The organism is Streptomyces sp. NBC_01454, from assembly GCF_036227565.1.
GTDB lineage: Bacteria > Actinomycetota > Actinomycetes > Streptomycetales > Streptomycetaceae > Streptomyces.
In genome coordinates this window covers 4383175-4440845 of the sequence record NZ_CP109460.1, presented here as the reverse complement: position 1 = coordinate 4440845, position 57671 = coordinate 4383175, and the positions used below count along the sequence as shown (strand labels likewise).

The following is a 57671-nucleotide window of genomic DNA, read 5'->3' as shown; positions in this document are numbered from 1 at the left end:
CCTTGCCGGAGGTCTTCACCATCGAGGACAGATGGCAGAACCAGAGTTCGGTGCCGTCGTCGAGGGTGAGGACGAGGCGGTAGCCGTACGCACCGGCCCAGCCGGCCTGGGTGATGGTGCCGGAGTGGATCGCCTTGACGGGCGTGCCGGACGGTGCGGCGAAGTCCTGACCGGTGTGGTCCGCGGCCCAGCGGTCGCCGGCCTCGCCGAAGCCGGCGGTCAGGGTGAAGGAGGCGACGGGGGCGGTAAAGCTCTGGGCCAGCTTGGCGAGGCGCGCGGCCTCCGCCTTCTGACGGGCCGCTTCTTCGGCCTGGCGCTTGGCCTCCATCTCGGCTGCCTTCTTGGCGGCGGTGGCCTTCTCGGCCGACTGCTGGTGGGCGGTGGCTTCCTGCTCGGCCCGCTGGAGGGCGGTGTGTTCGGCGGTGTCGCGGGCCTCCTGCTCACCGGCGCCCTGCTGCACGTCGGCCTGCTGGAGGATCCGGCTGCGCAGCGCCTCGCCGGGGCCCGCGCCGCCGTCGTCCGCGCCCGTGCGGGTGGCCTGGGTGAGGGGACCGGAGGCGGCATCCGTGGAACCGGAGGCCGTGCCGGCGTCCGCGTCCGCGTCGGATATGAGGCCGCCGACGCCGGGGAGGGACGCGGCGTCCGGGAGGGCGCCGGAGAGGTCGTCGGCCATTCCGCCGAGGTCGGGCATCGAGATCGGAAGCGGCGGGCGGTCCTCGGCCGAGGCCATTCCGCTCGCGCCGACCGCGGCGATCACTCCGACACCCAGGACCGTGCCGCCGCGGGCGAGGCCGCCGGCACGCTGCTTGGCCACCCGGTGCTTACCGCGGACGGAACGGACGGATTCCTCGGTGGGATTCCATTCCTCCCACGGACCGTCGCCGTTTCCGTCCGGATCACCGGGGCCCCGGAAGGCACCTCGGTCATCGGGCTCAAAGGCGGACGAACCCTCGGGGGCAGGCCTGTTGGACGCCACGGAGGCGCACTCCTTTCCTTCCTTCTCGCCTACCGGGTTAGCTGACGGGTTCGGAGCAGGAAGGTCTCCTACGGGCGCCCGCTGGCGGAGGGCGTCCGATTCACCCCAAGGAAGTGGTTCCCCGGTTCCCTTGGTGCAGTTCGAGGTGCTGGGGGTGCGTGAAAAGCGCGTGCGGGATTCGGCGTCAGCGCACGGTGCCGCCTCTTGCGGCGGCTGGGACGACCGCGCTGCGTTATCGGACAGTAATAGAGATCGCATCCGAATTCCAAGCCTTCCCACGAATCGATACGGCCGGCACACGAGCCGGGGCAGGGACTTTGCGGCTCATCGGGGTGGCAACCGGGCGAGTCGCCCACCCGGCGCTAAACGATCTCGCGGTGATTGTGCGTCAGTTGTTATGCGGAGGGGTGGCCCTCAGTTACGGAACGTGAGAGCAGTAGCGTCGGATCATGGTCGTCAACGCCGGGAACACCGGTCATGTCGGGGGCGCCGGTGGCGCATGGGCAGTGGCGGAGCGGTACCGGGAGTTCTCCTGGCACCGGGCGCGGGGGCGGTCCGAGGCGCACGAGGAGTTGAGCGCGCGGATCGGCCAGGACGAGGAGTTCTGCGCGCTGTTGTCGGGGGCGCTGCCCGCCGGCGAGAAGCAGCAGCCGGCCCTGCTGCTCGCCGCCGTCCGCCACCTCGACGGACCGCACGCCGATCTGGGCCCGCGCGGTGCGGCCGCGTACGAACGGTGGCGCGAGTGGACGGTCCGGCACTGGGACGAGGTGCGCGCGGTCATCATGCGGCGCACCCCCCGGACCGACGAACCGGCCCACTGCGCCGCACTGCTGCCGCTGCTCGCCACCCTGCCGCAGCCGCTGGCACTGCTGGAGGCCGGGACGACCGCGGGGCTGGGCCTGCACCCCGACCGCTATCGCTACCGCTACGCGCACGCCCCGTTCGCGCACGCCCCGTTCGCGGACGGCGCGAAGGACGGGCCGGGGGACGGGCCGGAGGACGAGCCGGGGAACGGGCTGGGACACGGCCGTGCGGGCCCCCGTACCGAGGCCGGGGCGCCGGAGAGTCCGGCGGTGTTCGGATGCCGTACGGACTGGCCGGCCCAGGAGCTGGCCGGCCGGCTGCCCCGGATCGTCTGGCGGGCGGGCATCACCTCCGATCCGCTCGACCCGGTGTCGGAGCCGGAGGACCTGCGCTGGCTGCAGGCGCTCGTCTGGCCGGGCGACGGAGAGCGGGCGGCGCGGCTGTCGGCGGCCGTCGAGGCGGTGCGGACGGCGCCGCGGCCGCGGATGGTGCGCGGCGATCTGGTCGGCGACCTGCCCGCGCTCGCCGCCGAGGCGCCGCCCGAGGCCACCCTGGTCATCTTCCACAGCGAGGCGCTGGGCTCGCTTCCGCCCGCCCGCCGCGAGGAGTTCGCGCGGCTCGTCCGGTCGCTGCTCGACGGCCGTCCCGGCGGCGGGCACTGGATCTCCCACGAGCCGCACGCCGTCCTGCCGTGGATCACCCCGCCCGCGCACCGCTCGCCCCACCCGGACCGGCCGGACGCCCGGCTCACCCTCGCCCTGGACGAACGCCCGGTCGCCCTCACCGGTCCGCACGGCCGGAGCCTGCACCGACTGCCGGCCCCGGCAGACACGGCCAACACGGCCAACCCAGCCAACACAGCAAACCCAGCAGACGCACCCGGAACCTGAGCCCCGGCCCGGCCCCGCCGACCACGTCCCGCACGGGCGCACCCCTACTCCCCGCTCCCTACTCCTCGCTCCTTACTCCCGCTCCTACTCTCCCATCGGCCGCTGCACCGCCAGCAGGGCCACATCGTCGGCCGGTTCGCCGCCCGTGTGCCGGGTGACGTCCTCGATGAGGGTGTCCAGGAGGACGTCCGGGCCCGGGAAGCGGCCGCCGCGCAGTCTGCCCGGCGGGTGGTAGCTGCGGCCGAACAGATCACGGGCCGCGGTCACCCCGTCGGTGAAGCAGAGCAGCAGGGCACCGGCCGGGAAGAACGTCTCGTCCGGCCGGCCGGGCCGGCTGCCCACCCCGCTCATCCCCAGCGGGAGCCCCGGCTCCGCCGGAAGCAGCTCGCGCAGCCCGCCGTCCGGGGCGAGCAGCAGCGGGGCGGGGTGGCCGCGGTTGAGCACCCGCAGGACGGACGGCTCGCCGGCGGGCAGCTCGGCCAGGAGGGCGGTGGCGAAGTCCTCGGACCGGTCGGGGCCGTCGCACCGCTCGCGCTCCCGTTCCAGCGCCCGCTCCAGCCGCGCCGCCACCGCCTCCAGGGTGGTCTCCTGATCCGCGGCCTCACGGAACGCGCCGAGGACGGTCATCGCGGACGCCACCGCCGGCAGGCCCTTGCCCCGTACGTCGCCGACGATCAGCCGTACGCCGTGCGGGGTGTCCTGCGCCGCGTAGAGGTCGCCGCCGGTCCCGGAGGCCGCTCGCGCACCCCGGTAGCGGGCGGCGACGGCGAACCCGGCGAGCCGTGCGGGCGGCATGGGCAGGACGGCGCGCTGGGCGGCCGCGGCCTCCTGCACGGCTGCCGGGTGGCCACCGCCGGCCCGCACCACCCGGTTGATGGCCGGCGCGAGCAGGGAAACGGCGAGGACCAGGACGATCTCCGTCACCGCGGCCCCGCGGGTCTGTGCGGCGCCGCGGTAGAGGACGGTCCAGATCTCGCCGAGCGTGGCGGCCAGGGCCGTCAGCGCGGTGGTCCGCAGCGAGGACAGCGGCGCGGCGGCCGGCGGGGCGGCGGCGAAGAAGGGGGCGGCGGTGCAGCCGGGTGGCGCCGCCATGCCGAAGGCCAGGCCGCCGATGATCAGCAGAACCGGGATGCGGCCCACCAGGCGGCGGACAGCCGGGGACACCGGGGCCCGCCGCTCCCCGCCGCCCTCGGGGGGCGCCGCACCGTCGCGCATCCGCACCGGCCCCTTCCCCTGCCGCCCGTCCACGCGGGCACCCACGCCGCCGTCCCGCCGTCCGCCGTCCCCAGGGTTGCCGGTACGGGACCGGGCGGCGAATCGCCGGGGGCCGGACGGGTCATCCGCCGGGGGCCGGGTGCCATGGACGTCTCCGGGCGCCCGCACCGAGGCCGGCGCGCCCCCAGGATCACGTGCGTCAGGGCCACTTGGGACCGCGGGCGAGAGCGGCATACGACGAAGGGCCCGGACCGTCTCCGGCCCGGGCCCTCGGGGCGCCGGTGGGCGCCGCGGACGGCTCTCCCGTCCGTTTCTGGTGGGCCATCAGGGGCTCGAACCCTGAACCAATGGATTAAAAGACCCGACGAACCGGGGACCCAGGGTCCCAGGTAGTCCACCGGAGTCCGGTTCTCCCTGGTCACGGCACCTACAGCTGACGCCAGGTCCAGCGCCGGACCGGCCTGTGTCACGCCGTCCGCTCACGCATCGCTCACGCATGGCGGACGGCTGACCAGGCATTCGGCGCAGCGTCTTACGCGTAGGTATCGCAAGTCAGGCAGCGACGGGTCGCCACTCGCCCGGCGTTGCCCTCGGTGGCTCGCAGCGGCTGCGACTCCGATATGCGGGACCAGGCATCGGGATCGGGGCCAGCCACCCAGCCGAACTTCGGCCCAGCGATTTCGCTGTCGGAGAGGTGGTTGCAGCCGGGCAGGTGGGCGTTCCCCGCAGGCGACACGATGATGGCGTGGGGCGGCTGCCCGTGGCGGCTGGCCTGTTTCGGTGCTTGGCCGCCAACAATGCGAGGAGCCACACCCTCGGACGGGCAGGCGCACCCCGCCCCGATGATGAGATCACAGCGATCGCAGCGCTGTTCCGTCACGGCCTGTCGTCCTCTCCAGTCGGATGCCCGGCTCCTCACCCAAGACCCGTGAGACGAGAGCTGGTGAAGTCGGATCACCATCCCACCTTCCTCAGCCCCAGTCCGGCGATTGCGTCGTGTGCCTCCGGAACCCTCTGCCGCCCCCGTAATGACTGGTTGCCAAGCAGCTTTGGCCACGCGACGCGGACCTATCCTGTGCCCTGAGCTTGGGAATCAACGGGGCTTGGAGCAGTCATCCGGCCCTGACCTGCAGAAATGCTGCCTAGCGCCGTCGTCCGATGGTGCCCCGCGTGACCGCTGTTGACCGGCCTGAAGGGCACGGATGGGGCACGGACATTCGTGGCGCTTGTCGTGCAGTGCTCTGGACGCTGGTCGGTGAGGAAGGATGGCGCCCAAAAGCCCGCCGTGCCAACAGGGTTACGCATGCAAGGCCGGCGCAACGAGCCAGGGGACTCCGCATCGTCCTGCCGGGTCCTTCTCGTCCGGGGTGTCCCCTGGCCACAGATTTTGCTGGGGGGCAAGGGGCGGGCGTCAGCTTCCGCAGCCGCAACCCGCGACAGAGTTCGCGTCGACCGGCTTGCTCGCGCAGCAGGCGTCACTGCCGGTGCCTGCGGACGGATCGTCGCTCTTGCCGAGGGTGTCGGCGTCGGCCTTGACGACGTAGACCTCCCACGGCTCCTTGCCGGGGCCGTGTACCCACACCTTGTCCTGCAGGGCGTAGCAGCACGAGGTGTCGTTCTCCTCGAACGTGGCGAGGCCGGCGTCCTTGAGCCGGGTCGTGGCGGCCGTCACCTGGTCCGTGGACTCGACCTCTACTCCGAGGTGGTCGAGGCGGGTCTCCTGGCCGGGCACGCCCTCGATCAGTACGAGCTTGAGTGGCGGTTCGGTGAGGGCGAAGTTGGCGTAGCCGTCGCGTCGCTTGGCCGGTTCGGTGCCGAACAGCTTCGAGTAGAAGGTGATCGACGCTTCGAGGTCGCTGACGCGAAGGGCGAGCTGTGCGCGGGACATGGCGGTCTCCCATCGGCTTACATTGATGTCTTTCGATGCAAGCTTGCGCCTTGGATTGAAAAACGTCAACATAGAAGCATGTCGAAACAAGAGCTTGTTGTGCTCGGTCAGGCCGATGAGGCAGGTGCGTGCTGCCCGGGGCTGCTGACAGCTCCCCTCGACGAGGGGCAGGCCGAAGAGCTGGCGAAGGTGTTCAAGGCGCTGGGCGATCCGGTGCGGCTGCGTCTGTTGTCGATGATCGCCTCGCGTGCCGGAGGCGAGGTCTGCGTCTGCGACCTCACCCCTGCGTTCGACCTGTCGCAGCCGACGATCTCGCATCACCTCAAGCTGCTCCGGCAGGCCGGCCTCATCGACTGTGAGCGGCGTGGCACGTGGGTCTACTACTGGCTGCTGCCCGAGATGACGGACCGCCTCGCGGGCATCCTGACGCGCCCCGCCGGCGAGCCCCTGCCCGCCTCGGTCGAGGCCGCCGGGGCTGCCTTGTGAGCGCCGTGCCCGAGCAGGCCGTCGCCGGCCGCCTGTCGTTCCTCGACCGGTACCTCGCCGTCTGGATCCTCGCCGCGATGGCTCTCGGTCTCGGTCTCGGCCGCGTCGTACCCGGCCTTGGGGACGCCCTCGCCAAGGTCACCGTGACCGGCGTATCGCTGCCCATCGCGCTCGGCCTGCTGGTGATGATGTACCCGGTTCTCGCGAAGGTGCGCTACGACCGGCTCGACACTGTCACCCGTGACCGTCGGCTGTTGTTGCCCTCGCTGCTGCTGAACTGGATCGTCGGCCCGGCGCTCATGTTCGCGCTGGCGTGGGTGTTCCTGCCGGACCTGCCCGAGTACCGCACGGGCCTGATCATCGTGGGGCTGGCGCGCTGCATCGCCATGGTGATCATCTGGAACGACCTGGCCTGTGGCGACCGCGAGGCCGCCGCTGTCCTGGTGGCGCTGAACTCGGTGTTCCAGGTGATCGCGTTCTCGGCCCTCGGGTGGTTCTACCTGTCCGTGCTGCCTGGGTGGCTCGGCCTTGAGCGGTCCGGCCTCGATGTGTCCGTGTGGGAGATCGCCCGCAGCGTGCTGATCTTCCTCGGCATCCCGCTCGCGGCCGGGTACCTGACGCGCCGGATCGGCGAGAAGGCCAAGGGGCGCGCTTGGTACGAGGCGAAGCTGATTCCGCGAATCGGCCCGTTTGCCCTGTACGGGCTGCTGTTCACGATCGTCATTCTCTTCGCGCTGCAAGGCGATGCGATCACCTCGCAACCGCTCGACGTCGCCCGTATCGCGCTGCCGCTGCTCGTGTACTTCGCCCTGATGTGGGCGGGCTCCATGGCACTTGGACGATCCGTCGGACTCAACTACTCCCGTGCGACGACGCTCGCGTTCACGGCCGCCGGCAACAACTTCGAGCTGGCCATCGCGGTAGCCATCGCGACGTTCGGCGCCACCTCCGGACAGGCCCTCGCGGGCGTGGTCGGCCCGCTTATCGAAGTACCCGTGCTGATCGGCCTCGTCTACGTCGCGCTGTACGCACGGCGCTACTTCACCATCGCCGAACCGCTGCCCGAGGAAGGCCCTGCCCGTGCCTGATGCTGCCCTGCCCTCCGTGCTGTTCGTCTGCGTCCACAACGCCGGCCGCTCGCAGATGGCCGCCGCGTTCCTCACGCACCTCGCGGGTGACCGCGTCCAGGTGCGGTCCGCCGGGTCCGCCCCCGCCGACGCCGTGAACCCGGCCGTCATCGCGGCAATGGCCGAGGCTGGCATCGATGTCTCGGCCGAGGTGCCCAAGGTGCTCACCGCCGAGGCGGTGCAGGCGTCCGACGTCGTCATCACGATGGGCTGCGGCGACACCTGCCCCGTCTTCCCCGGTAAGCGGTACCTCGACTGGCAGTTGCCCGATCCCGCTGGGCAGGGCGTCGAGGCCGTGCGGCCGATCCGCGACGACATCGAGCGGCGGATTCGCGGACTGATCGACGAGATCGCCGATCAGGGGCCGGTGTGAGCTTGCTGCCTCGTCGCCGGTGCCGAGCCGCCAATGCGCTGGGACAGTGGAGCTAGAGCTAGCGCCTCTGGCGGACGGGTCCGGCGCGATGCCCCGGCATCACGTGGCGTACAGGGTGCGACATCGGTGCACCCCGTAGCAGCGGGATGTGGGCCAGCCGATAGTTGGCCTACTCTCGCTGCCCGGTCCTCTACAGATGAGCCCCTTGCACCAGTACCGTTGCGTGCTCACGCGATGCGGATACGGGACCTCGGGGGCGTGCCCAGTGGCGGGAAGTGAACTCACACTCGGTAAGACGATCGCCAAGGCGCGCAGGCGCAAAGGATGGCCGCAGCGGGACCTGGCTGCGATGATCGACCGGTCGGAGAGCTGGGTGTCTCAGGTCGAACGGGACGTCATCCCGGTCAACAGCCTGGATACGCTCCGTCAGATCTCCGATGTCTTAGGCATTTCGCTGTCCGCCCTCCTCGCCGCTGCGCCGCCCGGGCCAACGCCGGTATCGACTCGGCGTCGGCCCGCCTCCGCTAGGGTTGATCGCAATCTTGGTCCAGAGGAGGGGGACGACCCCGTGCGACGCCGCGAACTTCTGGCCGCTGCGGCGGTTGTCTTCACCACCCCCTTGGCCGGTGCCTCTCCAGCCGAGGCCAGCACCCTCGCGCCCCTGGAAGATCACCTGCTCTACGGCACTGCCACCGTGCCGAAGCGCGGAGAGGTGTCACCGCGCGGCGTCGCTGCCGAAGTGAAGGCGTCCCGAGAGGAATTCCGAGCCGCCCGCTACGACACGCTGGCCCGGAACCTGCCCGGCAGGATCGCGCAAGCTCAGGGCCTGGAACCGGCGGAGCTGTCGGCCACCGCCGTCGCCGACCTCTACAACATCGCCACTCGGCTGTGCATCAAGGTCGGCGAGGACGGGCTGGTGGCGATCACTGCGGACCGTGCGCTGACCTCTGCGCGGATCGGCGGCGATGCCCTCACGACCGCCGAGGCGCACCGGATGGTGTCCAGTGCGTGGCGCCGCCAAGGTCACCTCGCCCGCGCCACTGATATCGCCGTCAGGGCCGCGCAGGACGTGCGGGGGGATCGCGGCACTCCCGAGACCGCCCGGCTGGCCGCGAGTGTCTCGCTTCTGGCCACTGCCGCGTACACGGCGGCCAAGATGGGCGATCGGCCCACCGCGCACGCGCTGATCGGCGAGGCCGCCGAAGCCGCCGAAATCGGCCGGACGAGCCCCGAGGCCCGCACGGACACCGGTACCCAGCAAGTGCTGCTGCACCAGCTTTCCGTCCACTACCTGCTCGGTGACGCCGGCCAGGCGATCGACCTGGCCAAGACCATCAACCCCGCGGCCCTGCCGACCGCCGAACGGCAGGGGCGCTTCTTCACTGACGTGGCCCGGTGCTTCGACCAGTGGGGCAAGCCCGAGCAGTGCCACCGGGCTCTGCTGGCGGCCGAACGGGCCGCACCACAGGAGATCCGGCGCGGGTCGGTCAAGAACCTGGCCAGCGGCCTGCTCCGGCATGACCAGACCCTCCCTGGCGTCCGGGCGTTCGCCGGCCGCGCGGGCGTGGCCGTCAACTGACCCACCCGCAAAGGGATTACTACCTCGCAACCCGGTTGCGGATCTGCCTGTTGCTCCGGCGGTTGACTCGTACTCAGCCGCCAAGGGCCGTGTACGGCCGGCCTCTCCTCGCCCCTGGCGGCGGTGACGACAACCACCGTCTTCGAGGAGTTGCACCATGGATGCCACCCGTGCCGATCAGCAGCCGATGCCGGGTCAGTTGCGCCCGTCGGGCACCGACGGCATCGACCAGATCAAGGCGGACATCGCCGCAGCTCTGCGCTCCACCATTGTCCTTCCCCCGTACGACGAGGTCCTCGGGCTGATCGACACACTCAAGGGGCACCTCGGCCCGCTTATCGAACAGGCCGAAGAGCACGTACAGGAGCACCGGCCGGGCGAGGTCGCCTGGTATCGGGAACACGCCCAGATCGACAACGCCCAGTTCCAGCTGCGGTCCGGGCCTGGCGATGGGCTGGTGTCGGCCGTCCGTCGCCTTCAGTCGCTGGCCCGGTCCGTTCAGCAGCTGCTGCGCCAGATCCACCACGAACAGGGGGCGTGAGGTGACGTGGTCCGAGCACGGAGCCAGGGGCCGCCACCGCAGCGGGGAGCCGCGGCTGGACATCTGGCTGGGGCGTCTGTGGCTGCTGGGTGCGTCGGCCACCCTCACGCTCCTGGCCCTGACCGTGCAGCAGGACGCGGACCACACCCTGACAGCCCCGGTCTCCGCACCCGACACCGACCCGGCGCCGCCCGTCTAGGCGCCCACAGATTTCCCGCCGGAACCCCGGCGGGAGAACCGGAGAGAAAGGAACATGCGATGAACGACCTGATCGTCTCGAAGCGTTCCGTGCAGGCCGCCCGCAGCCAGGACCGGCTGAGCGACGGCGGCGGCACTGGCAAGGGCGACGGCAACGACTGATCGGAGCCGTAGATGACCGCCATCTCCTCGGCGGTCCGGAGCCTCGGCGGGGACTTCCCCGCCGAGGCGTTCGGCCGCACCTACCGTCTCTGGCCGCGCGTCGGCGACTTCTCGGACCTGTTCACATGGGACGACCTCAACCAGATCATCGCCCGCCACCGCCTCGAACCCCCACGGCTGCGGCTCTTCAACGATGGCAGCCAGATCCCGCAACACAGCTACGCTCATCCCGTGGTGTCCAAGCGCCACACGGTCTGGCACCGGATCGAGCCGGCCAACCTGCACCACCATCTCAAGGACGGTGCCTCGCTGGTCCTGGACGCCGTGGACGCATTGCACCCCGGCGTGGAAGACCTCGCGACCGCACTGGAGCGGCACTTCCGCACCGACGTGCAGGTCAACCTCTACGCCTCATGGACTCCGAAGGAAGGCTTCGGCGTGCACTGGGACGACCACGATGTGGTGGTCCTCCAACTCGAAGGCGCCAAGCGGTGGAAGCTCTACGGAGCCACCCGGATCGACCCGCTGCGCGTCGACACCGAGGCACCCGAGCCACCAACCGGGGCCCCGGTCGCAGAGGTCGTGCTCCAGGCCGGCGACATGCTCTATCTGCCCCGCGGATGGTGGCACGCCGTCGCCGCCACCGATGGTCGGTCCCTCCACCTGACCTGCGGCCTGAAACCCACCACCGGAGCGGACCTCCTGTCGTGGCTCGCGGACCAGCTGCGCGTCTCGAATACCGTCCGCGCGAACCTGCCGTACTTCGCCCCTCCGGACGAGCGGACCGCGTATCTCCAAGCCTTGCGCAAGGAGTTCGCCGACGCCCTGCATGAGGGGGTGATCGAGGAGTTCATCAACGCACGGGGGAGCACGGACCCTGGTCGGCCCATGCCGTCGCTGCCGTTCGTGGACGGCATCCCGGCGGACGGGAGCCTGTCCGTCCGGCTCACCGCTGCCGGAGCCTGGTACGGCGTGGACGAGATCGGGCACGTTGTGTTCAGCGCCGGCGGCCAGGAGTGGACGTTCAGCAGGCCGGTCCTCGCCGTGATCAAGCTCCTTCTCAACGGAACCACCGCAACCCTGGGCGAACTGTCGGTAAGCTCCGGGCTCCCCGCCGGCCACGTCGCAGCCCTTGTCTCCGAGCTGGTCGAGGCCGGTGTCGCCGCCGTCAGCCGGAGAAGGTAGCCGACGATGTTCACTGCCCCTGAGCCTGCTGTCAGGGACCGCATGCTCTCCGCCCGCGGCCGCGCCTGTGCCCTCCTGGGCCTCGTCGAGACCACGGGCGGAGAAGTGTGGGGATATGCGGGCAGGACGTTGTCCGGGGCCGTCCACACGCCCACGGGTGCTGCATGGTTGCGACTGGTGAGTGATCCCCAGGGGAAGAGCGGCGGGAAGTTGTGGGAAGGCCCCCGGGAGGCGGAACAGGCCCTGCCGCCCGCGGTGCCCCGGCCCCGGCTGCTCGGGCTGTGCGACTGGTCGGCAGACGGCTGGGACTACCGGGCGGAGCACTACGAGTTCGTCACGACGCCGCCGGTGGCCAAGAGCCCGGTACTCCACAGCCAGGCAGACCTCCCGGATACCTGGTGGCAGGACCTCCACCGGGCCCTGGCGCACATCGCACTCGTCAGTACAAGCCGCCAGGCGGTGCGCGAGCAGTACATCCGGCGCCGCGTACCGGAGTTCACTGGCGTCACTCCCGGCGAGATCACCTGGACCACGGCCCACGGCGACCTCCACTGGGCCAATCTCACCGGCCCGGCGCTGGCCCTCCTGGACTGGGAGGGCTGGGGCACGGCGCCTCTCGGCTACGACGCCGCGAATCTCTACCTGCACTCCTTGCCCGTACCGGACGTCGCCGAGCGGATCCGCAAGGAGTTCGCCCATGTACTGGACACCCCGGCCGGCCGGATCGGCGAACTGACCGCCTGCACGGAAATTCTCCAGGCAGCCGCACGCGTGCCGTTCTACGCCGAACTGGCCGACGGCGTGCGGCACTACCTCGGTCGATTGAAGGGCCCACGGTCAGGGTCAGCGCCGTCGGGCTGGTGATTTTTGCGAGGACGGGAGGGCTGCTGCGGTGGAGGCTGGTGCGGCGGGCTGTAGCGCGGTGCTGCGGGCCATGGCGGCCTGCGCCTGAGGGCCAGGGGCGTGGCGCTGGCCGAGGCGCTGAATGCGCCAGGTCAGCGCGCGGGCGGGGTGACGGGCGTCGTCCAGGGAACGCTGGCTGAGCGCCTGGTCGAGGACTGTGGCCGCGTCGTGGCCCCGCGCCTCTGCCTCGGCGAGCACGGTGGCGAGTGCGTCCCAGGCCCGGTCTTCCACAATGCGCTCGGCATGTTTGGGGACGGCCTGCCGTAGGTGGTGGGCGTAGCGGTGCTTGGTCTGCTGGCAGGGAGCGCGGCGGGCGAGGTTGCTGAGTGCGGGTTCGGCGATCGGTCCGTAGGCGGCCTGGAGGTGGACGAGGGTCTGCTGGGCTGCCGCCTCCTGTTGGGCGTGCTGGTGCTTGCGGTGCCAGTGCATTGCGAAGGCCACCGCGGTGAGCGCGGCGTCCAGCAGCATCGCCGTCCCCGACCCGTCGCCCGCCGTACCTGGATCACGCCAGATGGTTTGGACACTGCGGCGCAGGACGCGTGCGCTGTCGCGGTCGGCGGTGATGCGGGAGCGGGTGGCGCGCTCGAAGGCAGCTGCGGCCTGCTGCAGTTCGGCCTTCGCCGTGGAAGGCGCGGTGACTGGCAGAAGGTCCAGGGCCGCGCCGAGCGCGACCAGCTGTCCCTGCGCCACGTGGTCGTCGCCGCGGGTGAGGTGGTCGGGGATGCGTTCGGTGGCGGCTGTGGCCTGGTGCCACGGATCGCCAGGGCGGACGGCGGTCGGTTCGGGGCGGGTGTCGGCGAGGCGTTGGCGGATCTTGGGCAGGGAGAGGTCGCCGGCGAGGGTCGAGCCGGAGAACCACACCGGCTCGCTGTCCTTGTTGACGTCGCCGGGCAGGGCGACGCTGTAGCCGAGGATGTCGCCGGAGGGCCCGGTCTTCGGCCGTACGGTCACGCCCATCGCGTCCAGCAACGCGAAGAACTCGGCCTCGCTGGACGCGGCAGCCACTGCGCGGCGTACCCGCAGGCGCAGGACCTCGCGCGCTGTGGCGTCCTGGCCCTGGCGCTTGGCCTTGAAGTGCTCCTTGCTGGTCGGGCGCTTGGCTGCGGTGCCGTCACCCGGGTTGAGCCGCCTCAGCCCGTAGTCCACTTCGATCTTCCGAGCCTCCTTTTGGACGGCGCGCTGGTCGTAGCCGCGGCGCGGGCGCCGGCCGTCCTGGCGCACCAATGTGGCGGCGATGTGGATGTGGTCGTCCGCGTGGCGCACCGCCACCCACCGGCACGCCGCCTCGTCCCCGTCGGGTGCGATGCCGGCGGCGGCCACGATCCGGCGCGCCACGTCCGCCCACTGCTCGTCGGTCAGGATCGGGTCCTCGGGTGCGGCACGGACGGGGCAGTGCCACACGGTGAACTTCGGTGCCTTGTCACCGAGCATCCGTATGGGCTGGTCGAGCTGTGTGGCGAGCTGGTCTGCCACGTCTTTGGGGTTGCGGTGCGGGCTGCGGCCGGGGTCGGGGGCGAAGCCGTTCCAGGAGGCCACCAGGTGGGGGTCGGTGTGCTCGTTGGCCCGACCCTTGCCGAAGAGATAGCCGATCGTGCGGCGTGTGGCGTGTGGGCCCTTGCCGAGGATGATCTTGGGTATCACCGGCTCACCGCCCCGTGGTCACGCGGTCGATGGCGGTGTCCAGCCGGGCGATGGATGCCTCAACGCGTTCCAGGAGCCGCTGGACGAGGTCGTGGTAGGGCCAGGCGCCGTCCTCATTGAGGTGCCGGGTGAGCTGGTTGAGGTTGCTGCCGATTTTGCCGAGCTGTCCGTTGGCGCTCATCAGCGCCTTGACCGCGGCGCGGTAGTCGGCGACGGCTGCCGTGGGATCGTCGGAGCGGGCAGCGGCGAGCGACGACTCGGCGACGTAGCCACCGAGCGCCATGTGGCTCAGGCCAGCGGCTTCCTGGAGGATGTCGAACTCGTCGTCGTTGTAGCGGGGGTGCACACGCTTCTCACGCAGCTGCGGCTCTCGCAGACGACGACTAGGGGCAGGTGTCTGCGGTGCGCTCGGCGAGGACTGACTGACCCCTCCCTTGGTCGGCTCCCCTGGGCCGGCCGACTCCGGCGCCCCCTCGGCGCCGGATGCCTCCGCCTCCCCTGGGGCGGAGGCCGGGTAAGGACTCCTTACCCGACAACTTGCTGCGTCTGAAGCTGGGGCGGTGGTCGTCCGCTGCTGGGACGAGGGGAGTTCGAGTTCGTCATTTGGGTCATGCATGTGGGCTCCTACGAGCGGTGGTGCGGGTGAGGGCCCGCCCCTCCCGTGCTGATGCGCGGGAGAGGCGGGCAGGGGTGACGCGGGATGTGGGGTTCAGCCGGTACTTGCGGCGGCCTGGTCGAGTTCGGCCTGCAGCAGGTTCTTGACTTCATCCAGGCGGCTGCGGGAGATACCGAACCCCTTGTCGCGGATCGCCTTTTCGATGTTGCGGCGCGAGACGCGACCGGATCGCCCAAGGGGGGCTGTGCGGCCGATGTCGATGGCCTCTTCCAGGGAGAGGCATGGCTGGTTGCCTCCGGGCCTGCCGTGCTGGTGCGCGGCTTCCGCCACGTGCTTGGTGGCCGGTTCATCCACGGTCTTGGTATTCCTGGCGGGGAGCGGTGCTGTGGCGCTGGCCGTGTTTCCCCTGGCGTGTGTGTGGCTGTTGTTGTGGCGGTGGCCCTCGGTGTCGGGGGCGGCCGGGCCCCGGGCGACGAGAAGGTAGAAGTGAACGGCTCCGGCCAGGGCGAGTGGGGCGATGGCGGAGATGACGCCCACGGTGATGTCGTCGAGGGCAAGTCCTGTGTGGCGGGCCTGCTCGTTGAGGCGGATGGCATGCAGGACGTTGGCCCAGATGCTTGTGGCGGTCGCGATGCCGACCAGCGCCGAGACATAGAGGCGGGCGGATAGAGGCGCTTGCCGAAGGGTGAGCAGGGCGCCGATCCCGATGGCGATGAAGCCGTCGATGACGAGCGGGAAGGCGTACGTGAGCGCCGGGTGGATGTGGCTGGCGGCGGCCATCTGGCGCAGGGCGTCATAGGAGAGCGCGAAGGCCGCCACGGCCAGTAGCGCCACACCTGCGCGGATTGCGGCGGCCAGCGGCACCGGGGAAGCGGATGGGGCGGTGTGCGGTGAAGGCAAGCGTGGTGCTCCAGGTATCCGGGGGCTGATGTGGCCGTGGTCTGGGGGACTCGTCGCGACTCGTTGCACGCCTGGTCAGAGCAGGTACGGGTGCATCGGTGATGTCGAGTCGACTCGTCGCCGGTCTCCAACTCGTCCCCGCGCTGACCTGCGCGGAGACGAGTCGCGACGAGTCGTGCCGGGTCAGACGCCGGTCGTGGATTCCGGCGTGGGCTCGGGGCAGTAGCGCGCCCAGGAGTCAGCGAACTGCAGGCGCGTGAAGCCCTTGGCCTGGACGCCGCCGTGGAAGCGACGGGTGGCCGAGCTGATCCCGTACTCCTTGAGCAGGATCTGCAGGCCGCGAGGAGTGAGGCCGTTGGCGGTGTGCTCCGGCCAGGGCGTCTCGTCGTCCTGGTTGAGGATGTCGAGGAGGCGGCTGGTGCGGAGCGCCGGTGGATTGCCCTCTGTGGCGAAGGCGCGGCGGATGTCGGCCAGGAGGCGGATGCCCAGGCTGCTGCTGTCCTGGTCGTGCTCGGCCTCGTGCTTGGCCATGACCCGGCAGGCGGTGCGGGCGAGGTCGGGCCACTGGCCTCCGGCGAGGTCAGCGATGGAGACCAGCGGCTGCCAGGTATCAGCCGCCCGGTCTTCGACCGGCATGTCCGGTGTCAGCTCCATCGCCTCGGCGTGGAGCGGCGCCAGCCAGGCGGCGAGCCGGTCGCGCAGCGCGTGGAGGGTCGGGGTATCGCGGAAGGTGCGGAATTCCGCCACCTTCTCGCCCGGCCTGCGGCGCCGCATCCGGATGACGATCGACCGGTCCATGATCGTGTCGGGCAGGTCCCCGATGCCCGCGAGGGCCGCCATGGCGAAGGTGGGGAACTTCGCGACCTCGTGGTTGGGGCCGGAGACCCGGAGGGTGGGGCGGTTGCGCTGGTGTCCCGCGTTGAGCAGGCCGCGCATCTCTTCGTTCTTCTCCGCGACCTTCACAGAGCCGAAGAGCGTGTCGGCCTCGTCGACCAAGAGAGTCGGTGGGGCGTCGGTGATCGACCGGAACACCGCGGCAGCCGAGGCGTTGACCGTGATCAGCGGATCGTGGACGCTCTCGGTAATCACGTCCAGGAGCCGCGACTTGCCGCACCGCTTGGCCGGCCCGACGATGGCCAGCCTCGGGGCGTGCTGCCATGCGGTCTGCAGATGGGTCGCCGCCACCCACAGAGTGACCGCCGTGAGGGCTTCCTCGCTCGGCAGCACGACGTATCGACGGATCTGCTCCCGCAGTTCTGTCAGCACCTGCTCGCCTTCGGATACCGGAGCGGAGTCGGGTATGACGGTGGGCGGCTCTTCCGGTGACGGCAGAGATGGGTCGCCACTCGGCTGGCCGGGGACGGCGACAGGCGGCCATACGGGCTTGTTGGAGTCGGAATAGGGCTCGGCTCCCGCATGTTCCACAGGGCAGCTCCTCGTCTGGCGGTGGCGGGCTTGCACGCCTTTGCCGCCGGGTTGGTTCTTGACGGGCCGTTCGGGGTTGCTGGGGCCTCCGGCGTTGCACCGCCGGGGGCCCTTTCCCGTCTCGCGGGCACCAGGGCATCGCGAGGGAACACGGACCGTACGTCCACGCCCGCCAACAGTCCAGCGATTCTGTGTCAGCTCAACGCAGAATCGCCTACTACGCTGTCGCCCTTTCACGCCGTCAACCCGAGCAGATCCAGCAGATCCGCGGTCACCACCCGGTAGGCGTTGCCGAGCCGCAGGACCTTGCAGGGGTACGCACCCCGCTTCGCCAGCTCGTAACCCTTGCTGCGCCCGAGCCCCAAGGCGCGATTACTAGTCTCCAGGTCAACGGCTACCGGAAGCGCAAGGAGATCTTCCCGGCTCATCCCGTTCATTCGTCCGACTGCGACGCTTTCGCGCATACGACATCCCTTTCGGTACAGCCCTCGGCGAACGTGGCCCTCACGTCCGGCTCCAGGCGTCTACCAACCAGGATCCTCAAGCTAATGTGTCTACATGACACAACACGGTATTGATGATGAAGAGGATGGCTTCCCTGAGTGGGAGGACCGCATCAAGGCCAACGTGGCCGGCGAAGTCCGGCGGAGAAGGAAGGAGATGGGGTGGAGCGCTCAGGAACTGGCCGACCAGTGCGAGCGGCTCGGGCACCCCATCCCGCGCAACGTGATCGCCAACATGGAGTCCGGTCGCCGGGCCAGCCTCCCGCTGGTGGACGTCATGGTCCTGGCAGCCGCCCTGAAGACGTACCCGGGCTCCCTGATCTTCCCGGTCGGCTACGTCGACCAGACCCAGGAACTGCCCTTCCAGGACCTCGTACCCACCTGGGACGCCCTGCGGCGCTTCACCGGCGAACAGGACGTGCCCGGCCATGACGCGGGCCTAGCGCCCGACTTCGAGGCCCACGCCGACCTCGTCAGCACCGCCCTGACCGCAATCGAAGAGGAAGAACGGGCGCGGTTCACGGCCGAAGCAGCAACCAGCCCCGCACAGCAGGAAGAAGCCGAAGGCAGGCGGGCCAAGCACGCCGACCACGGCACCTCCGCCAAGTACCAGCTCCGTTATCTCCGCCGGGACCTCCGCGACAACGGAGCCACCCCACCCGACCTGCCGCCCGCACTGGCCGACGTCGACCCGCCCGAGGACGCCACCCACACCACATCGGAGGAACGCCTTTGAAGGGCTCCACGCACCGCCGTTGCTACTGCCGCGACCCCAAGACCGGCAAGCCGCTCGGCAAGAACTGCCCCAAGCTCATCAGCCGCAAGCACGGCTCCTACTCGATACGCCAGGAACTCCCGCCCCGCGAAGACGGCACCCGCCGCTCCTTCAGCCGCGCCGGCTACGAGACCCTCAAGGCCGCACAGGCCGACCTCGACCACATACGCGCACTCCTCGCTCTCGTCGACCAGGACGACCCGGACAGCACTGAGCGGCTGACCGCCATGTTGGAGGAGGCCGCCGACGAGAAGGCGCCGCTTCCCGAGCCGGAGGAGACCCGCCGACGGCTGAGGGCAGGGCTGCCTCTTCGTGGCACCGTCACCGTCAGGGAGTGGCTCGACTCGTGGTTCGCCTCCAAGAAACGGCGCAAGACGACGCTCAACGGCTACGCGTCGCACATCCGCGTCCACCTCAAGCCGCGCATCGGGCACATCCGCCTCGACCGTCTCCACGTCGGCCACTTGGTGGAGATGTTCGATGCCATGGTGCTCCAGAACGAGGTGATCGAGGCCGAGAACCAGGCCCGCAGTGAGCAGATCGCGCGCTGCAAGCCGAGCAAGCCGGGGCGGCCCGCCGCCGCCGAGCGAGCACGGTTGGCCGAGGAGAATCAGAAGCTGGCCGAGATGAAGCCGTTCCGGAAGCTGAACGGCCCTGCTACCCGGCAGGCCATCCGCCGGACCCTGCGCGCTGCCCTGAACGCCGCCATCGCCCAGCAACTCATCACGTTCAACCCGGCGGCCCACGTCGAACTCGAATCCGGTAAGCGGCCGAAGCCTCTGCTGTGGACGGAGGAGCGCGTCCGCCGGTGGCGCGAGACAGGCAAGCTGCCGAGCCCCGTCATGGTGTGGACACCGGCGCAGTTCGGTGTCTTCCTCGACGCCGCCGAGGGCGACCGCCTCTACCCGTTCTTCCACCTCGTCGGCACCCGCGGCCTGCGGCGCGGTGAGGGCGTCGGTCAGGAATGGACGGACATCGATCTGGAGGCGGGGCTGATCACTCCCGCCAAGGAGATCGTGGTGGACGGCTGGGCCCCGTACGAGTCCGAACCCAAGACCGACGGCAGCGCCGGCACGATCGCGCTCGACAGCTTGAATCTGGCCGTCCTGCGGGCCCACAAGGCCCGGCAGGACGCGGAGCGCCTGCCATGGGGCTCGGCGTGGCAGGACTCGGGCAAGGTCTTCACTCAGGAGGACGGCTCGCCCCTGCACCCGGAAACCGTCTCCGAGACGTTCCGTCGCATTCTGGCGACCACGGACCTCCCGCCCATCACGCTGCGCGATCTGCGTCACGTCGCGGCCACCCTGACCCACGGAGGCGGCGGGGACATCCACACGGTGAAGGAGGTCCTGCGCCACTCGACCATCGCGCTGACATCGGACACGTACACGAGCCTGCTGCCCGAACTCGATCGTGAGATAGCCGAGAAGGCGGCGCAGCTCGTCCCGAGGACCCGCCGGGCAACGCCCATTGGCGAGGACTCAGGCGCTCCCGCTCACGCATCGCTCACGCACGAGCCGAAAACGAAACAGCGCCCCGACCGGCCTGAGCCGATGAGGGCGCTGCCTCGCAGGTCAGAGGAGGTCTCCTCGACCGATGACGGTGGGCCATCAGGGGCTCGAACCCTGAACCAATGGATTAAAAGTCCACTGCTCTGCCAATTGAGCTAATGGCCCGCACCGAGCAGCATAGCCCGAGGAGGTGCCACAGCCCGAAGCCATTAGCCGTGCGGCCCTCCCGGCAGGTGGCCCGGGGCCGTTTTCCGGGGTGCCCGTCTCCCCCAACGCACAGGGCCCGTACGGCACTTGCGTGCGTACGGGCCCTGCGTCATGCGCGGTGGCTGCGCCGGTCAGGCGTCAGCGATCAGCCGTTGCGCTTCCAGCGCGGCTTGTCCTCGCGACGGCCGACGGAGCCGGTCGTGGCGCCACGGTGGTCGTCGCGACGGCCGTAGGGGCGGTCGCCGCCGGTGCGGTGACCACCGGAGGCGGGACGGCCGCCGGAACGGTCGTCACGGTTGAAGGGACGGTCGCCGCCGCCGGAGCGGTAGCCGCCGGTGGCGGGACGGCCACCGGAGCGGTCGTCACGGTTGAACGGGCGGCTGGGACGGTCGCCGCGGTCGCGGTTGAAGCCGCCGCGGTCGTCACGGCGCTCGAAGGAACGCCCACCGGAACGGTCGTCACGACGGTCACGGTTGAACCCACCGCGCTCGCCACCGCGCTCGCCACCACGGTCATCGCGGCGGTCGAAGGAACGCCCACCGGAACGGTCGTCGCGACGGTCACGGTTGAACCCACCGCGCTCGCCACCACGGTCGTCACGGCGGTCGAAGGAACGCCCGCCCGAGCGGTCGTCGCGACGGTCACGGTTGAAGCCGCCACGGTCGCCACCGCGGTCACGGTTGAAGCCACCGCGGTCGTCACGGCGGTCACCGCGGTCGAAGGAACGGCCGCCGGAGCGGTCGTCGCGGCGGTCGCGGCGGTCGAAGTTGCCCCGGTCGTCGCGGCGCTCGTCCGGAGCGGTGCTCTGGGCCGGCACGGCGGCCTCGGCGGCGGCCTCGGCCTCGGCGGTCTGCGCGGCGGCGGCCAGCGCCTCCGCGGGGTCCTCGCCACGCTCGCGGGCGGCGCGGGCGGTCAGCCGGTCGGCCTCCTCGCGCAGCTCGGTGGCGCGGCGCTGCAGACGCTCCAGCTCGCGGGTGACCTCGGCCACCTCGCGCTCGGCCTGCTTGGCGGAGTTGTTTGCACCGTCGGCCTGGACCTCGGTGAGCGAGCGCGCGCCGGTGATGCGGGCGACGTCCTCGTCGAAGGCGCCGGAGCCGCCGACGATGTGGCGCGAGGCGTCCACGCCCGCGTCCTCCATCAGCCGGAAGATCTGGCGGCGCTGGTGCGGCAGCGACAGCGAGACGACCGTGCCGGACTGGCCGGCGCGGGCGGTACGGCCCGAGCGGTGCAGGTAGTCCTTGTGGTCACCGGCCGGGTCGACGTTCAGGACCAGGTCGATGCCGTCGACGTGGATACCGCGGGCGGCGACGTCGGTGGCGACCAGCGCGTTGACGTAGCCGTCCTTGAAGTCCGCGAGCACCCGGGTCCGCGCGCCCTGCGTCATGCCGCCGTGCAGCGCGTCGGCCTTCACGCCGGACTCGACGAGCTGCTCGGCGATGCGGTCGGCGCCCAGCTGGGTGCGGACGAAGATGATGGTGCGGCCCTTGCGGGCGGCAATGGCGGCGGTGACCGGCGCCTTGTCCTTCGGCTTCACGACCAGGACGTGGTGGGTCATGGTGGTGACGTTGCCCTGGGCGGAGTCGACCTCGTGGGTGACCGGGTTGCTCAGGTAGCGCTTGACCAGCGTGCCGATCTCGTTCTCCATCGTGGCGGAGAAGAGCATGCGCTGGCCGCCGCCGGGGATCTGGTCGAGCAGCTCGGTGACCTCGGGCAGGAAGCCCAGGTCGGACATCTGGTCGGCCTCGTCGAGGACCGCGACCTGGACGTTCTCCAGGGAGCAGGCGCCACGGTTGATGATGTCGCGCAGCCGGCCCGGGGTGGCGACGAGGACGTCGACACCGCGCTCCAGGGCGTAGATCTGGTTGCCCATGGAGGTACCGCCGCAGACGACCTTCATCTTCAGGCCGAGCACGTCGCCGTACGGCTGAAGCGCGTCCGCGACCTGCATCGCGAGCTCACGGGTCGGGGTGAGGATGATCGCGCGGGGCTTCTTCTTCTCGGTGCTGCCGCCGGCCAGCGTGGCCAGGGCGGGCAGACCGAAGGAGAGGGTCTTGCCGGAGCCGGTGCGGCCACGGCCGAGGATGTCCTTGCCGGCCAGCGCGTCCGGAATGGTCGCGGCCTGGATCGGGAAGGGGGTGGTGACGCCGTTCTGCGCGAGCTTGCGGACGATGCCCTCGGGCAGTCCGAGGTCGGCGAAGGTGACGGTGTCGGTGGCGGCTTCCGCCGCGGGGGTCTCGGGCGCCTCGTCGGCCGCCGTCACCTCGAGGACCGTCTGCTCGTCGGATGCGGGCATGACGGACTGCTCAGTGGAAATTGACATGCGAAATGCGAAACCTTCCGGAGTCTCGGCACGCGCCCAAACTCCGTGTGTTTCACACGACCGCCTCTATGCGGTCAGCCACGGCAAGGGAGAGAACGCGCCACGCGGCGCGCTTCTGTTCTGGCGCCGGGCAAATGGGATCAAACGATCTACCACCATACGCACTCCGCCCCCCGGATGGCAAATGCCCTGCTGACCTCGCCGTTCCGCCCGGCGCCCGGCACGCTCACCCGCCCCGCCGGGACCGCTCATGCCCGCCCTGGGCCTCGTCCTCGTACACGCTAGGCCGCGTCCTCGTACACGTCCGACTCCGACGCCACCGGCGAGACGGGGGACGGCCCGGACGCCTGGGCGCTCGGCGGCGGCGCGGGGGTGGTCGGCGGCGGGGACGGCTGCGCGGGCGGGGTGGCGGGGGTGGTCTGGGCCGGCGGAGTGGCCGGGCGGTCGGGGCGGGAGGGCGAGGGCCGGGCGTGCCCGGGGCGGCCGCCGTGGCCCGCGCCCGCGCCGGGCTCGGGGCCCGAAGGCCGCACCGGAAGGGACGGCGCACCGGGGTCGGACGGTGTCGGCACCGCGCTTTGTGACTCCGCGGCTTCCTTGTCGTCGCCGCCGGCCGGGTGCGCGGCGCCGCCGCGCCCCATCCGCCGCGGACCGCCGCCGCGGCCGTCCACGGACACCCCGCCGGAGCCGGGCGCCCCCTCCTTCGCGCCGTGCCGGGACGTACTGCCGGACGGTTTCGGCTGTTCGGGATCGCTCACGTTCATGCAGCCGGCCAGCGAGAGGGCCAGCACGGAGACGGACACGGCCGCGGCGGCACGCGAGCGGACGCGGCCCGCCGGGGGACGGGTGGCGGGGACGGGGGCAGGGACGCTGGACGACGACGGGGACGGTGTCGGCATCGGGGGCGAATGGCGGTAAGGGCGCGGGCGCACGGCGGGACCTCCGGATCCGGAGCGCAGGGACAGCGGCACGGACGCCCTGCCCAACTCCCGCCGCCCGCCCGAGGACACGCGCGACACCCGGCGGATCGCCCCCGGAGTGCCGCCGGGGCACCCCGAGAGGCCCGGCGGCCCGCCGGACCGCCGGAGGGAGCCGTCGCGGCGCCCGGCCCATGCCGCACCGGGCCGGCCCGGCCCACCGGCCCGGCCCGGCCGCCGCCGCCGCCGTACTAGCCGTACCCGAGCGCGTGCAGCCGCTCGTCGTCGATCCCGAAGTGGTGCGCGATCTCATGAACGACCGTCACCTCGGTCTCCGCGACCACGTCCTCGCGGGTGTCGCACATCCGCAGGGTCGGCCCCCGGTAGACGGTGATCCGGTCCGGCAGCACCCCCGCGTACCACTCCCCGCGGTCGGTCAGCGGCGTCCCCTCGTACAGCCCGAGCAGCCCGGGGTCGCCGGCCGGCGGTTCGTCCTCGACGAAGACCGCCACGTTGTCCATCAGCCGGGTCAGCTCCGGCGGGATCCGGTCCAGGGCCTCGGCGACCAGTTCCTCGAACTCCTCGCGCGTCATTTCCAGCACACCACCATTCTCCGCCACCCGGCCCCCCGGCGATCCTCGTGGACCGCCCGCCGCACCGCAGCCCAACCGGAAGCCCCCGCTCCTCGCTTAACGGCGGCACGGTGGGGCATACGGGACCAATGGCCCGCGCCGCGCGCTCCCGGACACCGCACCCCGACCGCTCGCCCCGCCCCCCGCACCGGCTGCTGCTCGCCGGACCCGACGGCGTACGCGCACTGCCCGCAGCCGTCCGCCGCGTCTACCGCTCCCGTCGTAAGCCCCCCACCGCCACCCTGCCCGGCGGTGCTCCGCGCCGCCCCCTGCACAACGCCCTCGGCCTGCTGGCGGTCACCGTCCTCGGGGCCTGGCTGGGGCTGCTGCTGATCGGCAGCCTCCGCGTCCCGGTCGGCCCGATGGACACCACCATGGCGCTGCGCCCCTCGCTGACCGGCGGCACCCGGATCACCGTCGCGCCCCTCGGCGACCTGGAACTGAGCAGCCACCACGCACCCGTCCGGCTCGATGTCGATGTCGACCGGCTCGACCCGGTCCGCTCCCAGGCGCTGGTCGACCACCCCGAGCGGTTCGCCGGCCTGCAGGACGAGGTCACCCGCGACGTCACCCGCGGCGCCCTGCGGCTGGCCCTGCACTCCTGCGTCGCCGTGGCGTCCGGCGCCACCGCGCTGAGCCTGGCCGTGCACCGCCGCCCGCGCCGCGCACTGGCCGCCGGCGGGCTGGCGCTCACCCTGCTCGCCGCCTGTGCGGGCACCGCGTACGCCACCTGGAACCCCCGGTCCGTACTGGAACCGAAGTTCTCCGGACTGCTCTCCTCGGCCCCGTCCGTGGTGGGCAACGCCCGCAGCATCGTCAGCGAATTCCACGTCTACCAGAAGGAGTTGGCGCGCCTGGTCACCAACGTCACCAAGCTCTACGACGCCACCTCGACGCTCCCGGCCTACCAGCCGGACCCCACCACCCTGCGCGTCCTGCACGTCTCGGACATCCACCTCAACCCCGCGAGCTGGGGGATCATCGCCTCCCTGGTGAAGCAGTACCGGATCAACGTGATCATCGACACCGGCGACACCATGGACCACGGCTCGGCCGCCGAGAACCACTTCCTGGACCCGGCCTCCTCCCTCGGCGCCCCGTACGTCTGGGTGCGCGGCAACCACGACTCGCGCACCACGCAGCGGTATCTGACCCACCGCAAGCACGTCACCGTCCTCGACAACGGCGCCGTCACCCGGATCGCCGGCGTACGGATGGCGGGCGTCGGCGATCCGCAGTTCACCCCGGACCGCTCCGTGGTGGCGGCCGGCGACCCCGCCGAGCGCACCGCCGGCGGCCGGCTCGCCGACGCGCTGCGCACCCAGCGGCTGGCCGGCACCCCCGTCGACATCGCGCTGGCCCACAACCCCGCCGCCGCGACCGAGGCGGACGGCCTGGCGCCGCTCGCGCTGGCCGGCCATCTTCACCACCGGGAGATCACCACGCTCCCCCAGGGCACCCGGTTGATGGTCGAGGGCTCCACGGGCGGCGGCGGACTGCGCGCGGTGCAGAACAAGAAGCCCGCGCCGGTCCAGGCCTCGGTGCTCTATCTGGACCGGAAGACCAAACGGCTGCAGGCCTGGGACGAGATCACCCTGGGCGGCCTGGGACTGGCCCGGGCCGAGGTCAGCCGGCACCTCCCCCGCGAGAACCGGCCCGGCGCCACGCCGTCGCCCTCCGCTCCGCTTCACTCCACCGGCCCGCCCTCCGGCCCCCCGGCGGGCCCCCTTTCGCGCCCGGCCAGGAGCTCTTCGGACCGCACCGGGTAAACCGTTTTGGCGAACGGTCCTCCCATCCCATATGCTTCTCACGTCCCCGACGGCGCCGGTAACGACGCCAAGGTGGCCACCAGCCCTCATCGTCTAGTGGCCCAGGACGCCGCCCTTTCAAGGCGGTAGCACGGGTTCGAATCCCGTTGGGGGCACGCATCACCGTGTGGGAGACTGGTGCACGCCGGTTTCGCACAATGCAAGGTCCTGTGGAGCAGTTTGGAGTGCTCGCCACCCTGTCAAGGTGGAGGCCGCGGGTTCAAATCCCGTCAGGACCGCTGCGGCTGGGTAGCTCAGTTGGTACGAGCGATCGCCTGAAAAGCGATAGGTCGCCGGTTCGACCCCGGCCCCAGCCACACCTTTTGGGAGAAGGCCCCGATTCATCGAATCGGGGCCTTCTCCATTTCTGCCCGGTTTTCTGCCCGGTCTTCATCGCGGCCCGGTCCGGCCGCGCTCGCCCGACGGCTCCCAGAAGATCAGCCGGGCGCCACCGCTGATCACCGCGGTCGCCCCCAGGCCCAGCGCCATCCGCAGCAGCCGCACCTCACCCTCCCAGGCGTGCGGCGCGCCGAAGACGAGCCAGGCGGCGAAGGCGATACCGGCGGCCATCACGGCCCCGCCGGCGAGGCGTCGTAATCCGTTCTCCATGGCGTCATCCTCACGCACCCGCGCCGGCGCCGGAAACCCGTTTTCGCGGCGGGCCCCGCGCCGGCCCCGGGCCCCGTGAGCCGCCCGCACGGGCAAATGGTTCGCCAGTCGTTTGCGCGAGGTGAGATCCTGGAGGACGTATGTCCAGTCAGCCTGCCTCCGCCCTGCCCGACGGCACCGCTCCCACCCTGTCCGATCTGCACAAGCGTCTGCCCGAGCTGACGCTGCGCGATCAGCAGCGGCTGGGACGCCGACTCGACGGCGCACGCCGGATCCGTAAGCCCGAAGCCCGGGCGGCCGTGCTCGCCGAGATCGCCGACGGTGTCGACGAGGCGGAGCTGCGGGTGGCCCGGCGCCGCGCCGCGGTGCCCGGGATCACGTATCCCGAAGAGCTTCCGGTCAGCCAGAAGAAGGACGAGATCCTCGCCGCGATCCGCGACCACCAGGTCGTGATCGTCGCCGGTGAGACCGGCTCCGGCAAGACGACGCAGATCCCCAAGATCTGCCTGGAGCTCGGCCGGGGCGTGCGGGGCCTGATCGGGCACACCCAGCCGCGCCGGATCGCGGCCCGTACGGTCGCCGAGCGGGTGGCCGAGGAGCTGAAGACCCCGCTGGGCGAGGCGGTCGGCTGGAAGGTCCGCTTCACCGATCAGGTCGGCGGCGACACCCTGGTCAAGCTGATGACGGACGGCATCCTGCTCGCCGAGATCCAGACGGACCGCGAGCTGCGCCAGTACGACACGATCATCATCGACGAGGCCCACGAGCGCAGCCTCAACATCGACTTCATCCTCGGCTATCTGGCCCAGCTGCTGCCCCGGCGCCCGGACCTCAAGGTCGTGATCACCTCCGCGACCATCGACCCGGAGCGGTTCGCGCGGCACTTCGGTGCCTTCGCCGCCGTGGACGCGGCCGACGGCCGGGGCGCCTCGGATCGTTCGGGCGCGTCCGGTGACGAGCAAGCGAAGCCGAGCGCCCCCGTCGTCGAGGTCTCCGGCCGTACGTATCCGGTGGAGGTGCGCTACCGCCCGCTGCTGGAGGAGAGCGGCCAGGCTGCGAGCAACCTGGAGGGCGACCGCGATCAGATCACCGCGATCTGCGACGCCGTGGACGAGCTGCAGGCCGAGGGGCCCGGCGACATCCTGGTCTTCCTCTCCGGCGAGCGGGAGATCCGTGACACCGCGGACGCGCTCAACAAGAAGGCCCTGCCGTTCACCGAGATCCTCCCCCTGTACGCGCGGCTCTCGCACGCCGAGCAGCACCGCGTCTTCCAGCGGCACACGGGCCGACGCATCGTGCTGGCCACGAATGTCGCCGAGACCTCGCTGACCGTCCCCGGCATCCGGTACGTCATCGACCCCGGCATGGCCCGGATCTCCCGTTACAGCTTCCGCACCAAGGTCCAGCGACTGCCCATCGAGCCGGTCTCGCAGGCCAGCGCCAATCAGCGCAAGGGCCGCTGCGGCCGGACGAGTGACGGCATCTGTATCCGCCTCTACTCCGAGGACGACTTCCTCTCCCGTCCCGAGTTCACGGACGCGGAGATCCTCCGTACCAATCTCGCCTCCGTCATCCTGCAGATGACCGCGGCCGGCCTCGGTGACATCGAGAAGTTCCCCTTCATCGACCCGCCGGACCGCCGCAACATCAAGGACGGCATCGATCTGCTGAGCGAGCTCGGGGCGCTCGAGGCCAAGCAGAAGTCCGACCGGTCGGGACAGCAGGGGCAGCGGCTGACCCCGATGGGCCGCAAGCTCTCCCAGCTGCCGGTCGACCCGCGGCTGGCGCGGATGGTGCTGGAGGCGGACCGCAACGGCTGTGTCCGGGAGGTCATGGTCATCGCGGCGGCGCTGTCCATCCAGGACCCGCGCGAGCGGCCCGCCGACAAGCAGCAGCAGGCCGACCAGCAGCACGCCCGCTTCAAGGACGAGAGCTCCGACTTCCTCGCGTTCCTCCACCTCTGGCGCCATATCCGCGAACAGCAGAAGGAGCTGTCCTCCTCGGCCTTCCGCCGGATGTGCCGCAGCGAGTTCCTGAACTACCTGCGGATACGCGAGTGGCAGGACATCTACTCCCAGCTGCGCTCGGTCGCCAAGACCATGGGCATCCACCTCAGCGAGGAGGACGCGGCGCCGGACCACATCCACACCTCCCTGCTCGCCGGTTTGCTTTCGCACATCGGCCTCAAGGACACCGACGCGAAGAACGAGTATCTGGGCGCCCGCAGCGCCAAGTTCGCGGTGTTCCCCGGCTCCGCGCTCTTCAAGAAGGCCCCGCGCTGGGTGATGTCGGCGGAGCTGGTCGAGACGTCCCGTCTGTGGGCGCGGGTGAACGCCAAGATCGAGCCGGAATGGATCGAACCGCTCGCCCAGCACCTGGTCAAGCGCACCTACAGCGAGCCGCACTGGGAACAGAAGATGGCCGCGGTGATGGCCTACGAGCGGGTGACGCTCTACGGCGTCCCGATCGTCGCCCAGCGCAAAATCGCCTACGGCCGGATCGATCCGGAGACCTCACGCGATCTGTTCATCCGCAACGCCCTGGTCGAGGGCGACTGGCGCACCCACCACCAGTTCTTCCATGACAACCGCAAACTCCTCGGCGAGGTCGAGGAGTTGGAGCACCGCGCCCGGCGCCGCGACATCCTCGTCGACGACGAGACGCTCTTCGACTTCTACGACCAGCGCCTGCCGGCCGATGTGGTCTCCGGGGCGCACTTCGACGCCTGGTGGAAGCAGAAGCACCGCGACGAGCCGGAGCTGCTGAACTTCGAGCACTCGATGCTCATCAACGAATCCGCCGAGGCCGTCACCAAGGACGACTATCCGGATTCCTGGCGGCAGGGAAAGCTGAAGTTCAAGGTCACCTACCAGTTCGAGCCGGGCGCGGACGCGGACGGCGTGACCGTCCACATCCCCCTCCAGGTGCTCAACCAGGTCTCGGCCGAAGGCTTCGACTGGCAGATCCCGGGCCTGCGCGAGCAACTGGTGACGGAGCTGATCCGGTCGCTGCCCAAGCCGATCCGGCGCAACTACGTCCCCGCGCCGAACTTCGCGGCCCGCTTCCTGGACTCCACCGTCCCCCTGCAGGGCGCCCTGACGACCTCTCTGGCGGCCGGTCTGCAGCGCATGGTGGGCGTCCCCGTCGAGGCCGCGGACTTCGCCCCGGGCCGGATCCCCGATCACCTCAAGATCACCTTCCGGGTGATCGACGAGCGGCGCCGCAAACTCGCCGAGGCCAAGGACCTGGAGGCGCTGCGGCTGAAACTCAAGCCGAAGACCAGGGCGGCCCTCTCCAAGGCCTTCGAGCAGGGCGCCGAGCGGCCCGCCGGCGGCCGCACGGGCGACGCGGGCGACGGGCCGGCGCCGGCCGGCCCCGAGCAGCGCACCGGTCTGACGTCCTGGACCATCGGCACACTGCCCCGCACCTTCGAGACCCGGCGCGCGGGCCAGCCGCTGAAGGCGTACCCGGCGCTGGTCGACGAGGGCAGCAGCGTCGCCGTCCGCCTCTTCGACACCGAGGCCGAGCAGCTCACCGCGATGTGGGCGGGCACCCGCCGCCTCATCCTGCTCAACATCCCCACCAATCCCGCCAAGTTCGCCCAGGACAAGCTGAGCAATCAGCAGAAGCTGGCGCTGTCCCGTAATCCGCACGGTTCCATCCCGGCGCTCTTCGAGGACTGTGTGACGGCCGCCGCCGACCGCCTGATCGCGGCCCGGGGCGGCCCGGCCTGGGACGAGGAGTCCTTCCGGAAGCTCTTCGACGCGGTCCGTGCCGACCTGGTGGACGTCACCCTCAAGACCATCCAGCAGGTGCAGGAGGTGCTGGCCGCCTGGCAGGCCTGCGAGCGCCGGCTGAAGGAGACGACGTTCGCCTCCCTGCTGCCGTCGCTGACGGACATCAAGGAGCAGCTGGCGGCGCTGATCAGGCCGGGCTTCGTGACGGCGCACGGCGCCAAGCGGCTGCCGGACCTGATGCGCTATCTGGTGGCCGCCGACCGCCGTCTGCAGCAGCTGCCCACCAACGCCGAGCGGGACCGCACCCGCATGGCGAAGGTGAAGGAGATGCAGGACGAATACGCCTGGCTGCTGGAGCAGTTCCCGCAGGGCCGCCCGGTGCCGGCGGCGGCCCGGGAGATCCGCTGGATGATCGAGGAGCTCCGGGTGAGCTACTTCGCCCATGCCCTGGGGACCGCGTACCCGGTCTCCGACAAGCGCATCGTGAAGGCCGTGGACGCCGCCGCGCCGTAGGAACCAGGGCTACCGGTATCGAGTTCGACCGCACCCCCTGACCTGCTGTACAGTCTTGCTTCGCAGCCCGCCGCAAGCGGAAAGCACACGCAAGGTCCTGTGGAGCAGTTTGGAGTGCTCGCCACCCTGTCAAGGTGGAGGCCGCGGGTTCAAATCCCGTCAGGACCGCATTTCTACGGCCCGCACCTCTCCGGTGCGGGCCGTACTGCTGTGCCCTGTCCGGCACCGCCGGGGCCCGCCCCACCGCGGAGCCACCCCCGGACGCCCCCCACATTCCGTCAGGAACACCCGCTGCGGCCCGCATCGCCGCCCGGCACGGGTCGCCCCGCCATCCCGTACGGGTCGCGTCGCCGCCCGCACGGCCCGCATCGCCGCCCCCGCCCCCCGCACCCTTCGGACCCGGCCCCGTACCGACGTCCACCTCCCCCGGGACACCCGCCGTAGCCCTGCTCCCCTCCCCCGCCCCCACCGGGTGCGGTCCGTAGCCGGATTGCGGCCCGCTGTATTGACGGCGGCACGTACCCCCGGTACCCACGAAGGAAGGGCGCGGGGCGGGGAGGGATGCGTGATGACCACTGCGGTGCGGCACAAGACCAGGGCGCTGCTGCGGGCCCACCTGGCAGCCGCCACGGGCTACCGCCATCTGACGCGGCACTGCCCCATCTGCCACCAGCTGCTACGGCTCGCCCTGGAGCCGCACGCGGCCCGCTCCGGGGCTCCGGCACCCCGGGCCGCCCCCGAACCCCCTCCGGCCCGCTGCGAGCCGCCGGCCGCCGAGGACGAAAGTCCTGCGACCCGGTGACCAATTGCCGCATGCATCACCGGCCGTGCGCTGACAGGCTGGACCCTGTGGTGGGTGCGGTGGGTGCGGTGGGTGCGGCGGGTGCGGCGGGTGCCGTTCTCTATCGCAGCGGACGTATCGTCTTCAAGCGCCGCGTAGTGTGACGGGTGTCACCGAACAAGTTTGGCGAGATGCGGAACTTACCGCTGCCCTACAACCGGTCAATTTAATATGTGCAATTGCACCACCCATGAACGGCTCCGGAACGAGGGCGCCACGTCCGCGCACAAAGACCCTCACAGGACCCGTGAAGGCACCCTGACCGGCATCCGGGAGAGCGTCGGCGCCGGGCCGACCCGAGCGCCGCGGCGGGCCCTGAAGCAGGCGCACGCAAAAAAATCGCGCTGGACCCGGCGGAGTCCAGCGCGATCGATGACGTACCCAGATGGAGCGGGTGTGGAGCCCGTTGGGGCAGGCACCGCGTCATATGGAGCTATGTGAAGCATGGTGGTGCAAAGCAGGCATTTTCGGGTTGGGGGCCCCGAAAACGGCCTGGTTATGCGGTTATTCAGGCCTCGCTGCGCTGCTGCGGAATGCCCGCGAGCAGTGCGCGGACCTCAGCCTCGCGGTAACGCCGATGTCCTCCGAGCGTGCGGATGGACGTGAGCTTGCCTGCCTTGGCCCAGCGGGTCACCGTCTTCGGGTCCACGCGGAACATCGTGGCAACCTCAGCGGGGGTAAGCAGCGGCTCGGCGTCAGGGGTGCGAGCGGTCATGAGCGGCCTCCTCGGGAGAACCGAACCATCACGGTTCTTTCCTCTAAATTCTGCACCTTGACCCACGTTGCCCGAAATGGCGGACGCGGGCCGAGTCGGTTATAGGACGAACGGCTTGTCCTCGGCACTACAACTACACCATCTGTCCAGCCACGTCGGCCAAACCGATGGAATTGCCCTCTCAGGTGTTCAACCTCGGCGGATGCCGATGGACCGTGCCATAGCGGACAGTCACACGGCCGTGACGATCAGTCACAGCATGCTCAGCCGCCACGAGACCCCTCAAGGAACGCAATACCGATCTATCCGCCCTTAGTTGGACGGAAGGAGCCCGGGTCGGGCTCCTTGTCCTATTTTGACACGAGGGTATGGCTTGGGAGCAAGACCCGAAGTCAGTGCTTTAGGTCACGCTTGAGGCAATCGCCCGGATCAGGACCTACGTCCTTTACCGCCCCAGCAGGGAAAGCGTACGCAGCGCTTCCGCGCCACGGGCCGCGGGACGCCCGCCGGCGCTCAGCTGGAGAACTGGCGCTCGCGGACCGCCCGCCACCGCTGGGAAAGCTTCTCGTACGCGACACCCGCCCGCTCGCCGTCCCCGTCGCGCAGCGCCGCCAGCCCCTCCGCCACCTCGGCGGCGGAACGGTCCTCGGCGAGCTGCCCCTCGGGCACCGCGTGCACCAGCCCTCCGTAGTCCAGCTCCACGAGCGAACGCGGGTGGAATTCCTCGAGCCAGCGCCCCACATCTACCAGGCCGTCGATCAGCGGCCCCTCTTCCAGCGCGTCCCGCAGCGTGCGCAGCCCCCGGGCGACCCGGCGCCTGGCCTGCACCATCGGCGTCCGGTAACGCAGCACGGGCGCCTGGTCACTCTTCGTGTACTCCCGCTCACCGTCGTCGAAGAGCACGAACCAGCGGACCGGGACGTGCCAGGTCGCCCCGCGGATCCAGGGCCGGGCGTCCGGGTTGCCCTCGCGCCACCGCTCGTAGTCGGTGGCCGCCTGCAGACGCACCACCGGGGGCAGCGCCGCGTCCAGCACCGACGCCGGCAGCAGCTCGGACAGTTCCTCCAGCGCCTGCCAGCCGCGCAGCCGGGTGCGCCACGGACACACGCAGGTCACCTCGTCCACGACGGCGACGAAGGCGTCCGCGCTCTCGTGGACCGGCACCGGCACCGGGGGCGTGGGCAGCAGATCGGCCAGCGCCCGGCGCTGCTCGTCCTGGGCGGTGGGGGTGTCCTCCCGTTTGGCATAGCGCGCCCAGTGGGAGCGTTCCGGCTCGGGGAATGCAGCCAGCGGCTCGTAGACCCGTAGATATGCCATGTACGGGACCTTCACCGACGACGCCAGGGCCACGCCCGCTCCTTCAAAGGGGGAGTCCGCCGCCAGGAGATCCCGAAGGCCCCCGCCGGCCTGCGATACGACCAGATCGTCCCATGCCCGTCCCTCGGGAGAGGGTGATCCTGGGCACCTGCCGGATCAACCGGCCCGGCAGGTCTTACGCTCTTGTCAACCGGCCCTCCCCACCCGCAGGAGGGCGTCCCTCGCGACCTATGGGAGTCACCACCGTGACTGACGTACGTCCGGCCCCCGCCGGCACCGACGGCGGCGTTCTGCACACCCTGTTCCGATCGGAGCAGGGGGGCCATGAGCAGGTCGTTCTCTGCCAGGACCGCGCCAGCGGCCTCAAGGCCGTGATCGCCATCCACAGCACCGCCCTGGGCCCCGCCCTCGGCGGCACCCGCTTCCATGCCTACGCCTCCGAGGAGGAGGCCGTGCTGGACGCCCTGAACCTCTCGCGCGGCATGTCCTACAAGAACGCCCTCGCCGGGCTGGACCACGGCGGCGGCAAGGCCGTCATCATCGGTGACCCCGATCTGGTCAAGACCGAGGAACTCCTGCTCGCCTACGGCCGGTTCGTGGCCTCCCTCGGGGGCCGCTACGTCACGGCCTGCGACGTCGGCACCTACGTCGCCGACATGGACGTCGTGGCCCGGACGAACAAGTGGACCACCGGCCGCTCCCCCGCCAACGGCGGCGCCGGCGACTCCTCCGTGCTGACCGCCTACGGCGTCTTCCAGGGCATGCGCGCCTCGGCCCAGCACGCCTGGGGCGACCCGACGCTGCGCGGCCGCAAGGTGGGCATCGCGGGCGTCGGCAAGGTCGGCCACCTCCTGGTGGAGCACCTCCTCCAGGATGGCGCCGAGGTCGTGATCACGGACGTGCGCAGCGACTGCGTCGACCGGGTGCGTACCGTGCATCCGCAGGTCACCGTCGTCGCGGACACCGAGGAGCTGATCCGCACCGAGGGGCTGGACGTCTATGCGCCGTGCGCGCTGGGCGGTGCGCTGAGCGATGAGTCGCTGCCGGTGCTGACCGCGAAGGTGGTCTGCGGCGCGGCCAACAACCAGCTCGCGCACCCCGGCGTCGAGAAGGACCTGTCCGACCGCGGCATCCTCTACGCCCCCGATTACGTGGTGAACGCCGGCGGCGTCATCCAGGTGGCCGACGAGCTGCACGGCTTCGACTTCGACCGCTGCAAGACCAAGGCGGCGAAGATTTTCGACACCACGCTCGCGATATTCGCGCGTGCGAAGGCCGACGGCATCCCGCCCGCCGCGGCCGCGGACCGGCTGGCCGAGCAGCGTATGGCGGAGGCGCGGCGCGCCTGACCCGGCGGACGACCCCGGCCGGAGGAACGGCCGGGAACGGCCTGAAACACAGCCTTGTGCGGCCCGTCGCGGGCGGTCGGGGGAGACATCCCTCACCACCCGTCGGCGGGTCGCCGTGCAGGACAGGTTAAAATCGCAGTTGACCAGCGGGGACGGGGCACCTCGCAGGTCATGCCGAGCGGCGGGTGATGCGGGCGACGTACCGTATGGCCGCGGAAGCAGGTACCGTTAAAGCCCTACGGGCCGGTCTCTCTGTCGAGAGCCCGCTCTGATCCATGAACGCGTGTCAAGACTCTGGGGCCATCGAGCCCCGTCATTGAGGGGGTCGACCCATGGGGCGCGGCCGGGCCAAGGCCAAGCAGACAAAGGTCGCCCGCCAGCTGAAGTACAGCAGCGGTGGGACGGATCTCTCACGACTGGCCGACGAGCTGGGTGCAGCACCGTCGAACCAGCAGCCTCCGAACGCAGAGCCGTTCGAGGAGGACGAGGACGACGACCCGTACGCACGGTACGCAGAGCTGTACAACGACGACGATGAGGACGACGGCGACTCGTCCCAGCAGCGTCGTCGCGCTTGACGTTCTGCGCTCGCGGCACCCGCAAGAGCATCGCGGACCCGGTCTGGGCATTGCCCGGACCGGGTTCTGTGCTGCCCGGATGACGAGGAGCGCGGCGGCCACTGCGCACCGTATGACGACGGGTCCGGGCGCCGCACCGGTGACTGCCGGTGCGGGCGCCGGCCCGGTCGGGCTGCTCAGCTCGCGTAGTCACCGGTCAGGGTCACTGCCTCTGCGTGGTCACCGCGGTCGACGATCTCACCGCTGACCCAGGCGTCCACACCGCGGTCGGCGAGTGTGGTCAGAGCGGCCTGCACCGACTCCTGCGGGACGACGGCGATCATGCCGACGCCCATGTTCAGGGTCTTCTCCAGCTCCCCGCGCTCGACCGCGCCGGCCGAACCGACCAGGTCGAAGACCGGGCCCGGCGTCCAGGTGCCGCGGTCGACCGTGGCGTGCAGACCGTCCGGGATCACCCGGGCGAGGTTGTTGGCCAGGCCGCCGCCGGTGATGTGCGAGAAGGCGTGCACGTCGGTGGTGCGGGTCAGCGCCAGGCAGTCCAGCGAGTAGATCTTGGTGGGCTCCAGGAGCTCCTCGCCGAGCGTGCGGCCGAACTCCGGGATCTCCCGGTCGAGGGCCATGCCCGCGCGGTCGAACAGGACATGGCGGACCAGCGAGTACCCGTTCGAGTGAAGCCCGGAGGATGCCATGGCGATCACCGCGTCGCCCGTACGGATACGGTCCGCGCCCAGGACGCGGTCCGCCTCGACGACGCCCGTGCCGGCGCCGGCGACGTCGAACTCGTCCGCGCCCAGCAGCCCCGGGTGCTCCGCGGTCTCGCCGCCGACCAGCGCGCAGCCGGCCAGCACACAGCCCTCGGCGATGCCCTTGACGATGGCGGCGACCCGCTCGGGGTAGACCTTGCCGACGCAGATGTAGTCGGTCATGAACAGCGGTTCGGCGCCGCAGACGACCAGGTCGTCGACGACCATGCCGACGAGGTCGTGGCCGATGCTGTCGTAGACGCCCATCTTGCGGGCGATGTCGACCTTGGTGCCGACGCCGTCGGTCGCCGAGGCGAGCAGCGGACGCTCGTAACGCTTGAGGGCGGAGGCGTCGAAGAGGCCGGCGAAGCCGCCCAGGCCGCCGACGACCTCGGGGCGGGTGGCCTTCTTCACCCACTCCTTCATGAGGTCCACGGCGCGGTCGCCGGCTTCGATGTCGACGCCCGCGGCTGCGTAGCTGGCACCGGAGGATTCAGCGGACATGGCTGAGAACTTTCCTGTCGTGTGTGTACGAGCTCTACGGGCGACGCAGCGCGTCGGCGCCGCCGACCCCGGCGGTGAGCGTCTGGACGCCGTCCACATCGGACTTGGTCCGGCTCGCGGTCTCCGATTCCAGGAGGTGCTTGCCCAGCAGATCCGGGTCGGGCAGGTCCATCGGGTACTCGCCGTCGAAGCAGGCGCGGCACAGATTCGGCTTGGCGATCGTGGTCGCCTCGATCATGCCGTCGATGGAGATGTACGAGAGCGAGTCGGCGCCCAGCGACTTGCCGATCTCCTCCACGCTCAGCCCGTTGGCGATCAGCTCCGCGCGGGTGGCGAAGTCGATGCCGAAGAAGCACGGCCACTTGATCGGCGGGGAGGAGATCCGGATGTGGACCTCGGCCGCCCCGGCCTCGCGGAGCATCCGGACCAGAGCGCGCTGAGTGTTGCCGCGGACGATCGAGTCGTCGACGACCACCAGGCGCTTGCCGCGGATGACTTCCTTGAGGGGGTTGAGCTTGAGGCGGATGCCGAGCTGGCGGATGGTCTGCGAGGGCTGGATGAAGGTCCGGCCGACGTAGGAGTTCTTGACCAGGCCCGAGCCGTAGGGGATGCCGCTGGCCTCGGCGTACCCGACGGCGGCCGGGGTACCGGACTCCGGAGTCGCTATCACCAGATCGGCGTCGGCGGGCGCCTCGGCGGCCAGCTTGCGGCCCATCTCCACCCGGGAGAGGTACACATTGCGGCCGGCGATGTCGGTGTCCGGGCGGGCGAGATAGACGTACTCGAAGACACAGCCCTTGGGGCGGGCCTCGGCGAAGCGGCTGCTGCGCAGGCCGTTCTCGTCGATGGCGACCATCTCGCCGGGCTCGATCTCGCGGATGAAGCTGGCGCCGCAGATGTCCAGGGCGGCGGTCTCGGAGGCCACCACCCAGCCGCGCTCGAGACGGCCCAGGACCAGCGGGCGGATGCCCTGCGGGTCGCGGGCGGCGTAGAGCGTGTGCTCGTCCATGAAGCAGAGCGAGAAGGCGCCCATGACCTTCGGCAGGACGCGCGGGGCGGCCTCCTCGACGGTCAGCGGCTTGCCCTCCTCGTCGACCTGGCCGGCCAGCAGGGCCGTCACCAGGTCGGTGTCGTTGGTGGCCGCGACCTGGGTCGCGCGGCCGCCTTCACGGGGCAGCGCGGCGACCAGATCCGCCAGCTCGGCGGTGTTCACCAGGTTGCCGTTGTGGCCGAGCGCGATGGAGCCGTGCGCGGTGGCACGGAACGTCGGCTGGGCGTTCTCCCACACCGAGGCGCCGGTGGTGGAGTAGCGGGCATGGCCCACGGCGATATGGCCCTGGAGGGAGCCGAGCGAAGTCTCGTCGAAGACCTGGGAAACCAGGCCCATGTCCTTGAAAACGAGGATCTGGGAGCCGTTGCTCACCGCGATGCCCGCGGACTCCTGTCCGCGGTGCTGCAGCGCATACAGCCCGAAATAGGTGAGTTTGGCGACCTCTTCACCCGGAGCCCAGACACCGAAGACGCCACAAGCGTCCTGGGGGCCCTTCTCACCGGGGAGCAGGTCGTGGCTGAGTCGTCCGTCACCACGTGGCACGGCACCGAGTCTAGGGCAGGTCGCGGATTCATCCGAACCGGGGATGGCCCCGGACCTGGATGAGTGCATGAACGAGCGGCCGCTCGGCTTGGCGTGCCCACGCCCGTGGTGGGCGGCTCGGCGCCCCGGCGCGCCCCGGATCCCTTGGCTCACCTGGTGCGCCGCGGGGCACGGGACGCGCGGCGCCCGCCGTGTGGATCTTGCGCCGCGGGGGCGCGCCCCGCTCCGTGTGAGATGCGCGACGCCCCCGCCGGCCGCCGTCGGCACGGCGCGCCGTGCCCCACTCGCCTCCGCCGGGCCCGCGGCCGTCAGCTCAGCAGGGGCAGATATCCGCCGATGTCGGACCGCTCGCCGCTGGCGCTGACATCCGCCGCGTCCCGCGCCCGGTCCCAGGTCGTACGGCCCGTGGCGAGCCGGATCCAGGTCAGCGGGTCGGTCTCGACGACATTCGGCGGGGTGCCGCGGGTGTGCTTGGGGCCCGCCACGCACTGCACCACGGCGAACGGCGGAATGCGCAGCTCCACCGATCCGCCGGGCGCCTTGTCCGCCAGGGTGTCGGCCAGCAGGCGGGTGGTGGTGGCCAGAGCCTGGCGGTCGAAGGGGATCGTGGTGCCGGTCGCCGCCGCGAGGTCGTCACCGTGCACGACGAGTTCGAGACAGCGGGTGACGAGGAAGTCGGCCAGCGGCATCGCGCCGGGCCGGACCGGCAGCAGCCGGTCGTCCGGCTCCGGCGCTACGGCCTCGGCGTACTCCGCGGCAGTGCGCTCCAGCAGCGCCACGGGGTCATGCGCGTCGGCCAGGGCGCGGGTGCGCTCGTCGACGTCGGAGGCGAGCGGCGCGGCCGCCGACGACCACTCCAGCAAAGTGGCCTCCGCCCGCGCCGGAACCGGCCGCTCAAGACTGCGCGCCACGCTCCCCACGGCCATGGACAGATGCGCCACCAGCTCGCGCACCGTCCAGTCACCGAGCCGGGTCGGCAGCGCCAACTGGCCGGGCGCGAGCGCGCGTACGGCCTCCTGGACGTGGGCGAGCTGGGCCGTGACGGCCGCACGGGTCTTCTGCGGGTCGTACCGGCGCGGGCGCGGTTTCCGGGCGGCAGGGGGCATGTACGTCAGCCTACGAGGCACCACTGACAGTCGCCCCCGGATTTCGGCGGTGCGGCGCCCGCCGCCCCTGCCGGGCCGCCAACTCCTCGTGACGCCGGGGCGGTTCGGTGCCGGACGGCGGGCGCGGCGGGCCGGCGGCGGGCGCTCAGCTCCCCGGTGTCGTCAGCGGCGCCCCGGCCTCGAATATCTCGCCGGTGCGCGGGACGCCGGTCCCGTGCCAGGTGAACGGAGTGCCGTGGGCGGTCCGCGGGTCGGCGGCGTCCATGAGCTGGAAGTGGACATGCGGCTCACTGCTGTTGCCGGAGTCGCCGCAGTGGCCGAGGGTCTCGCCCACCCGCACCCGGTCGCCCGTGCGGACGGTGAGCGACCCGCGGCGCACGTGCGCGTAGAGCGCGTAGGTGCCGTCACCCAGGTCGAGGATCACGTGGTTGCCGAGCATCCAGCGGGCGCCGCCGAGCGTGCGGACGGGGCCCTCGAAGGCGAGCAGATAGGCGGCCGCGGGCCACGACGTGCGGCTGAGATGGTCACGCCGGCCGTCCTCGGCACGGATGACGGTGGCATCGGCGACGGCGAGCAGGGGCGCGCCGAAGGCCGGGAAGTCCTCGTTGCGGCGGACCGGCGGCCACCAGGCGAAGCCGGGCCTGGAGTGCGGCTCCGGTTCCGCGACCATGTCGATGGCGTAGGCCTGCCCGTAGGACCAGGTGTCATGGCTGGGGACCCTGTCGGCAGGGCTGTTCAGGGCCCTCCAGCGGCCGCTGACCGGCGCGGCGACCGCCACCGGGGCGGGGGCCGCCGCCCGTATCCCGTCCGCTTCCCTGCGGGCCGCGCGCCGGTTCACCCCGCATTCGAGCAGCACCCACAGGCCGAGCGGAAGCCAGATCCACCAGCGGGGGAAGCCGGCGAAGAAGCTCGCCACGAACAAGGCGAAAACGGCGAACAGGCAGGCGCGGGCGGCGATCGCGGAGAGCTTTCGCACCGTTGTGGACTTCATTGCGATTCCCCCTGGAGTGGTGGTGGCCGGGCACGGTAGCGCGGCCACGGCCGCCGGGCGCCCCGGCAGCGGTACGACGCGGTCGGTGCGGGAAAACGGCGACGGCCCGTCCCCATGGTGGGGCGGGCCGTCGGACCGTCAGTGGGGGCGCGGTGCGCCGCCCGGGCTCGGTCTCAGGCGATGAGGCCCGGGATCGTCGCCTCGTGGGCTTCCTTCAGCTCGCCCAGCGGGATGCTGAACTGGCCCTGGACGTCGATCTCCGCGCCGTCGACCACACCGATCCGGGTGGCCGGCAGCCCCCGCGCACCGCACATGTCGGTGAAGCGGAGTTCCTCGCTGCGCGGGACGGCGACGACCGCACGGCCCGCCGACTCGGAGAACAGCAGGACGAACGGGTCCTGGCCGTCCGGCACCACCACGCGGGCGCCCTTGCCGCCGCGCAGGCACGACTCCACCAGGGCCTGGATCAGACCGCCGTCGGAGAGGTCGTGCGCGGCGTCGATCATGCCGTCACGGGAGGCGGAGATCAGCACGTCGGCCAGCAGCCGCTCGCGCTCCAGGTCGACCCGCGGCGGCAGACCGCCGAGGTGGTCGTGCACGACCTGGGACCAGGCCGAACCGCCCAGCTCCTCGCGGGTGTCACCGAGGAGGTAGAGCAGCTGGCCCTCCTCCGCGAAGCCGATCGGCGTACGGCGGTTCACATCGTCGATCACGCCCAGCACCGCGACGACCGGGGTCGGGTGGATCGCCACCTCGCCGGTCTGGTTGTAGAGCGAGACGTTGCCGCCGGTGACCGGCGTGCCCAGGGTCTGGCAGGCGTCCGCGAGACCACGGGTGGCCTCGGCGAACTGCCACATCACGGCCGGGTCCTCGGGCGAGCCGAAGTTCAGGCAGTCGGAGACCGCCAGCGGCTTGGCCCCGGACGCGGCGACGTTGCGGTAGGCCTCGGCCAGCGCCAGCTGCGCGCCCGCGTACGGGTCGAGCTTGGCGTAGCGGCCGTTGCCGTCGGTGGCGAGCGCGACACCGAGGTTGGTGTCCTCGTCGATCCGGACCATGCCGGAGTCCTCCGGCATCGCCAGGACGGTGTTGCCCTGCACGAACCGGTCGTACTGGTCGGTGATCCACGCCTTCGATGCCTGGTTGGGCGAGGCCACCAGCTGCAGGACCTGCGCGCGCAGCTCCTCGGCGTTCGCCGGACGGGCCAGCTTGGCGGCGTCGTCGGCCTGGAGGGCGTCCTGCCAGTCGGGGCGCGCGTAGGGGCGCTGGTAGACGGGGCCCTCGTGCGCGACGGTGCGCGGCGGGACGTCGACGATCTGCTCGCCGTGCCAGAAGATCTCCAGCTGCGAGCCCTCGGTCACCTCACCGATGACGGTGGCGATGACGTCCCACTTCTCGCAGATCTCCAGGAAGCGGTCGACCTTGCCGGGCTCGACGATCGCGCACATGCGCTCCTGCGACTCGCTCATGAGGATTTCCTCGGGCGAGAGGGAGGAGTCGCGCAGCGGGACGGTGTCCAGCTCGACGCGCATACCGCCGGAGCCGGCCGAGGCCAGCTCGCTGGTGGCACAGGACAGCCCGGCACCGCCGAGGTCCTGGATACCGGCGACCAGGTCCGCCTTGAAGATCTCCAGGGTGCACTCGATGAGCAGCTTCTCCTGGAAGGGGTCACCGACCTGGACGGCGGGCCGCTTGGCGGGCTTGGTGTCGTCAAAGGTCTCGGACGCCAGGACCGAGACGCCGCCGATGCCGTCGCCGCCGGTGCGGGCACCGTAGAGGATGACCTTGTTGCCGGTGCCGGACGCCTTGGCGAGGTGGATGTCCTCGTGCTTCATCACGCCGATGCAGCCGGCGTTGACCAGCGGATTGCCCTGGTAGCAGGGGTCGAAGACGACCTCGCCGCCGATGTTGGGCAGGCCCAGGCAGTTGCCGTAGCCGCCGATGCCCGCGACCACGCCCGGCAGGACACGCTTGGTGTCGGGGTGGTCGGCGGCGCCGAACCGCAGCGGGTCGACGACGGCGACCGGGCGGGCGCCCATGGCGAGGATGTCGCGGACGATGCCGCCGACGCCGGTGGCCGCGCCCTGGTAGGGCTCGATGTACGAGGGGTGGTTGTGGGACTCCACCTTGAACGTGACGGCGTAGCCCTGACCGACGTCGACGACACCGGCGTTCTCGCCGATCCCGACGAGCATCGCGTCGTTCTCGGGGGCCTTGTCACCGAACTGCTTCAGATGGACCTTGCTGCTCTTGTAGGAGCAGTGCTCGGACCACATGACCGAGTACATGGCGAGTTCGGCGCCGGTGGGACGGCGGCCGAGGATCTCGCGGATGCGCTGGTACTCGTCCTGCTTCAGGCCGAGCTCGGCCCACGGCTGGTCGGTGTCCGGCGTCTCGGCCGCGTGCTTGACGGTGTCGAGAGTCATGCCTCGCACCCTTCACTCGCGGCATTCGTCTTCGTCTGCGGCCCGGCGGCCATACGTACGTCGCTCATGCGTTGACCAGCTTCTTCAGGATCGAGGTGAAGAATCCGAGGCCGTCGGTACGGCCCGTACCGATCAGCGGCTCCACGGCGTGCTCGGGGTGCGGCATGAGGCCGACGACATTGCCCGCCTCATTGGTGATGCCGGCGATGTCGCGGAGCGAGCCGTTGGGGTTGCCGTCCAGGTAGCGGAAGGCGACCCGGCCCTCGGCCTCCAGCATGTCGAGCGTGCGCGCGTCGGCGACATACCGGCCGTCGATGTTCTTCAGCGGAATGCTGATCTCCTGCCCGGACGTGTAGTCCGCGGTCCAGGAGGTCTCCGCGTTCTCCACCCGCAGCTTCTGATCGCGGCAGATGAAGTGCAGATGGTTGTTGCGCAGCATGGCGCCGGGCAGCAGGTGGGTCTCGGTGAGGACCTGGAAGCCGTTGCAGATACCGAGGACGGGCATACCGGCCTTCGCCTGCTCGATCACGGTCTCCATCACCGGCGAAAAACGGGAGATCGCTCCGGCCCGCAGATAGTCGCCGTAGGAGAAACCGCCGGGCAGTACCACGGCGTCGACCTGCTTGAGGTCCTTGTCGCGGTGCCACAGCGGCACCGCCTCGGCTCCGGCGACCCGGACCGCGCGCTGGGTGTCGCGGTCGTCGAGCGTGCCGGGGAAGGTGATGACTCCGATGCGCGAGGTCATGAGTCGACCCGCACGGTGAAGTCTTCGATGACGGTGTTGGCGAGGAAGGTCTCGGCCATCTCATGGATGCGAGCGAGGGCGGCGTCGTCGACCGGACCCTCCACCTCAAGTTCGAAACGCTTGCCCTGACGGACGTCGGCGATCCCCTCGAAGCCCAGGCGTGGCAGTGCGCGCTGCACCGCCTGCCCCTGCGGGTCGAGGATCTCCGGCTTGAGCATGACGTCGACTACGACGCGTGCCACTGGCACTCCCGGTGGTGTGGTGCGTAAGGCGGTGTCCTCACAGTACCGTGTTCGAAAATCTACGCGCATAGATATACGCTGCGCCCGATCACGGTCCGGTATCGACAGGAGTGCAGCTCAGGAAAAATTCTCGAAAAGATCCGGGGTCCGGATTGCGGGAAGACACGCTGACAAAATTAACTGGGCTTCACAATGCAATGCCCATCGCTGTACAAATGAAAAAGCATTGATCCCAATCAGCCGGATCCGGAGCATCACCCCATGTCAACAAGGGGTCGCTCCACGAAAGGACCGATATCCGTGGCGCAGCGCGTAGTAGTAACGCTCTCCGATGACATCGACGGAGGAGAAGCCGCAGAGACGGTCGCCTTCGGATTGGACGGGAAGACGTACGAGATCGACCTCAATCCCGCCAATGCGAAGAAACTGCGCGGTGCCCTCGCTCCGTTCGTCGAGGCCGGCCGCAAGCGGGCCAAGTCCGGCAAGGCCTACCACCGGACCGCGGTGAACCCCGATCCCGCGGCCGTCCGCGCCTGGGCCCGTTCCCACCAGATGGACGTCCCGCCGCGCGGCCGGATCCCGAAGAAGGTGTACGAGGCCTTCAACGCCGCCAACCACTAACCGACTTGCTGGCGTCCCCCGGCCCGGGTGCAGCCGACTTGCACAGCACCCCTACTGATCAGCTAGAGTCTGGAGCACGCCGAGGGGCGAGGCCGACAGGCCGGACCTCACGGAGTCACGCGGGTGTAGCTCAGTAGTAGAGCGCCCCCTTTCCAAGGGGGAGGCGCAGTGTGCAATCCCTGTCACCCGCTCTGACTGCTCAACCGGTCCCATGGATCAGGTAGAGTAGCTGTCGCGCCGCTCGGTGAAAGCCGAGTGGATGCCTGCGGACGTAGCTCAGTTGGTAGAGCGCAACCTTGCCAAGGTTGAGGTCGCGAGTTCGAGCCTCGTCGTCCGCTCAGAATAGGAAGGCCCCGGTTCTCTGGACCGGGGCCTTCTGCATTTCCCTGACGCCACGTCACACACTCCGTTCACTTCCCGCACTCCCGGCACCGGCAACTGACATTTGCCCTCGGCCGCGATGACAGGCCGCACCGCCCGGGCCGTGAACCGGCGAAACGCCGGGCTCATGAACACGGGGAGAAAACCCTCGCGAGCCCCAACGGAAGTGCCACCCCCGGGGGCGATGTGATCGACGTCACCGGACTGCGCCGACGCTACGGCGCCGCCTCCCGCCACCGCGAGGCGGGCAGGCCCGGCGGCCGGAGCCGTTCGAACGGGCCGCAGGGCCACGAGGCCGTGCGCGGCATCGACTTCTCCGTCGGCCGCGGGGAGCTGTTCGCGCTGCTGGGGACCAACGGCGCGGGCAAGACCTCCACCCTCGAACTGCCGGAGGGACTGGCGCCGCCCACCGGCGGGCGGGTCCGGTCCCCGGCTGCCGGGCCGGCCGGAGGTGTCGTTCCTTGACGAGCCGGCCACCGGGCCGGCCACCGAAGCCCGCCGTACGACCTGGGAGTTGGTCCGCGGACCGCCGGACGAGGGGGCCACGATCGTGCTGACCACGCACTCTCTCGAAGAGGCCGAGGAGCCGGCGGACCGGCTGGCGGAACGGGGCGTTCTCGGCCGGGGAGACGGGCGGGCGCACGCACCGGAGGTGGCGGTGCTGGATCTGCAGATGGCGGGGGCGGACGGTGTGGCGGTGGCCACATCTCTGCGGGCCGACGTACCGGGGTGCCGGTCGATGATGGTGACCGGCCACGGCCGGCCGGGGCATCTGAAGCGGGCGCTGGTGGCGGGGGTGCGGGGCTTCGCGCCGAGGACGGTCTCGGCGCGGCGGCCGGCCGAGATCATCCGCACGGCGCACGCCGGGAATCGTGATGTCGACCCGGAGTTGGCGGCGGACGCGAGCAGCGCCGGGGGCTCCCCGCTGACCGTGCGGGAGGCGGAGGTGCTGGAATTCGCCGCGGCCCGGGGCGCCGGTCACGGAGATCGCGGGGCGGGCGTCGCTGTCGCCGGGGACGGTGCGCAACTGCCTCTCCTCGGCCGCCGCCAAGCTGGGTGCGGAGAACCGCCACGCGGCGGTGCGGCTCGCCCGCGAGCGAGGTTGGCTATAGTGGTCCCCGCACCGCGCGGCGGCGACTGATTCCAGGAGCCTTGTGCGGCGCATGCGGACGTAGCTCAGCTGGTAGAGCGCAACCTTGCCAAGGTTGAGGTCGCGAGTTCGAACCTCGTCGTCCGCTCAGAAGGAGAAGGCCCCGGTCGGTAGGGATACCGACCGGGGCTTTTTCGTGTGCCGGTGTGCCCGTATGCCCGTGTTGCCGCTCGCCGGCCCGGGCCACCGGGGCCCGGGCCGGGAGGCGCTACGACCAGGGAAGGCCCGTGAGGCGCTGGTAGGCCTCGGCGTACTTGGCGCGGGTGCTCTCGACGATCTCGTGCGGGAGGGCGGGCGGCGGCAGCGTGCCCGTACGGTCCCAGCCCGCGGCGGGCGAGGTCAGCCAGTCGCGGACGAACTGCTTGTCGAACGACGGCTGGGCGCGGCCCGGCTGCCACAGGTCGGCCGGCCAGAAGCGCGAGGAGTCGGGCGTCAGGACCTCGTCGGCCAGGGTCAGCCGCTCGCCGTCGAAGCCGAACTCGAACTTGGTGTCCGCCAGGATGACGCCGCGCTCACGGGCGATGTCGCGGGCCCGGCCGTAGACGGCGAGGGTGGTCTGCCGTAGCTCGGCGGCGACCTCGGGACCGACCTGGTGGGCGACCTCCTCGTAGGAGACGTTCTCGTCGTGGTCGCCGACGTCGGCCTTGGTGGCCGGGGTGAAGATCGGGGCGGGCAGCTCGGAGCCGTCCACGAGGCCTTCGGGCAGGGCCAGCCCGCAGACCGTACGCGTCTGCCGGTACTCGGCCAGGCCCGAGCCGGTGAGGTAGCCGCGGGCCACGCACTCGACGGGGACCATGTCCAGCGACTTGCAGACCAGGGTGCGGCCCGCCCAGTCGGCGGGGGCGCCGGCCGGGACGTCGGTGGACAGGACGTGATGCGGGACCAGGTCGGTGAGCTGCTCGAACCACCACAGGGACAGCTGGGTGAGGATGCGCCCCTTGTCAGGGATCTCCGTGGGCAGCACCCAGTCGTAGACGGAGGTGCGGTCGCTGGCGACCATGACCAGCTCGCCGGCGGCGTTGCGGTAGAGGTCGCGCACCTTCCCGGTGTGGAGGTGGGTGAGCCCGGGGACCTCCACCGGCTCAGGCTTTTCTACAAAACCGGGCACGCTTCCTCCGCGTAGGTTGATCCAGGAGTCTCCTCGATTCTCCCTCACGCCGGGCGGTGGTGACCGGCGGGGGCCGTGCGCCCGGTCGTGGCGGCCGCCCGGGTGGCCACGGAGGTGCGGCCACGGAGGCACGGCCGCTCGGCACGGCTGGGCGTACGGCAACGTTTCTGCCGGCCTGGGCTGCGGCGTTCAGTCCCGTTTGCAGATGCGGTCGAGGAGGTTGGCGGTGGCGCGCTGGACGCGCTGGTCGACATGGCCGGGGCGGTCGAGGGCGGGGGACCAGGCGAAGGTGCCGGAGGCGAAGACCCAGGCGCCGCTGGGGGCGCGATAGAGGGAGGTCTCCTGATGGCGGCGGGCGCCTTCGCTGTCGCGGTAGGGGGAGTGGGCGAGCAGGATGCGTTCGCTGTGGTCGGGGAGGCTGGTGCGGGGGAAGTAGCGGTCGGCCTCGCCGGCGACCAGGCCGGGCAGTTCGTCGCCCTCGTGGGCGCCGGTGGCCTCCCACAGCCAGTGGTCGCCGTTGCGGACGACCAGAGGCGCCGGCTCGGGGACCCGGCCGGCGTACTGAATGCCCAACAGCCGCTGCTCGGGGTCGCCCAGCTCGCGCCAGAGCGCGGGACGGCCGGGACCCTGCCGCTTGCGGCACTTCAGCAGCGAATCCGGGCCCGAGGGCGACGGGGAGAGCTCGACCTGCCAGTACATGGTGTTGGCGGACAGGAAGACCAGGGAGGTGCCGTTGTCGCGGGCGCTCTCGACCGTGCGGCGCATCGGCACCGACCAGTATTCGTCGTGGCCGGGGAAGACCAGGCCGCGGTAGCGGGAGGGGTCGACCCGGCCGGCGTGCAGATCGCGGGCGTCGGCGTAGGCGAGGTCGTAGCCGTAGCGCTCCGCCCAGCGGATGAAGTCGTAGGCGTGGCCGACATGGAGGGGCAGCCCGGCGCCGGCGTAGGGGCGGTTGAAGGAGACGGTGGTGGCGGCGTCCCCCTCGCCGAGCAGCGCGCCCTCCTCGTCCCAGGCGTGGTAGAGGCTGGCGCCGGTGCGGCCGTCCTCCGGGTAGAGGTTGTAGGCCTGCCAGGTGATGTCGGGCAGCAGCAGGAGGAGGTCGGCGGGCTGGTTGTCGCGGACCGTGAAGGGGATGTGGGAGCGGTAGCGGCCGTCGGCGGTGGTGAGCACGGCGACGTAGGCGCCGAGGTTCCAGTAGGTGGGGACCTGGAGGCGCCAGGACAGCCACCAGTGGTGGCAGGAGACCGTGCGCTCGACCGCCATCGGGGGCGGCTGGACGATGCCGGCCAGGCGGGGGCTGGTGGTGACCTTGTGGGCGCCCGTGCCGCCGTAGTGGCCGATGCGGTAGATGTCGATGCTGAACGGCTGGGGCGGGTCGACCGAGACGCGGAAGTCGATGGCCTCGCCGGGGGCCACCGCGCCGGTGCCGGCGAAACCTTTGATCTGGCGGTGGACGTCATCGGCGGTGCGCGGGCCGTTGTGCTTGTGGGGCACCGGCTCGCGCAGATCGCCCCGGGCCACGGCGGGGTCGACGTACCAGGGAACGATGCGGCCGGATTCGAAGTACGTCTCACTGCCGCGCAGCCAGGGCAGCGGGCCCTGTCCGAACGGGTCCGTGACCGCGTGCGCCAGCGCGCCCGACTCCCAGCGCCTGATCTGATCCGTCGCCACCTTCCACTCCCCTCCCGCATGCCCCGTCGGTCCGGGCCGACGGGCCGGTGCTGCGTCCGGCTGAGCGGACCCGGCCGGCCATCCCCCAGCACATCACATTACGCACTCACTTCGTCACCCTTCGTCGTGAATTTAGAGGGCACCGCCCCCGAAATGCGAACTGGAAGGGAACATTCAGCCGGTGGGGCGAGCGGCCCCGGGTGCCCGGCCCGGATCTCGCTGCCCGGTTCGCCTCCTCACGGCGGGGTGGCGGGCAGTCGCGGCCGTTGAGTCATACCAGCCGGACCGGCTTTTCGGGGCGGACGCCGACGGTCGTCAGCCAGCCCCGGAGCGGCCCGGCGTCCCCGTCGTCGACCAGGCTGAGCACCGGGCGGCCGAGGTCGGCCCGGCGGGCGCCGTCGACCAGCAGCGCTGGGCCGTCGAGCCAGTCCAGCCCGGGGGCGGCACCGGCGGTGTCGACGGCGGCGCAGCAGACCATGGCGGTGACGTGGTCGGCGAGGAGTTCGCGGCCCGTGCGGGGCGGTTGCAGCGGGAACAGCGGGAGGCCGCCCTCGGCCAGGCCGTCGCCCCAGGCCACACCGATGGCGGCGTCCTGCTCGCGGCTGCCGCGGGCGGCCTGGCGGGCCGCCTCCTCGCGCTCCTCCCGCTCGACCTCCGCGCCCAGCCGGGCGGCGACCAGATCGCCGGCCCGCTCGTCGTGGGCGAGCCGGTCGATGACCCGGGCCAGGGTCGGCCCCGGTGCCGGTGCGGCCGGTGCGGCCGCTGCCCGGTCGGCGGGCGGCGGACCCTCGGCGGGCGGGCTCACGGCCGGGCCGCCGTCCGGCCCGGGCGCTGCCGGGCGGCGGCCGGCGGGCGCATGGGCGGGGGTGTGGGCGTACGAGAGGGGCGCCGCGGCGGGGTCGGGGGCCGCGGGCGGGGGTGCGGGAAGCGCGGTCGCCGGAAGATTGTCGAGAACGCGATGGAGGCGGGCTGCCTCCAGACGCCATTTCCGGTCCACGACCTCTTCCGGATACTGCTGCCAGCCGACCGGTGACCAGTCGGGCCCCGGCTCGGCGGGGCCGCCGTGGAAGAGCCGGGCGGCCAGCAGGGAGGCGGCGCGGTCGATGGCGCCCGGCTCCTCCAGGAGGTCGCAGGCCGGGCGCTCGCCCAGGCGGGAGGCGAAGCCGTCGGCGAGGCGGTCGCGGCGGGAGAGTTCGGTGAGCGCGGAGACCACGCCGGCGTCCAGCCGGGACGGCCAGCGGCCCATCCGCCAGGCGGGCAGCGCGACCCGGGTCAGCAGCCGGTCCCAGCCCGCGTACGCCAGGCCGACCTGCTCCTGGGCGACGATCCGCAGGCCGTAATCGACGTTCTGGGCGCGCTCGGAGGCGGCGGCCGCGACGGCGCGCTCCATGATCGTGGCGTGTTCGCGGCCGGCGCGCAGCAGCAGCCGCGCCACCCGGCCGACGAAGCGGAGCGGAAGACCGCGCAGCCGGCCGCCGGCACGGGCGGCGACCGCGACGGCGGCGTCCAGGCCGCGGATGAACCGGCGGGCGGCGGCTATGTCGGGGTGGGCGGAGGGGCCGGTGCCGGCGACGACGGGCGCCAGCAGGGCGCGCAGCTCGGCGACCCGCATCCACCACAGGAACGGTGAGCCGATGACCAGGACCGGCGCCTCGGGGGCCCGGCGCCCGGCACCGTCCGCACGGCGCAGGCCACGCGGCGGGCCGTGGGCGCGGTGGGTGCGGTCCTCCAGCCAGCTGTCGCAGTCCGGGGTCAGCGCTATGGCCGAGGGCGCGGGGACCTCCAGGCGCTCGGCGAGATCGCGGACGAGGCGGTAGAGATCGGGGGCTGACTTCTCGGAGATCGGCACGGACGGGCTGAGGGCGGGTCTGGCGCGCGCCACGACGACGGTGACCAGCGCGGCCAGCAGCAGGCTGATCACGGCGGCACCGCCGGCGATCCAGCCGGCGAGGTCCCAGCCGGCGCCGAGCCGGCCGGTCGCCCGGCCGGCGAACAGCACCACTGCCACAGCCGCGGGCAGCAGCGCCACGGCCCTCGCCGTGCTGCGGATCCGCAGCACGGCGAGGGCGCGGGCACGCGCCGCCAGGACGCCTGTTTCGGGACTTGCCACGAGCCTGTACACCCCCTGCTGTCCTGACGGAGCCGGACGGAGAGAACACGGGACGGACGTACGAGAGATGCGGGTCGGTGGTGCGCGCGAGGGCACTCCACCACCACTGTGGCACCGGCCACTGACATCGCAATGCCGGTGAGCCAGTTGCCGGACGCCGCCGCGGCAGGCGTGCCGGATTCCGGCACGGCCACCGCAGGACGCTTGCGCGGCACCCTAGTTGGGGGGTGCGCGCCCCGTCAGCGGGATCTGTGGTGCGGTCACCCGATGGAATGGCTTTGGGCAAAGCCGGGAACCGGTGCCGGGATGGTGTGGGCGGTGAGCGCTTCGGCCCTGTCTGCACCCACAACGACAGGGGCATATGCCACGGTATGTGACATATGCCCCAGAAGAGATCTCGCCGGCCGGAGCGGGTGCGCCCGGCGCGCCCGCGTCCGCTCCCGCTACGCGCCCGGCGCCTGAGCCGCCTCGTCCGCGACCTTGGCGGCGATGTCCGTGCGGTGCTGGGAGCCGTCCAGCCGGATCCGGTCCACGGCGCGGTAGGCACGCCGGCGGGCGGTGGTGAGGTCGGTGCCGACGGCGGTGACGGACAGCACCCGGCCGCCCGCGCTGAGCACCGCTCCGGCGTCGTCCCGCCTGGTGCCGGCGTGCAGCACGTACGCGTCCGGGGCGTCCTGCTCCGCGACCTCGGCCAGGCCCTCGATGGGGTCGCCGGTGCGCGGGGTGTCCGGGTAGTTGTGCGAGGCGATGACGACCGTGACGGCGGCGTCGTCGTGCCAGCGCAACGGCGGCAGGGCGGCGAGGTTGCCGGTGGCGGCCGCGGTCAGCAGCCCGCCGAGCGGGGTCTGCAGGCGGGCCAGGACGACCTGGGTCTCCGGGTCGCCGAAGCGCGCGTTGAACTCGATCACGCGCACCCCGCGGGAGGTGATCGCCAGGCCCGCGTAGAGCAGCCCGGAGAACGGGGTGCCGCGGCGGCGCAGCTCGTCGACGGTGGGCTGCAGGACCGTGGCCATGACCTCGTCGACCAGCTGGGGGTCGGCCCAGGGCAGCGGGCTGTACGCGCCCATGCCGCCGGTGTTGGGGCCCTCGTCGCCGTCGAGGGCGCGCTTGAAGTCCTGGGCGGGCTGCAGCGGGACGACGGTCTCGCCGTCGGTGACCGCGAAGAGCGAGACCTCGGGACCGTCGAGGAACTCCTCGATGACGACGCGGTCGCAGGCCAGCGCGTGCACGCGGGCCGCCTCGACGTCCTCGGTGACCACGACGCCCTTGCCGGCCGCCAGCCCGTCGTCCTTGACGACGTACGGCGCCCCGAAGGCGTCCAGGGCCTCGTCGATCTCTTCCCGGGTGGTGCAGACATAGCTGCGGGCGGTGGGGACGGCCGCGGCGGCCATCACGTCCTTGGCGAAGGCCTTGGAGCCCTCCAGCTGGGCGGCCTCGGCCGAGGGGCCGAACACCGCGATGCCGCGGTCGCGGACGGCGTCCGCGACGCCCGCCACCAGGGGGGCCTCGGGGCCCACCACGACCAGATCGGCCGCCAGGCCGGCGGCGAGTTCGGCGACGGCCGTGCCGTCGAGGGCGTTGACCCCGTGCAATTCGGCCACCTCGGCGATGCCGGCGTTGCCGGGAGCGCAGTGCAGCGCGGTGACGTCGGGGTCGAGGGACAGAGAGCGGCACAGGGCGTGTTCGCGGGCGCCGCCGCCGATGACGAGGACCTTCACGGTGGCAGCCTAGACGAGAGCACCGGACGGCCGGACCCCGGCCGGGTCCGGGCGGCGGGAGGGCACGAAGCGGCCGGAAACCGCGCGTCGCCGCGGCGGCAACTCTTTCGGGTGAGTTGCCCGATGCCCCTATACCCGACATGGCACTCCTTCCGGGCGGAAAGAGCGTGATCGTGGGGCCGACGCCAGCCGTTCGGCGGTAGGAAGGAGGCTGCGTGCACCGACCGTCCCGTATGACATGCGTGCCTCGCACGTATCGGAAGAGAGCTTTGGAGAGGGAGTGCACGGGTGAGTCAGCCGGAGATGCAGCCCGAGGGACCCCCTCGGGAGGGCGGCAGCCCCACGCGGGAGAACGGCCGCCGGGCCTCCGGCCGGAGGGATCTTGCGGGGCGGGTCTTCCCGCTCGGCGACTGGGGTGAGCCGGCCGACCGGTTGGACGCGCTCTACCTGTGGACCGAGGAGGGCGCGCTGCGCGCCGCCGACTGGTATCTGCGCGACCGGCGGGGCAAGCGGCGCGGCGCGCGGGTGCTGAGGCTGGGTGCCGCGGCCGGCGTGACGGTGGGCGGGGCGCTGCCGCTGCTGGATCTGGCCGGGGTCTGGGCGGGCGGGGCGCCCTGGGGCTGTCTGTCGCTGCTGCTGGCCGCGGTGTGTGTGGGCGCCGACCGCTACTTCGGGGTGACGGCCGGCTGGATGCGGGACCTGGCGACCGCCCAGGCGATCCATCGGCGGCTGGAGGCGCTGCAGTTCGACTGGGCGGCGGAGAGCGTGCGCGAGGTGCTCGGGCCGGCCGAGGGCACGGCGGGCGAGGCGGCGGAGCGCTGTCTGGGGGTGCTGCGGCGGTTCAACGAGGACCTCGCCGAGCTGGTGCGGGCCGAAACGGCCGACTGGATGGCGGAGTTCCGGGCCGGTCCGGTGCCGCAGGCCACGCTCTCGATGGTGCCGTGGGCCGCGCCGCGGCAGGAGGGCGCGGCGCCGCAGACGCGGTATCCGCTGCCGCCGCCGGGCGCCCGCCCGAACATGCCGCGGCAGCGGCCGCCGGAGTCCCCGCGCTGACCGCGGGCCGCCCGCGCCGTCGTACGGGCGCGGGCGGCCCGGCGGTACGGGGCGGCGGGAGCGCCCGGGGTCACTCCCCCGGCCCGCTCCCGCCCGTACCGTTCCCGGTCAGCTGAAGACGATCATGGAGCCTTGGCCCAGGCTCCGGGTGGCGGCCGCGTGCAGGCCGAGCCATACGTGCCGCTCCCGGGCGAACGGGCTGTCGTCCAGGGGGACCGCGCTGGCCCGCTCCTCCAGTGAGGTGGGCCCGGCCGGCGGTGCGGGTGCGGCCGGCGGATTGGCCGGATCGATACCGAGGGACGGCGCGACGAGTTCGAGCTCGCGCAGCAGACCGTGCGAGGAGCCCAGTGGGCCGCCGCCCTCCAGCAGTTCGTCGTTGGCGAGCGGATGCGGGAAGTCGACCGGGACGTACGCCCCCGCGTGGTCGTAGTGCCACACCAGATGGGACTCCTGCGCGGTGGCCTCGAACATCTCCAGCAACTGCTCGTAGTCGCCGCCCAGTTCGTCGACCGGGGTCACCTCCAGGCCGCACAGCCGCAGCAGATAGGCACGGCGCAGGAAGTGCAGGGCGTCATAGTCGAAGCCGGCGATGGGCGCGACGTCACCGGAGAGCCCCGGCATGTAGCCGAAGACCGGGACCGGTGGCAGGCCCGCTTCCGTCAGGGCCTTGTCATAGGCGGCGATCTCTTCGGAGAACGGGTTGTCGGGGCTGTGGCACAGCACATCGACGAGGGGTACCAGCCACAGGTCACATGCCACGAGTGTGGGCTCGCTTCCGGTCGGGGACAGGACTCCGGCGCACGTACGGCTACGGGTACGGCCCATTACGGCCGACGATCGGGACAGCGTAGTGCTAGCCGCGCGTTCCGACGAGAGCGAGGGAGTGCTCGTTGTACTCGGCGATCAGCCGCTGGGCGGTGGGCAGATCATGGTCGATCAGGGCGTCGGCCAGCGCGCTGTGGCCCTGCCACAGATGGCTCCCCAGATCGGCCTGCCGGCGCAGCAGCGGCACGGCGAACATCCAGGTCTGGACGCGGATCCGGTCCAGGAAATCGCTGATGTACGCGTTGTGCACGATGCTGCTGAGCTCGCGCCAGAACCGCAGGTCGTAGCCGATGAGGACATCGAGGTCGCCGGCCCGGGCGGCCCGTTCGGCCTCGTCGGCGCGGCGGCGGATGGAGACCAGCACCCCGGCGGGGGTGGCGCGCAGGGCGCGGTCGGCGCCGCTGCGGAAGATGCCCTCGATGATCAGCGTGCGGGCCTCGACCATGGCGCGGAAGTCGTCGGAGGTGAAGGCGTGCACCTTGTAGCCGCGGTGCTGTTCGACGTCGAGCAGGCCCTGGGCGCACAGATCGAGCAGCGCCTCGCGCACCGGGGTGGCGGAGACGCCGTACTGCTCGGCGATCTCCTTGACGGTGAAGGGGTGGCCGCACGGCAGCCGGCCGGCCAGGATCTCGTCGCGCAGCGCGTCGGCGATCTGCTGGCGCAGGGTGCTGCGTCGTATGACTGAGCTGTCTCCGCCGGCGGCCATCGTCTGCGTCTCCTTCGACGTCCCTGACCGCGCAGGTGGGAGCGGCCCCCGCCCACGATAGGCGAGGGCCGCGGCGGGCCGCCGGGCGAGGGCGCTCTTCGGGTGTCCCGCGCGGCGGCCGTGACCTGCGGTTTCCATGCGGGCGGGCGCCGCGGGCGACGGCTCAGACGGTGTGGGCGTCGGCCGCCGTGAGCGCCTGGTCGAGGGCGGCGAGGCCCTCCTTGGCCTCGGCCTCGGTGATCGTGCAGGCCGGGACGACATGCGTCCGGTTCATGTTCACGAACGGCCACAGCCCGCCGCGCTTGCAGGCCGCGGCGAATTCGGCCATCGGAGCGTTGGCGGCGCCGGACGCGTTGTAGGGGACCAGCGGCTCGCGGGTCTCCTTGTTCTTCACCAGGTCCAGGGCCCAGAAGACGCCCATGCCGCGGACCTCGCCGACCGACGGGTGGCGTCCGGCGATCTCGTGCAGCGCCGGGCCGATGACCTTCTCACCGATCTCGGCGGCGTTCTCCACGATCCGCTCCTCGGTCATCGCGTTCATGGTGGCGACGGCGGAGGCGCAGGCCAGGGGGTGACCGGAGTAGGTCAGACCGCCCGGGTAGGGACGCTGGTCGAAGGTGGCCGCGATCTCGGCGCTGATCGCCACGCCGCCCAGCGGCACATAGCCGGAGTTGACGCCCTTGGCGAAGGTCAGCAGGTCGGGCGTGATGCCGAAGTGGTCGGCGGCGAACCACTTGCCCGTACGGCCGAAGCCCGCCATGACCTCGTCGAGGATGAAGACGATGCCGAAGCGGTCGCAGATCTCGCGGACCCCGGCGAGGTAACCGGCCGGCGGGACCATGATCCCCGCGGTGCCGGGCACGGTCTCCAGGATGATCGCCGCGATCGACTGCGGGCCCTCGAAGGCGATGGTCTGCTCCAGGTGCGCGAGGGCGCGCTCGCACTCCTGCTGCTCGTTCTCGGCGTGGAAGGCCGAGCGGTAGAGGAACGGGCCCCAGAAGTGGACCACGCCCGCGGAGGCGGTGTCGGAGGGCCAGCGGCGCGGGTCGCCGGTCAGGTTGATCGCGGTGGCGGTGGCGCCGTGGTACGAGCGGTAGGCGGACAGCACCTTGGCGCGGCCGGTGTGCAGCCGGGCCATCCGGACCGCGTTCTCCACGGCCTCCGCACCGCCGTTGGTGAAGAAGATCTTGTCGAGGTCGCCCGGGGTGCGCTCGGCGACCATCCGCGCGGCCTCGGACCGTACGTCCACGGCGAATCCGGGCGCGATGGTGCACAGCTTCGCGGCCTGCTCCTGGATCGCCGCGACGACCTTGGGGTGCTGGTGACCGATGTTGGTGTTGACCAGCTGGGAGGAGAAGTCGAGGTAGCGGTTGCCGTCGTGGTCCCAGAAGTACGCACCCTCCGCGCCGGCGATCGGCAGCGGGTCGATGAGGCCCTGCGCGGACCAGGAGTGGAAGACATGCGCGCGGTCGGCGGCCTTGACGGCCGCACCGGCGGCAGGGTCGGCGGCGGAGGCGGAGGGCGTCGTGGTCACGGTCAGTACCTCGGATCGGGTCGCTCGGGTCCGCCGGGGGATGGGCGCGGCGAACGTCCTCAGCGTATGGATCACGGGCACCGGTCGATACCGACACTATGTATGGCACTCACCACGCGCGCGGACACACTGTCTACGGGCCGGCGGGGAATTCCGCGTCCCGGGGCGGCCGGGCAGTCGGGCGCAGCGCGGTCAGCCGGCCGTGGGGAACACCGTCCGCACCGCCCGCCCCCAGGGATGGTCGGTCAGCTCCGGACGCAGCGCCGCCAGCCCCGCGCAGTGGACGGGGAAGTCCTCCGCGCACATCCCACGGTCGGCCAGCAGCCGGTCCGCCTCGCCCGGCCGGCCCCCGGTCCGGCTCCGCACGAGGACCAGCCCACCCTCGGCGCGCACCGTGCGGCCGGTCTCCGCGTCCCGGCAGCGCAGCGCCGCGTCACAGATCAGGCGCTGGCCGTCCGCGGCCAGGACGGCCCGGGTGCACTCGGTTTCGAGGACGCGGCGCAGGCCGTCGGGGGCCGTGCGGCCGCCGGAGCGGTCCAGTACGGAGGCGAGGAAGCCGCGCGGTGCCGGGCCGAGCGCCGCGTCACCCGGCAACAGCGGCCGGCGGTGCGTGACCGGTATGCCGCGCCGCCCGGTGAGCTCGATCTCGAACTGCCGCTCCCCGGTGTCCTCGCAGTGCCGCTCCCGGATCGTGTGGCGCGCCGGGCGGCCCAGCCGGTGCTCGTGGAAGGACCGCAGGTCAGGGGTGTCGTAGTAGACGGAGCGGCAGTGAAACCAGCGGCGGCCGTTGACGCACAGCGCCACGAACGCGCCGCCGGGTCGGCGCCGTTCGGTGAGTGCGGCCGTCACGGCGGTGAAGACCTCGACCGGGACGAGATAGCTGCGGTCGCACGGGGCGAGGAGGCGGGCCCGTGCCTGGACGTCGGCGAGCGGTACCGGACGTGCGGCCATGGCGGCGCGGGCGAGGGCTCGTACGGCGGGGATCACTCGGTCTCCTTCGGCGTGACGTCGGGTGCGTGGCTGTCGGAGGCGTCGTTGTCGTACGCGTTCTACGCCCTGCGGACCCCTGGGAGTTCCGGGACGCGGAAATTGACATCCGCAATCGCCGGGTCTCGGACAAAGTCGGCCGGTTGTGGCACCCCGCGGACAGTCGTGGACCGCCCCGGCGAGGCAAATTGACAGCACCCTGTCGTAGCGCCAGGATGCTG

Annotated in this window: 47 protein-coding genes, 8 tRNA genes, 2 pseudogenes and 1 riboswitch (1 of these 58 running past the window's edge); of the genes and pseudogenes, 27 read left to right on the top strand and 30 right to left on the bottom strand. The window is 71.4% G+C overall.

All coding sequences use genetic code 11. The annotated features are described in order from the left end of the window. A protein-coding gene (locus OIU81_RS19680) for a M23 family metallopeptidase (RefSeq protein ID WP_329149679.1) crosses the window boundary here: on the bottom strand, positions 1-976 show its 5' portion. The gene continues 140 nt to the left of window position 1, outside the view; the window shows 976 of its 1116 coding nt (coding positions 1-976); it begins with the start codon at positions 974-976; its stop codon lies off the left edge, out of view. 11 nt (positions 977-987) lie between these two features. Next, positions 988-1134: riboswitch (cyclic di-AMP (ydaO/yuaA leader) on the bottom strand. A gap of 291 nt (positions 1135-1425) precedes the next feature. Here OIU81_RS19680 and OIU81_RS19675 point away from each other — a divergent pair. Then, positions 1426-2670, top strand: a complete 1245-nt coding sequence (locus OIU81_RS19675; protein ID WP_329149676.1) for a DUF2332 family protein — start codon at positions 1426-1428, stop codon at positions 2668-2670. Between the two features lie 84 nt (positions 2671-2754). On the opposite strand, the gene OIU81_RS19670 is transcribed toward OIU81_RS19675, so the two are convergent. After that, positions 2755-3885 (bottom strand): PP2C family protein-serine/threonine phosphatase, encoded by a 1131-nt coding sequence (locus tag OIU81_RS19670; protein ID WP_443074153.1) that lies wholly within the window; start codon positions 3883-3885, stop codon positions 2755-2757. Positions 3886-5296: 1411 nt separating this feature from the next. Next, positions 5297-5773 (bottom strand): ArsI/CadI family heavy metal resistance metalloenzyme, encoded by a 477-nt coding sequence (locus OIU81_RS19665; protein WP_328742404.1) that lies wholly within the window; start codon positions 5771-5773, stop codon positions 5297-5299. Between the two features lie 78 nt (positions 5774-5851). Between OIU81_RS19665 and OIU81_RS19660 the strand changes: the two genes are divergently transcribed. The 8 genes from OIU81_RS19660 to OIU81_RS19625 all read left to right on the top strand — a co-directional run bounded on the left by OIU81_RS19660 (position 5852) and on the right by OIU81_RS19625 (position 12288). Next, positions 5852-6259, top strand: coding sequence for an ArsR/SmtB family transcription factor (locus tag OIU81_RS19660; protein ID WP_329149672.1), 408 nt, complete (start codon positions 5852-5854; stop codon positions 6257-6259). Further along, on the top strand, positions 6256-7347 hold the full coding sequence (arsB, locus tag OIU81_RS19655) for an ACR3 family arsenite efflux transporter (RefSeq protein ID WP_329149670.1): 1092 nt from the start codon (positions 6256-6258) through the stop codon (positions 7345-7347). Before OIU81_RS19660 ends, arsB begins: the two co-directional genes overlap by 4 nt. Beyond that, positions 7340-7759: an arsenate reductase ArsC gene (locus OIU81_RS19650; RefSeq protein WP_329149668.1), complete on the top strand. Its 420-nt coding sequence runs from the start codon at positions 7340-7342 to the stop codon at positions 7757-7759. The genes arsB and OIU81_RS19650 overlap by 8 nt, the downstream gene beginning before the upstream one ends. 196 nt (positions 7760-7955) lie before the next feature. After that, complete coding sequence (locus OIU81_RS19645) at positions 7956-9338, top strand: helix-turn-helix domain-containing protein (protein ID WP_329149666.1); 1383 nt, start codon at positions 7956-7958, stop codon at positions 9336-9338. Between the two features lie 157 nt (positions 9339-9495). Then, the gene (locus OIU81_RS19640) at positions 9496-9879 is read left to right on the top strand and encodes a DUF6415 family natural product biosynthesis protein (RefSeq protein ID WP_329149664.1); all 384 of its coding nucleotides are present in this window, start codon (positions 9496-9498) and stop codon (positions 9877-9879) included. Position 9880: 1 nt separating this feature from the next. Beyond that, on the top strand, positions 9881-10078 hold the full coding sequence (locus tag OIU81_RS19635) for a hypothetical protein (RefSeq protein WP_328742410.1): 198 nt from the start codon (positions 9881-9883) through the stop codon (positions 10076-10078). 173 nt (positions 10079-10251) lie between these two features. Then, positions 10252-11424: a cupin domain-containing protein gene (locus OIU81_RS19630; RefSeq protein ID WP_329149661.1), complete on the top strand. Its 1173-nt coding sequence runs from the start codon at positions 10252-10254 to the stop codon at positions 11422-11424. Between the two features lie 177 nt (positions 11425-11601). Beyond that, positions 11602-12288, top strand: coding sequence for a hypothetical protein (locus OIU81_RS19625; RefSeq protein WP_329149659.1), 687 nt, complete (start codon positions 11602-11604; stop codon positions 12286-12288). Here OIU81_RS19625 and OIU81_RS19620 read toward each other — a convergent pair. The 5 genes from OIU81_RS19620 to OIU81_RS19600 all read right to left on the bottom strand — a co-directional run bounded on the left by OIU81_RS19620 (position 12268) and on the right by OIU81_RS19600 (position 17337). Next, positions 12268-13968 carry a mobilization protein gene (locus tag OIU81_RS19620; RefSeq protein WP_329149657.1) on the bottom strand — a complete coding sequence of 567 codons (1701 nt, stop codon included), beginning with the start codon at positions 13966-13968 and terminating at the stop codon, positions 12268-12270. The two genes, OIU81_RS19625 and OIU81_RS19620, sit on opposite strands and share 21 nt — an antisense overlap. Before the next feature lie 4 nt (positions 13969-13972). Continuing rightward, the gene (gene mobC, locus OIU81_RS19615; protein WP_329149655.1) at positions 13973-14314 is read right to left on the bottom strand and encodes a plasmid mobilization relaxosome protein MobC; all 342 of its coding nucleotides are present in this window, start codon (positions 14312-14314) and stop codon (positions 13973-13975) included. Between the two features lie 363 nt (positions 14315-14677). Further along, positions 14678-15484: a DUF2637 domain-containing protein gene (locus OIU81_RS19610; RefSeq protein WP_328742417.1), complete on the bottom strand. Its 807-nt coding sequence runs from the start codon at positions 15482-15484 to the stop codon at positions 14678-14680. A 183-nt stretch (positions 15485-15667) separates the two neighbouring features. Beyond that, a complete protein-coding gene (locus OIU81_RS19605; protein WP_329149652.1) occupies positions 15668-16909 on the bottom strand; it encodes a DUF3631 domain-containing protein in 1242 nt (413 codons plus the stop codon). 233 nt (positions 16910-17142) lie between these two features. Next, positions 17143-17337, bottom strand: a complete 195-nt coding sequence (locus OIU81_RS19600) for a hypothetical protein (protein WP_443074013.1) — start codon at positions 17335-17337, stop codon at positions 17143-17145. A 145-nt stretch (positions 17338-17482) separates the two neighbouring features. Between OIU81_RS19600 and OIU81_RS19595 the strand changes: the two genes are divergently transcribed. Both OIU81_RS19595 and OIU81_RS19590 read left to right on the top strand, forming a co-directional pair. After that, the gene (locus OIU81_RS19595; protein ID WP_329155229.1) at positions 17483-18148 is read left to right on the top strand and encodes a helix-turn-helix domain-containing protein; all 666 of its coding nucleotides are present in this window, start codon (positions 17483-17485) and stop codon (positions 18146-18148) included. Next, positions 18145-19650 (top strand): annotated as a pseudogene (locus OIU81_RS19590) (site-specific integrase); the annotation flags it as partial. The gene OIU81_RS19595 and the pseudogene OIU81_RS19590, both read left to right, overlap by 4 nt. Positions 19651-19790: 140 nt before the next feature. Here OIU81_RS19590 and OIU81_RS19585 read toward each other — a convergent pair. The 4 genes from OIU81_RS19585 to OIU81_RS19570 all read right to left on the bottom strand — a co-directional run bounded on the left by OIU81_RS19585 (position 19791) and on the right by OIU81_RS19570 (position 23741). Continuing rightward, positions 19791-19863: transfer RNA gene (locus OIU81_RS19585), tRNA-Lys, on the bottom strand. A gap of 187 nt (positions 19864-20050) precedes the next feature. Then, a complete protein-coding gene (locus OIU81_RS19580) occupies positions 20051-22225 on the bottom strand; it encodes a DEAD/DEAH box helicase (RefSeq protein ID WP_329149648.1) in 2175 nt (724 codons plus the stop codon). Between the two features lie 281 nt (positions 22226-22506). Next, the gene (locus OIU81_RS19575) at positions 22507-23121 is read right to left on the bottom strand and encodes a hypothetical protein (RefSeq protein WP_329149647.1); all 615 of its coding nucleotides are present in this window, start codon (positions 23119-23121) and stop codon (positions 22507-22509) included. A 269-nt stretch (positions 23122-23390) separates the two neighbouring features. After that, positions 23391-23741, bottom strand: a complete 351-nt coding sequence (locus OIU81_RS19570; RefSeq protein WP_329149645.1) for a metallopeptidase family protein — start codon at positions 23739-23741, stop codon at positions 23391-23393. 119 nt (positions 23742-23860) lie between these two features. Here OIU81_RS19570 and OIU81_RS19565 point away from each other — a divergent pair, with 119 nt between their 5' ends. From OIU81_RS19565 to OIU81_RS19550, 4 genes are all read left to right on the top strand, one after another. Then, complete coding sequence (locus OIU81_RS19565) at positions 23861-25540, top strand: metallophosphoesterase family protein (protein WP_329149643.1); 1680 nt, start codon at positions 23861-23863, stop codon at positions 25538-25540. Between the two features lie 82 nt (positions 25541-25622). Further along, positions 25623-25695 (top strand) — tRNA-Glu (locus OIU81_RS19560). Between the two features lie 48 nt (positions 25696-25743). Continuing rightward, positions 25744-25818, top strand: a tRNA-Asp gene (locus OIU81_RS19555). Positions 25819-25822: 4 nt separating this feature from the next. Next, positions 25823-25896: transfer RNA gene (locus OIU81_RS19550), tRNA-Phe, on the top strand. Positions 25897-25969: 73 nt separating this feature from the next. On the opposite strand, the gene OIU81_RS19545 is transcribed toward OIU81_RS19550, so the two are convergent. Beyond that, entirely contained in the window at positions 25970-26188 is a 219-nt protein-coding gene (locus tag OIU81_RS19545) for a hypothetical protein (protein WP_329149641.1), read from the bottom strand. A 140-nt stretch (positions 26189-26328) separates the two neighbouring features. On the opposite strand from OIU81_RS19545, the gene hrpA reads away from it, so the two are divergent. The 3 genes from hrpA to OIU81_RS19530 all read left to right on the top strand — a co-directional run bounded on the left by hrpA (position 26329) and on the right by OIU81_RS19530 (position 31240). Next, on the top strand, positions 26329-30438 hold the full coding sequence (gene hrpA, locus OIU81_RS19540; protein WP_329149639.1) for an ATP-dependent RNA helicase HrpA: 4110 nt from the start codon (positions 26329-26331) through the stop codon (positions 30436-30438). Positions 30439-30531: 93 nt separating this feature from the next. Then, positions 30532-30606, top strand: a tRNA-Asp gene (locus OIU81_RS19535). A gap of 400 nt (positions 30607-31006) precedes the next feature. After that, positions 31007-31240: a DUF6274 family protein gene (locus OIU81_RS19530; RefSeq protein WP_329149637.1), complete on the top strand. Its 234-nt coding sequence runs from the start codon at positions 31007-31009 to the stop codon at positions 31238-31240. Between the two features lie 547 nt (positions 31241-31787). Here OIU81_RS19530 and bldC read toward each other — a convergent pair. Next, positions 31788-31994: a developmental transcriptional regulator BldC gene (gene bldC, locus OIU81_RS19525; protein WP_003949541.1), complete on the bottom strand. Its 207-nt coding sequence runs from the start codon at positions 31992-31994 to the stop codon at positions 31788-31790. A 513-nt stretch (positions 31995-32507) separates the two neighbouring features. Continuing rightward, on the bottom strand, positions 32508-33344 hold the full coding sequence (locus OIU81_RS19520) for a hypothetical protein (RefSeq protein WP_329149635.1): 837 nt from the start codon (positions 33342-33344) through the stop codon (positions 32508-32510). Positions 33345-33541: 197 nt separating this feature from the next. Here OIU81_RS19520 and OIU81_RS19515 point away from each other — a divergent pair, with 197 nt between their 5' ends. Both OIU81_RS19515 and OIU81_RS19510 read left to right on the top strand, forming a co-directional pair. After that, positions 33542-34660, top strand: a complete 1119-nt coding sequence (locus tag OIU81_RS19515; RefSeq protein ID WP_329149633.1) for a Leu/Phe/Val dehydrogenase — start codon at positions 33542-33544, stop codon at positions 34658-34660. 332 nt (positions 34661-34992) lie between these two features. Beyond that, positions 34993-35238 carry a DUF3073 domain-containing protein gene (locus tag OIU81_RS19510; RefSeq protein WP_329149631.1) on the top strand — a complete coding sequence of 82 codons (246 nt, stop codon included), beginning with the start codon at positions 34993-34995 and terminating at the stop codon, positions 35236-35238. Between the two features lie 176 nt (positions 35239-35414). Here the strand turns inward: OIU81_RS19510 and purM are convergent, their stop codons facing one another. From purM to purS, 7 genes are all read right to left on the bottom strand, one after another. Beyond that, positions 35415-36485 carry a phosphoribosylformylglycinamidine cyclo-ligase gene (gene purM / locus OIU81_RS19505; RefSeq protein ID WP_329149629.1) on the bottom strand — a complete coding sequence of 357 codons (1071 nt, stop codon included), beginning with the start codon at positions 36483-36485 and terminating at the stop codon, positions 35415-35417. Between the two features lie 34 nt (positions 36486-36519). Beyond that, positions 36520-38079, bottom strand: coding sequence for an amidophosphoribosyltransferase (gene purF, locus OIU81_RS19500; RefSeq protein ID WP_329149627.1), 1560 nt, complete (start codon positions 38077-38079; stop codon positions 36520-36522). Between the two features lie 308 nt (positions 38080-38387). After that, a complete protein-coding gene (locus OIU81_RS19495; protein WP_329149625.1) occupies positions 38388-39185 on the bottom strand; it encodes a maleylpyruvate isomerase family mycothiol-dependent enzyme in 798 nt (265 codons plus the stop codon). Positions 39186-39330: 145 nt separating this feature from the next. Next, positions 39331-40176, bottom strand: a complete 846-nt coding sequence (locus OIU81_RS19490) for a M23 family metallopeptidase (RefSeq protein WP_329149623.1) — start codon at positions 40174-40176, stop codon at positions 39331-39333. Positions 40177-40349: 173 nt separating this feature from the next. Then, positions 40350-42599 (bottom strand): phosphoribosylformylglycinamidine synthase subunit PurL, encoded by a 2250-nt coding sequence (gene purL, locus OIU81_RS19485; protein WP_329149621.1) that lies wholly within the window; start codon positions 42597-42599, stop codon positions 40350-40352. 64 nt (positions 42600-42663) lie between these two features. Beyond that, positions 42664-43344 (bottom strand): phosphoribosylformylglycinamidine synthase subunit PurQ, encoded by a 681-nt coding sequence (gene purQ / locus OIU81_RS19480; protein ID WP_329149619.1) that lies wholly within the window; start codon positions 43342-43344, stop codon positions 42664-42666. After that, the gene (gene purS, locus OIU81_RS19475) at positions 43341-43586 is read right to left on the bottom strand and encodes a phosphoribosylformylglycinamidine synthase subunit PurS (RefSeq protein WP_006604673.1); all 246 of its coding nucleotides are present in this window, start codon (positions 43584-43586) and stop codon (positions 43341-43343) included. Before purS ends, purQ begins: the two co-directional genes overlap by 4 nt. A 300-nt stretch (positions 43587-43886) precedes the next feature. Between purS and OIU81_RS19470 the strand changes: the two genes are divergently transcribed. From OIU81_RS19470 to OIU81_RS19445, 6 genes and pseudogenes are all read left to right on the top strand, one after another. Further along, on the top strand, positions 43887-44207 hold the full coding sequence (locus OIU81_RS19470) for a histone-like nucleoid-structuring protein Lsr2 (RefSeq protein WP_189101592.1): 321 nt from the start codon (positions 43887-43889) through the stop codon (positions 44205-44207). 119 nt (positions 44208-44326) lie between these two features. Then, positions 44327-44398, top strand: a tRNA-Gly gene (locus tag OIU81_RS19465). A gap of 74 nt (positions 44399-44472) precedes the next feature. Then, a tRNA-Gly gene (locus OIU81_RS19460) sits at positions 44473-44545 on the top strand. A gap of 229 nt (positions 44546-44774) precedes the next feature. After that, positions 44775-45053 carry an ATP-binding cassette domain-containing protein gene (locus OIU81_RS42365; RefSeq protein WP_443074012.1) on the top strand — a complete coding sequence of 93 codons (279 nt, stop codon included), beginning with the start codon at positions 44775-44777 and terminating at the stop codon, positions 45051-45053. A 169-nt stretch (positions 45054-45222) separates the two neighbouring features. After that, a pseudogene (locus tag OIU81_RS42360) lies at positions 45223-45700 on the top strand (LuxR C-terminal-related transcriptional regulator); the annotation flags it as partial. A gap of 53 nt (positions 45701-45753) precedes the next feature. Continuing rightward, positions 45754-45826, top strand: a tRNA-Gly gene (locus OIU81_RS19445). A gap of 120 nt (positions 45827-45946) precedes the next feature. Here the strand turns inward: OIU81_RS19445 and OIU81_RS19440 are convergent. The 4 genes from OIU81_RS19440 to purD all read right to left on the bottom strand — a co-directional run bounded on the left by OIU81_RS19440 (position 45947) and on the right by purD (position 52345). After that, positions 45947-46846: a phosphoribosylaminoimidazolesuccinocarboxamide synthase gene (locus tag OIU81_RS19440; RefSeq protein WP_329149616.1), complete on the bottom strand. Its 900-nt coding sequence runs from the start codon at positions 46844-46846 to the stop codon at positions 45947-45949. A 189-nt stretch (positions 46847-47035) separates the two neighbouring features. Further along, positions 47036-48517 carry a N,N-dimethylformamidase beta subunit family domain-containing protein gene (locus OIU81_RS19435; RefSeq protein WP_329149614.1) on the bottom strand — a complete coding sequence of 494 codons (1482 nt, stop codon included), beginning with the start codon at positions 48515-48517 and terminating at the stop codon, positions 47036-47038. A gap of 271 nt (positions 48518-48788) precedes the next feature. Next, positions 48789-50627 (bottom strand): hypothetical protein, encoded by a 1839-nt coding sequence (locus tag OIU81_RS19430; RefSeq protein ID WP_329149612.1) that lies wholly within the window; start codon positions 50625-50627, stop codon positions 48789-48791. Positions 50628-51070: 443 nt separating this feature from the next. Beyond that, positions 51071-52345 carry a phosphoribosylamine--glycine ligase gene (gene purD, locus OIU81_RS19425; RefSeq protein ID WP_329149610.1) on the bottom strand — a complete coding sequence of 425 codons (1275 nt, stop codon included), beginning with the start codon at positions 52343-52345 and terminating at the stop codon, positions 51071-51073. 288 nt (positions 52346-52633) lie between these two features. Between purD and OIU81_RS19420 the strand changes: the two genes are divergently transcribed. After that, on the top strand, positions 52634-53398 hold the full coding sequence (locus OIU81_RS19420; protein ID WP_329149607.1) for an SLATT domain-containing protein: 765 nt from the start codon (positions 52634-52636) through the stop codon (positions 53396-53398). Positions 53399-53506: 108 nt separating this feature from the next. Here OIU81_RS19420 and OIU81_RS19415 read toward each other — a convergent pair whose 3' ends face one another. The 4 genes from OIU81_RS19415 to OIU81_RS19400 all read right to left on the bottom strand — a co-directional run bounded on the left by OIU81_RS19415 (position 53507) and on the right by OIU81_RS19400 (position 57450). Further along, entirely contained in the window at positions 53507-54157 is a 651-nt protein-coding gene (locus OIU81_RS19415; protein WP_329149605.1) for a hypothetical protein, read from the bottom strand. A 94-nt stretch (positions 54158-54251) separates the two neighbouring features. Then, entirely contained in the window at positions 54252-54929 is a 678-nt protein-coding gene (locus OIU81_RS19410) for a GntR family transcriptional regulator (protein ID WP_329149603.1), read from the bottom strand. Between the two features lie 163 nt (positions 54930-55092). Next, a complete protein-coding gene (locus tag OIU81_RS19405) occupies positions 55093-56463 on the bottom strand; it encodes an aspartate aminotransferase family protein (RefSeq protein WP_329149601.1) in 1371 nt (456 codons plus the stop codon). A gap of 192 nt (positions 56464-56655) precedes the next feature. Then, positions 56656-57450: a VTC domain-containing protein gene (locus OIU81_RS19400; protein ID WP_329149599.1), complete on the bottom strand. Its 795-nt coding sequence runs from the start codon at positions 57448-57450 to the stop codon at positions 56656-56658. Positions 57451-57671: the final 221 nt, after the last annotated feature.

Bases quoted from the DNA above. Each gene is read 5' to 3' on its own strand.
- OIU81_RS19580 (WP_329149648.1), bottom strand. From the start codon at position 22,225: ATGTCAATTTCCACTGAGCAGTCCGTCATGCCCGCATCCGACGAGCAG.
- OIU81_RS19545 (WP_329149641.1), bottom strand. From the start codon at position 26,188: ATGGAGAACGGATTACGACGCCTCGCCGGCGGGGCCGTGATGGCCGCC.
- OIU81_RS19530 (WP_329149637.1), top strand. From the start codon at position 31,007: ATGACCACTGCGGTGCGGCACAAGACCAGGGCGCTGCTGCGGGCCCAC.
- OIU81_RS19665 (WP_328742404.1), bottom strand. From the start codon at position 5,773: ATGTCCCGCGCACAGCTCGCCCTTCGCGTCAGCGACCTCGAAGCGTCG.
- OIU81_RS19410 (WP_329149603.1), bottom strand. From the start codon at position 54,929: ATGGCCGCCGGCGGAGACAGCTCAGTCATACGACGCAGCACCCTGCGC.
- OIU81_RS19495 (WP_329149625.1), bottom strand. From the start codon at position 39,185: ATGCCCCCTGCCGCCCGGAAACCGCGCCCGCGCCGGTACGACCCGCAG.
- hrpA (WP_329149639.1), top strand. From the start codon at position 26,329: ATGTCCAGTCAGCCTGCCTCCGCCCTGCCCGACGGCACCGCTCCCACC.
- OIU81_RS19490 (WP_329149623.1), bottom strand. From the start codon at position 40,176: ATGAAGTCCACAACGGTGCGAAAGCTCTCCGCGATCGCCGCCCGCGCC.
- OIU81_RS19575 (WP_329149647.1), bottom strand. From the start codon at position 23,121: ATGCCGACACCGTCCCCGTCGTCGTCCAGCGTCCCTGCCCCCGTCCCC.
- OIU81_RS19645 (WP_329149666.1), top strand. From the start codon at position 7,956: ATGAGCCCCTTGCACCAGTACCGTTGCGTGCTCACGCGATGCGGATAC.
- OIU81_RS19675 (WP_329149676.1), top strand. From the start codon at position 1,426: ATGGTCGTCAACGCCGGGAACACCGGTCATGTCGGGGGCGCCGGTGGC.
- OIU81_RS19600 (WP_443074013.1), bottom strand. From the start codon at position 17,337: ATGAGCCGGGAAGATCTCCTTGCGCTTCCGGTAGCCGTTGACCTGGAG.
- OIU81_RS19510 (WP_329149631.1), top strand. From the start codon at position 34,993: ATGGGGCGCGGCCGGGCCAAGGCCAAGCAGACAAAGGTCGCCCGCCAG.
- OIU81_RS19630 (WP_329149661.1), top strand. From the start codon at position 10,252: ATGACCGCCATCTCCTCGGCGGTCCGGAGCCTCGGCGGGGACTTCCCC.
- OIU81_RS19660 (WP_329149672.1), top strand. From the start codon at position 5,852: ATGTCGAAACAAGAGCTTGTTGTGCTCGGTCAGGCCGATGAGGCAGGT.
- OIU81_RS19670 (WP_443074153.1), bottom strand. From the start codon at position 3,885: ATGCGCGACGGTGCGGCGCCCCCCGAGGGCGGCGGGGAGCGGCGGGCC.
- bldC (WP_003949541.1), bottom strand. From the start codon at position 31,994: ATGACCGCTCGCACCCCTGACGCCGAGCCGCTGCTTACCCCCGCTGAG.
- purL (WP_329149621.1), bottom strand. From the start codon at position 42,599: ATGACTCTCGACACCGTCAAGCACGCGGCCGAGACGCCGGACACCGAC.
- OIU81_RS19565 (WP_329149643.1), top strand. From the start codon at position 23,861: ATGGCCCGCGCCGCGCGCTCCCGGACACCGCACCCCGACCGCTCGCCC.
- OIU81_RS19515 (WP_329149633.1), top strand. From the start codon at position 33,542: ATGGGAGTCACCACCGTGACTGACGTACGTCCGGCCCCCGCCGGCACC.
- purQ (WP_329149619.1), bottom strand. From the start codon at position 43,344: ATGACCTCGCGCATCGGAGTCATCACCTTCCCCGGCACGCTCGACGAC.
- OIU81_RS19640 (WP_329149664.1), top strand. From the start codon at position 9,496: ATGGATGCCACCCGTGCCGATCAGCAGCCGATGCCGGGTCAGTTGCGC.
- purM (WP_329149629.1), bottom strand. From the start codon at position 36,485: ATGTCCGCTGAATCCTCCGGTGCCAGCTACGCAGCCGCGGGCGTCGAC.